Here is a 55,541-nt window from a genome sequence, read left to right as displayed (position 1 = left end):
CGACGCCGCCCTGCGCCCGGGCAAGGCCAGCGGCGCCTTCGCCCACCCCACCGTGCCCTCGGCCCATCCCTACCTGCTGCTGAACTACCACGGGAAGACGCGCGACGTGATGACGCTCGCGCACGAGCTCGGCCACGGCGTCCACCAGCGCCTCGCTGCCGGCCAGGGCTACCTCATGTCCGGCACGCCGCTCACGCTGGCGGAGACCGCGAGCGTCTTCGGCGAGATGCTCACCTTCCGCGCCATGCTGGACGCGGAGACGGATCCCGCCCGCCGTCGCCTCATGCTCGCCTCTAAGGTGGAGGACATGCTGAACACGGTGGTCCGCCAGATCGCCTTCTACCGCTTCGAGACCCTGCTGCACGACGCCCGCGGCAAGGGCGAGCTGTCGTCGGAGGAGATCGCGAACCTCTGGATGCGCGTGCAGGCGGAAAGCCTGGGCCCCGCCTTCGACTTCACCGGGGATTACGGCGTCTACTGGTCCTACGTGCCGCACTTCGTGCACACGCCCTTCTACGTCTACGCCTACGCCTTCGGGGACTGCCTGGTGAACGCCCTCTACGGCGTGTACCAGGACGGCTCCGTGCCGGACTTCGCGGCGAAGTACCTCGACCTGCTGCGCGCCGGCGGCACGCTGCGCCACAAGGAGCTGCTGGCCCCCTTCGGCCTCGACGCCTCCGATCCCCGCTTCTGGAAGCGCGGCCTGGACGTGATCGCCGGCTTCATCGACGAGTTGGACGCGAATTGAGGATCGGGGCGGATGGCTGATCGCGAGAACACCTTCTTCGGCGAGATCCGCCGCATGGCCCGCACCTCTGGCGCCGTCGGCGGCATCGCCGCCCGCGTGGCGGGGGAGCGCTTCCTCGGCATCAAGACCGACAAGGCGGCGCACGCCGAGGACCTGAAGTTCATCCTCGGCGGCCTCAAGGGCCCGCTGATGAAGGTGGCGCAGTTTCTCTCCACCGTGCCGAACGCCCTGCCGGAGGAGTACGCCCAGCAGCTCGCCTCCCTCCAGGCGAACGCGCCCCCCATGGGCTGGGCCTTCGTCCGCCGCCGCATGGGCACGGAGCTCGGCCCGGCCTGGGAGAGCAACTTCCGCGACTTCGGCCGCGAGGCCGCCGCCGCCGCCTCCCTCGGGCAGGTCCACCGCGCCACCCTGAAGGACGGCACGCTCGTCGCCTGCAAGCTGCAATACCCGGACATGCCGAGCGTGGTGGAGGCGGACCTGAAGCAGCTCCGCCTCGCCATGGGCCTCTACGCCCGCATGGACAACACCATCCAGCACGACGACGTCTATGACGAGCTGAGCGAGCGCCTGCGCGAGGAGCTGGACTACGAGCGCGAGGCCGCGCAGATGCGCGCCTACGGCCTCATGCTGCGCGACGAGCCTCTGGTCCACGTGCCCACGCCCGTGCAGTCCCTCACCACCAAGCGCCTCCTGACGATGAGCTGGCTGGACGGCCGCTCCATCCTCACCCGCCTCTCCGAGGAGCCCTCGCTGGAGGAGCGCAACGCCTACGCGAAGGCGCTGTTCAAGGCCTGGTACGTGCCGCTCTACCGCTACGGCATCATCCACGGCGACCCGCACCTCGGGAATTACCAGGTCCGCCCGCCGGGAACCGAGCACGGCGACGGCGGCATCAACCTGCTGGACTTCGGCGCGATCCGCGTCTTCCCGCCCCGCTTCATCACGGGAACGCTGACCCTCTACGAGGCGGTGCGCGACTCCGACAACGACAAGGCCGCCCACGCCTTCGAGCTCTGGGGCTTCAAGGACCTGAAGCGCGAGACGATGGAGGTCCTCCTCCGCTGGGCCCGCTTCCTCTACGAGCCCCTGCTGGAGGACCGCGTCCGCCCCGTGCAGGAGACGAACGACCCGCAATACGGCCGCAAGGTCGCGGAGGAGGTCCATGCCGGCCTCAAGCGCGTCGGCGGCGTCCGTCCCCCGCGCGAGTTCGTCCTCATGGACCGTGCCGCCGTCGGCCTCGGCAGCGTCTTCCTCCGCCTGCGCGCCGAGATGAACTGGCACCAGCTCTTCCACGAGCTGGTGGACGACTACCGCGAGGAGGACCTGGCCGCGCGCCAGTCCGCCACCCTGCGCGAGGCCGGGGTGCCCGAGACGGCCGCCTAGGCGGCCCCCCGGTCAACCACCTGGGCGGTGGCAGGGCCGCGTCCCACCAGCTCGTCGAAGGCCTCGATCGGCTGGGGCCGGCCAATCAGGTAGCCCTGCACCTCCTCGCAGAGCGCCGCGCCCAGCAGGGCGCGCTGCGCCTCCGTTTCCACCCCCTCCGCTACCACCGGCAGCTCCATCGCCCGGCTCAACCCGAGAATGGCGTGAACCATGCCGCCGGAAGGCCCGTCCTCCGTCATGTGCCGCACGAAGCTGCGGTCGATCTTCAGCTTGTCGAAGGGAAAGGCCCGCAGCGTCCCCAGCGACGAGTAGCCCGTCCCGAAATCATCCAGGGAGAGGCGCAGCCCCAGCTCCTTTAGGGCCCGCAGCGTCCCCAGTGCCCGCTCCGTGTCGCTGATCAGCAGCGTCTCCGTGATCTCCAGCTCCAGCCGCCCGGCATCCAGCCCCGTCTCCTCCAGCACGCGCGCCACCTGCGCCGGGAAGTCCGGCTGCTGCACCTGCAGCGCGGAGACGTTCACCGCCACCCGCAGCGGCCGCGGCCAGCTCGCCGCCTCCTCGCAGGCGGCCCGCAGCACCCAGTGCCCGATCGGGATGATCGCGCCGGACGCCTCCGCCACGGGAATGAATACGTCCGGCGGCACGCTCCCGCGTTCCGGGTGGTTCCAGCGCAGCAGCACCTCGAAGCCGGTGATCTCGCCCGTCCCCGTCTCCGCCTGCGGCTGCCAGGCCAGGGAGAGCTGACCGCGCGCCGGCGCCAGCCGCACCTCGCGCTCCAGCGCGCGGCGGCGCCGCAGGTCGCGGTCCATCTCCGCCTGGAAGAAGGCGAAGCTGCCCCGCCCGCCCTCCTTCACCCGGTACAGCGCGACATCTGCCGCCCGCAGCAGCTCCCCGCTGCTCCCGGCATCTGTAGGATAGAGCGCGATGCCGATGGAGGAAGAGATGCTCGCCTCCGCATCCCCCAGGTCGAAGGGCTCGGAGAGCCGCGCAGCCAGCCGCTCCGCCAGCCCCTGCGCCGCCTCCGGCAGCCCCGCCGCGGACTGGATCACCACGAACTCGTCCCCGCCCAGCCGGGCGCAGAGATCCGTGGGGCGCACGGAATCCCGCAGCCGGTCCGCCACCTGCTGCAGCAGCCGGTCGCCGGCGGCGTGGCCGTGCACGTCGTTCACCGGCTTGAAGCGGTCCAGGTCCAGGTAGAGCAGCGCGAAGGCCGCCCCGGTCCGGTCGGCGCGGGACCGCTCCTCCTCCAGCCGCTGCATCATCTGCGCCCGGTTGCCCAGGCCCGTGAGCGTGTCGTGGTGCGCCAGGTGCCGGATGCGGCTCTCGGATTCCAGCCGCTCCCGCAGGTCCCGCAGCGCGACCACCGTGCGCGGCCCGCCGCCCGTCTCCATCGCGCGCCGGTGCAGCTCCACCGGCACGCCGCTGGCCAGCACCACCTGCGGCATCTCCCAGGCATGTGCCCGGTCCTCCTCCCGCAGCAGCGCGGTGAACTCGGCACCCAGCATCGCCTCCCGCGGCAGCCCGGTCAGGGCGCCCAGGCGGCTGCTCGAATCGGTGATCCGCCCGGCCTCGTCCACCACGGCCAGCGCCTCGAAGGCGGCGTCGGCCAGGTGCCGCAGCCGCTCCGCCTCCGCCATCTCCGCCGCCGCGCCCAGCCGCGCCTCGATCGCCAGCACCGCCAGCCCCGCCGCCAGAACCCCGGCCGTGCCGGTGACGACGATGGCCGCGAGCAGCGGCCGCGGCATCCCGGCCCCCGCCGCGGCGGCCAGCGGGTCCGGCCACACCTCCACCGCCCCCATCCCGGTGAAGTGCAGCGAGACGACGGAGAGGAGCAGCAGCCCCGCCGCCCCCAGGCGCCGGGCCAGGGCCGCCCCCGGCCGAAGCAAATTGGGTCGCAGCACATCGGGCCGCAGCACGTCCAGCGCCAGGGCCGCCAGCCCGGCGGCGAGCAGCACGGAAACGGCGGCCAGCCACGGCTCGTGGGTGACGCGCCCGGGCAGCTGCAGCGCCGCCATGCCGAGATAGTGCATGGCCGCGACCGAGAGCCCGGCCACCGCGCCGCCGAGCGGCCGCAGCCAGGCGCCCGCCGCCGCCCTGGACCAGATCAGGAACCCCGCCGCGCCGCCCAGCGAGGCCACCAACGCCGAGAGAACCGTCGAACCGGGGTCGTAGGTGGTCGGCAGTCCCGAATCATAGGCGAGAAGCGCCAGGAAATGCGTGGACCAGGCGCCGCCTCCGAGGGTGGCGCCGGCCAGGGCCGGGCGGACCCACGCCCCGCCCAACCCCGCGCGGCCGCGCGCCTGCCGCCGCGCACGGTCGCGCGCCTGGTTGCCTGCCTGGGGCAGCAGCGCGGCGGCGAGGGCGGCCGCGAGGCAGATCGCCGCGGCGATGGCGACGGTCAGCGGATCGTGGCGCTCGGTCAGGCAACCGAAGATTCGGGTCATGGAGGCGTCCCTGCGGGCCGCCCGATTGATCCCCGTTCCGGATTGAGAACCGGTAAACGCCGCCCCTAGCCCGGCGGCGCCACCTCCATGCCCAGCAGCAGGAAGGAGAGGGTCTTCCCGTGCCCGTCAAGGTTCAGCGCCCCGTTCACGCCCCCCTCCAGCACGTCGTCCAGCACGAAGTTGAACCCGTGCAGGAGCGGCAGGTCGTAGCGCACCACCCGCGTGCAGCCGCGATGCGCGAAAAGCGCCATCACCCGCGCCTCCGTCACCTCCGCCGAAAGATGCGGGTAGTCCGCGGGATCCCGCGCGAAGAGCCCGATGTTCAGCCGGTTCCCCTTGTCCCCGGCACGGGCATGGGCGAGCTGGTGCAGGGTCACGCCACGAACTCCACCACCGGATGCACCCGCTCCCGCGGCACGAGGAAGGAGAGCGTCCGCACCCGGTCCACCACCCGCATCCTCGCCCCGCCGCCGCCCGCCGGCCCGCAGCACAGCAGCGCCAGCACCTCCCGCGTCGCCCGCTCCGCCGGCGCCCGCGCCTCGGTGGCCAGCGAGAGCCGCAGCCGCACCTCCGCCGGCTCGTCCCGCCGCTCCCCGCGCAGCGCCCCGGAATCGCCCTCGTGCACGCTCGCCACACCGATGAGGTCCAGTCGCGCCCGCCCTTCCAGCCCCAGGTTCCGCGCCCGCTCCAGCAGCGTCCGCCCCGCCAGCTCCGCCCGCGCCCGCGCGTTCGGCCCGGCATAGGAGATCTCGCCCTCGCCGAGCCAACCGCCGGGGAAGGAGACGGTGGCCTTCAACCGCTCCGGCCTCGGCCTGCCCCGGCACCCCCGCACGCGCACCCGGTCCGGCCCCTCCTGCTCCAGCTCCACCCCCGTGATGTCCAGCACCACGTCCGGCGTCAGGTAGGCCGCGGGATCGTGGATCTCGTAGAGCAGCTGCTCCTTCACCGTCCGCAGATCCACCAGCCCGCCCGTGCCCTCCGGCTTGGTGATCGTGAACCCGCCCTCCGCGTCGATCTCCGCGATGGGAAAGCCGATCTCCGCCATCCCCGACACGTCCTTCACGCCGGGATCGGCGAAATACCCGCCCGTCACCTGGCTCCCGCACTCCAGCAGGTGCCCGCAGGCCGTCCCCGCCGCCAGCCGGTCCCAGTCATCCTCCGCCCAGCCGAAATGCGCGATCATCGGCCCCAGCGCGAGCGCCGGGTCGGAGCATCGCCCGGTAATCACCACCTCCGCCCCGTCCCGCAGCGCCGCCGCGATCGGCCGCGCCCCGAGATAAACGTTGGCCGCGATCACCTTCTCCTTCTCCATCACCGCGCCCGGCTCGCCCTCCCACGGCGCGAGGTCGTCCAGGGCATCCGTCCCCCGCACGTCGTCCCCCACCACGGCGGCCACGCGCAGCCCCTCGATCCCCAGCTCCGCCGCCAGCCGCAGCACCGCCCGCGCCGCCGCGCGGGGGTTAGCGGCTCCGCCATTCGTCACGACCGAGATGCGGTGCTCCCGGCACGTCCGCAGGATCGGCCGCAGCAGCGCCTCCAGCATCGGCTCGTAGCCGTGCTCCGGGTTCTTCAGCCGCTCCCCCTGCGCCAGCGCCAGCGTCCGCTCGCCCAAGCACTCCAGCATCAGCGCCGCCGGCCCGCCCAGGCGCGCCAGCGCCGCCACCACGGGGATGGGTGCGTCGATCCGGTCACCGGAGAACCCGGAGCCGCACCCGATCCGCAGGATCGGTTCTTCGGAAGGAAGGGGCATCAGTCCGCCTTGATGTCGGCGGCGCGGATCACCTCGCGCCACTTGGCGATGTCGCCCTCAAGGAACGGCCGGAACTGCGCCGGCGGCATCCCCACCGGCTCCAGCCCCTGCTCCACCAGCTTCGGCCGCAGCGCCGCATCCGTCAGCGCCCTGTTCAGCGCCGCGTAGATCCTCTCCAGCACCGGTGCCGGCAGGTTGGCCGGCGCGAAGAGCCCGTGCCAGGCGGAGACGTCGAAATCCGCGATCCCCTGCTCGATCGCCGTCGGCACCTCCGGCGTCCACTCCAGCCGCTTCGCCGAAGTGGCCGCCAGCGCCTTCATCTTCCCGTCCCGCACGAAGGGCAGCACCGCCGTCACCTGGTAGATCGTCATCGGCACCTGCCCGGAGATCACGTCCGTCAGCGCCTGCGGGGCGGAGCGATAGGGAACGTGCTCCAGCGGCGCCCCCGTCTTCAGCTTCAGCAACTCCCCCGCCAGGTGCGAGGAGGTCCCGTTCCCCGCCGAGGCGTAGGCCACGCTCCGCTGCGTCTTCGCCCAGGCGATGAACTCCGGCAGCGTCCTCGCCGGCACCGCATTCCCCACCACCAGCAGGTTCGGCGCATTGGTGACGAGAGAGACCGGCGTGAAGTCCCGCAGCACGTCGTAGGGGATGGTCCGGATCAGCGTCGCGTTCACGGAGTGCGACGCGATCGACCCCATGCACAGGTTGTACCCGTCCGGCGCCGACTTCGCGACCGCGTCCGAACCCACGATCCCGCCCGCGCCCGGCCGGTTCTCCACCACGATCGGCTGCCCCAGCTCCTCCGTCATCCGCGGCGTCACCAGCCGCGTCATGATGTCCGTGCTCGTCCCCGCCGCGAAGGGCACGATCATCCGGATCGGCCGGTTCGGGTACGCCCCCTGCGCCAGCGCCGGGCGGGGCAGGGCAGGGGCTGCGATCGTGGCCCCGGCGGCGGCAAGCAGGGCCCGGCGCGTGCCGGCGATGAGCGTCATGGCAGCTTCCTCGTGATCTTCGTTCAAGGGGCAGGTCTCGCCCGCACTTCGCCATGCAGTTGAGCCGAGGACCTACCATCGAACAATTGAAAGCTTCTGATCGGTCCCATAGAGGAACCCGATGCCAGCCAGCCTGCGCCAAGCCCGTGCCTTCGTCGCCACCGTCCGCCTCGGCAGCCTCACCCGCGCCGCGGAGGCGCTCGGCCTCTCCCAGCCCACCCTGACCGTGCAGCTGCGGGACCTGGAGAGGGCGCTCGGCCTGCGGCTGCTGGACCGGGGCGCCCGCGGCACCCTCCCCACCGCCGAGGGACGGCGCCTCGCCACGGAGTTCGAGCGGCTGATCGCCGACTTCGACCTCCTCGTCACCCAGGCACGCGACGTCGCGGCCCAGCGCGTAGGCACGGTCCGCCTCGCCGCGCTCCCCAGCATCGGCACCACCCTTCTCCCCCGCGCCCTGGCCCGGCTGCGGGAGCGCCGGCCGGGCATCCAGGTCCTCATCCGGGATGCCGTGGCCCGCCGCGTCGCCGCCCTGCTGCGGACCGGGGAGGTCGAGCTGGCGATCGGCACCGATCCCGAGGCCGACCCGGAGTTGGAGGCCTCGCCCCTCATCACGGACCGCATGGTGGCCGCCATCCCCGCCGGCCACCCTTTCGCCGGCCGCCCCTCGATCGGCCTCGCGGAGCTCGCCGGCCTTCCGCTCGCCCTCACGGACCCCGAGAGCAGCGTGCGCGCCCTCGTGGACCGCGCCCTCGCCGGGGAGGGCCTGTCCGTCACCCCCGCCTACGAGGTGACCTACATGAGCACGGCGCTCGGCCTCGCCCGCGCCGGGCTGGCCGTGGCGATTCTTCCCTCCTCCGCGGTTGAGGACGGCCTGCCCGGCGTCACCGCCGCCCCCATCGCCGGGCCGGAGATCCGGCGCGAGATCCTCCTGATCCGCCGCGCCGGCCGCACCCTTTCCCCCGCCGCCGAGGCCTTTCTGGCCGCCCTGCGGGAGGCGGCCGGCCAGGAGGCCGACCAGGGAAACTGAGCGCGCCTCCTTGCGCCGCCGGTCCAGGCTTGCAGCTTTCGATACGCCCCGCGATCCTGCGCGCCGGAAACGACGGGAACCGGATGATGCGTCTTGCCGTGATGAAGGAGCGCCGGGCGGATGAGGCCCGGGTGGCGGCGACGCCGGAGACCGTGAAGAAGCTGATCGCCCTCGGCAACACCGTGGCCGTGGAGGCCGGGGCGGGCCTCGCCTCCGGCATTCCCGATGCCGCCTACCGCGAGGCGGGCGCCGAGGTCGCGCCCGACGCCGCCGCCGCCCTCTCGGACGCCGGGATCGTCCTGAAGGTCCGCGCCCCGCTCGCCGCCGGGGAGGAGGGCCCGGACGAGCTCTCCCTCATCCCCCGCGGCGCCCTCCTCGTCGCCACTTTGGGCGCCGACAAGGATTCCGTCGCCCGCCTCGCCGCCGCCGGCGTGGACGCGGCCGCGATGGAGATGCTCCCCCGCACCACCCGCGCGCAGAGCATGGACGTCCTCTCCTCGCAGGCGAACCTGGCCGGCTACCGCGCCGTGATCGAGGGCGCGGCGGCCTTCGACCGCGCCTTCCCCATGCTGATGACCGCCGCCGGCACCATTCCGGCCGCCAACGTGCTCGTCATGGGCGCCGGCGTCGCGGGGCTCCAGGCCATCGCCACCGCCCGCCGCCTCGGCGGCCGGGTTTCCGCCACCGATGTCCGCCCTGCCGCGAAGGAGGAGATCAAGTCCCTCGGCGCGAGCTTCGTCGGCTACGAGGACGAGGAGTCCAAGGCCGCCCAGACCGCCGGCGGCTACGCGAAGGCGATGAGCGCCGAGTTCCTGGCGAAGCAGGCCGAGATCGTCGCCGCCGCCATCGGCAAGATGGACATCGTCGTCTGCACCGCCCTCGTCCAGGGCCGCCGCGCCCCGATCCTGGTGACGGAGGCCATGGTCGCCTCGATGAAGCCCGGTTCCGTGGTCGTGGACATCGCCTCCGACGCCGGCGGCAACTGCGCGCTCACCAGGCCCGGCGAGCGCGCGGTGACGGAGAACGGCGTGATCATCCTGGGCTGGCGCAACTGGCCCGCCCGCATCCCCGCGGCGGCGAGCAGCCTCTACGCCCGCAACCTCCTGACCTTCCTGACCACCTTCTGGGACAAGGACTCCTCGAAGCCGGCCCTCCCGGCGGAGGACGACCTCGTGCGCGGCGTGATGCTCACGCGCGGCGGCCAGGTGGTGCACCCGAATTTCGCGGCCGGCTGAGGGAACCCGACACATGAACGCTGAGGAACTCGCCATCCGCGCCCAGGCCATGGCCGAGCGCGCCATGGCCATGGCGCTGGAAGCCCGCGCGGCCGCCGGGGAGGCCATGCCGATGATCGAGCACGGCGCGGCCGCGGCCTCGCCCTTCCTGCTCCTCCTCACCATCTTCCTGCTCGCCTGCTTCGTCGGCTACCACGTCGTCTGGAGCGTGACCCCCGCGCTGCACTCCCCGCTGATGGGCGTCACCAACGCCATCTCCTCCGTGATCGTGGTCGGCGCCATGCTCGCCACGGGCCTCGGCGAATCCTGGATCGCCCAGGCCTTCGGCTTCCTCGCCGTCACCCTCGCCGCCGTGAACATCTTCGGCGGCTTCCTCGTCACCCGGCGGATGCTCGCCATGTTCCAGCGGAAGGGCTGAACCGGTGGCGCACACCCTCTCGACGCTCGCCTACCTCGTCGCCTCGGTCCTCTTCATCCTGGCGCTGAAGGGCCTCTCCCACCCCCGCACCAGCCGGCGCGGCAACATCATGGGCATGGTCGGCATGGGGATCGCGATCGTCGCGACCCTCGCCCAGCCCGGCATGCGCGCCGGCGGCATCGGCCTCATCATCGCGGGGCTGGCCATCGGCGGCACGATCGGCGCCGTGGTGGCCAACCGCATCCAGATGACGGCGCTGCCCCAGCTTGTCGCCGCCTTCCATTCCCTCGTCGGCCTCGCCGCCGTCTTCGTGGCGGCCGCCGCCCTCTACGCGCCCACGAGCTTCGGCATCGGCACCCCCGGCAACATCCACGCCCAGTCCCTGGTGGAGATGTCGCTCGGGCTGGCCATCGGCGCCGTCACCTTCTCCGGCTCCGTCATCGCCTTCGCCAAGCTCGCCGGCCGCATGTCCGGCGCCCCCATCCTCTTCAAGGGCCAGCACCCCTTGAACGCCGCGCTCGGCGTGATCCTGGTCCTGCTGATCGCCGTCTTCGTCGCCACCGGCGGCCCCGCCTGGCTGTTCTGGATCATCGCGATCCTGTCCTTCGCGCTCGGCTTCCTGCTCATCATCCCCATCGGCGGCGCGGACATGCCGGTGGTCGTCTCGATGCTGAACTCCTATTCCGGCTGGGCCGCGGCCGGCATCGGCTTCACCATCGGCAACCTGCTCCTGATCGTCACCGGCGCCCTCGTCGGCGCCTCCGGTGCCATCCTCTCCTACATCATGTGCAAGGGGATGAACCGCTCCATCCTCAACGTCCTCCTCGGCGGCTTCGGCGCGGAGGCCGGTGGCGCGGCGGCGGCAACCGGCTCCGGCGGCCCCGCCCGCCCCGTGAAGTCCGGCAGCCCGGAGGACGCGGCCTACATCATGAAGAACGCCGGCAAGGTCATCATCGTCCCCGGCTACGGCATGGCGGTGGCCCAGGCCCAGCAGGTGGTGCGGGAGATGGCCGACCTCCTCAAGAAGGAGGGCGCGACGGTGGAGTACGCCATCCACCCCGTCGCCGGCCGCATGCCCGGCCACATGAACGTCCTGCTCGCCGAGGCCAACGTCCCCTACGACGACGTGCACGAGCTGGAGGAGATCAACCCGGAATTCGCCGAGGCCGACGTCGCCTACGTCATCGGCGCCAACGACGTGACCAACCCCGCCGCGAAGACCGACAAGACTTCCGCCATCTACGGCATGCCCATCCTGGAGGTGGAGCGCGCCAAGACCGTTTTCTTCGTCAAGCGCGGCATGGCCAGCGGCTACGCCGGGGTGGAGAACGAGCTGTTCTTCCGCGACAACACGATGATGCTGTTCGGCGACGCCAAGAAGGTCACCCAGCAGATCGTCCAGGCTCTCCAGAAGTAGCCGGCCCAGAAGCAGTGGGCATAGCCCGGAGGCGGCGGGCGACCTCCGCCTCCAGGCTCTCCAGCATCGCGTCCCGCATCCCGTTCGCTCGCAGGATCGCCGCCGCGTCCATCAGGTAGGCGGCGGCCGACCCGTTCGGCCCCGCCGCGCGCGCGAGCGTATCGGCGGCCTCGTGAACCGGCCGCTCCCCCACATGCAGCCGGTGCCCACGGCGGGTCACGAAGCACAGGGCCCGCACCGGCGCCCCGCTCCCGTCATGCTCCGTGGTCAGCAGCGCGTCGTGCCACTCCGGCGCGTAGAAGCCCGGCCCCATCTCCTGCCGCCACACCGGCCAGAGCCGCCGCTCCACCGCCGGCCCGGGCAGGTGCAGCAGCATTCCCGCGCAGGCCAGCGCCGGATTCGGCTCTAGCCCCAGCGTCAGCCCCGGCCGCGCCGGCGTCCCCCGGTCGTGCACGTCCGAGAGGTCGTAGCGCCGCGCGAACCCCGGCAGGCGGGCAGGGGTGACGATATCCGGCGCCGCCTCCTCGTGCCGCCACATCAGGGCCCCGTAGGCGAAGACCCAGATCCCCAGCGCCGGGTCCCGGTCGTGCAGGAACACCGTCATCTCCGCCCGCAGCCGCACCTCGTCCGGCGCGGGCACCTCCGGCCCCGGCGGCGGTGGGGGCACGCGGGCGATCAGGTCGGGCGTGAGCTGAGGCATGGGCGCTCCGGTTCTGTCCCTGCCGAACGGGGCAGGGCGCCCGCGGTTGTGCGGAAGCCCACGGTCGTGCGGGAGAGGGTGACGCGGCCCGCGCGCCGTGCTGCCATGCCGCCCTGGCAAGGGGCCATAGCGAGAGGTTGGTGCGATGCGGCGACGGCAGGTCCTCTCGGCAACCGCGGCGGCGCTGGCCGCCCCAAGGCTCGCGGCCGCCCAGGGCACCGGCCCGGGTGCGCGGGTCCTGAAGTTCATCCCGCAGGCCGACCTCTCCACCCTCGACCCGCACTGGAACACCGCCTACGTCACCCGCAACCACGGCTTCATGGTCTTCGACACCCTCTACGGCACGGATGCGGAGTACCAGCCGCGGCCGCAGATGGTCGAAGGCCACACTGTGGAGGAGGAGGGCCGCCGCTGGACCCTCACCCTGCGGGAGGGCCTGCGCTGGCACGATGGCGAGCCCGTCCTGGCGCGGGACTGCGTCGCCTCCATCCGCCGCTGGGCCAGCCGCGACGGCTTCGGCGCCACCCTCATGGCCGCCACGGACGAGCTATCGGCTCCCGACGACCGCCGGATCCTCTTCCGCCTGAAGAAGCCCTTCCCGATGCTGCCGAACGCCCTCGGCAAGTTCGGCGTCTTCATGCCGGCGATGATGCCGGAGCGCCTGGCGAGGACCCCCGGCACGACCCAGGTCACGGAGATGGTCGGCTCCGGCCCCTACCGCTTCCTGGCCGGGGAGCGCGTGCCCGGCGCCCGCGCCGTCTACGCCCGCAACGAGCGCTACGTCCCCCGCCCGGACGGCACTTCCAGCGGCACCGCCGGCCCCAAGATCGTGAACCTGGACCGGGTGGAGTGGCTGACCACCCCCGACCCCGCCACCGCCGCCGCGGCCCTCCAGGCCGGCGAGGTGGACTGGTGGGACTTCGCCACCCCCGACCTGCTGCCCTTGCTGCGCCGAAACCGCAACCTGACCGTGGCCGTGCTGGACCGCGCCGGCTACGGCGCCAGCTTCCGCATGAACCACCTGCAGCCGCCCTTCGACAACCCGCTGATCCGCCGGGCCGTCCTCGGCGCCGTGGACCAGCACGACCTGATGATCGCCTGCGCCGGCGACGACCCGGCCATGTGGCGCGTCCCCGCCGGCGTCTTCACCCCGGGCACCCCGCTGGCCAACGACATCGCGCTCGACATCCTGTCCCGCCCGCGCGACCTGGCCCGCTCCCGGCGCGAACTGACGGAGGCCGGCTACAAGGGCGAGAAGGTCGCCTTCATCGTCCCCACGGACCTGCCGCACCTGAACGCGATGAGCGAGGTGATGGCCGACACGATGAAGAAGATCGGCATGAACCTGGACTACCAGGCCACCGATTGGGGCTCCGTCCTCACCCGCCGCGCCAGCAGGGCCGCGCCGGATGCCGGCGGCTGGAGCGCCTTCGTCACCTTCTCCGCTGGCGCCGACAACGCCACCCCCGCCGCCAACACCCAGCTCCGCGCCAACGGTGGGGCGGGCTGGTTCGGCTGGCCCGACGACCCGGAGCTCGAAACCCTGCGCGACGAGTGGTTCGACGCCCCCGACCTGCAGGTCCAGAAGACGGTCGCCGGCCGCATGCAGCGCCGCGCCTTCGAGACGGTGCCCTTCATCCCGCTCGGGCAGTACTTCCAGGCCACCGCCTACCGGAACACGCTCCGCGACGTGGTCCCGAACTTCGCCACCTTCTGGGGCCTTAGCAAAAACGGCTGAGAACGCCAAAAGCCGCGATGCGCAGGGAGCAATCCCCGCGCCGCGGCTTCCAACGTTCGGTGTCCCGCCCCCCTGGACCTGATCGATCAGGGGACGGGAAGGGGGCTCAGAAGCCCTCGCGCTCCAGGCGCTTGCGCTCCACCTTGCGGGCGCGGCGGACGGCCTCGGCGGCCTCGCGCGCGCGGCGCTCCGAGGGCTTCTCGAAGTGGCGGCGCAGCTTCATCTCGCGAAACACGCCCTCGCGCTGCAGCTTCTTCTTGAGCGCCTTCAGCGCCTGGTCGATGTTGTTGTCCCGAACGACGACTTGCACGCGGCAACGACCTCCTGGTCAGGGGTGAGGTTAAAGGATCGCAAAAGGCCGGAGGGACCGAATCCCTTCCGGCGAAAGCCCGGCCGTGTAGCACGGGGCGCAGGGGGGGCGGAAGGCCCAAACGCCGCTGCGCCGCACACTGGTGAAGAATCCAGGCACCGATCCAACATGCCGGGCGGGCCGTGGTTGCCCAGCCGATAATGGAACACGAATGGCCATCCTCAAGATCGCCCGCATGGGCCACCCGGTCCTGCTGCGCCGGGCCGACCCCGTGCCGGACCCCACCGCCCCGGAGATGCGTCGCCTCGCCACCGACATGGCGGAGACGATGATCGACGCCTCCGGCCTCGGCCTCGCCGCCCCGCAGGTCCACATCCCCCTCCGCCTCTTCGTCATGCGGGACGGCCCGCGCGTCATTGCCCTCTTCAACCCGGAGATCGCCCCGATCGGCGAGGACCGCGAACTCGGCTGGGAGGGATGCCTCTCCATCCCCGGCCTGCGCGGGGAGGTGCGCCGCGCCGCCCGCATCGCCTGGAAGGGTCTGGACGCGGAGGGCCGCCCCGTGGCCGGGGAGGCGGACGGCATGGCCGCCCGCGTCATGCAGCACGAGTTCGACCACCTGGAGGGGCTTCTCTACCCCATGCGGATGGAGGATCTCTCCCGCCTCGGCTTCAACGAGGAGCTCTCGCGCCACCAGGCCCAGGAGCCCCGGAAGGACGGAAAGGAGATGGCGCGGTGATCGAGCGCAGCGCGGAGCGGGACGCCGCCATCCTGGCCACCCTGCCGCACGTCCCCCGCCTGGGCTGGACCGCGGCGGCGCTGGAGGCCGGCCTGCGCGGCATCGGCGAGGAGCCCGCCGCGCATCGCTGGCTCTTCCCCACCGGCCCCCTCGGCGCCGCATCGGCCTGGAGCGACCTCGCCGACCGCCGAATGGAGGAGGCGGCGGCGCGGGAGGACCTCTCGACCCTCCGCATCCCCGCCCGCATCCGCCGCGTCGTCGAGATCCGCCTGGAGCAGGCCTCGCCCCACCGGGACGCCCTGCGCCGCGCCCTCGCGCTGATGGCGCTGCCCTGGAACGCCGGCACACTTGCCCGCACCCTGGCCCGGACCGCGGACTCCGTCTGGGCGGCCGCCGGCGACACCTCCGCCGACTTCTCCTGGTACACGCGCCGCGCCTCGCTCGCCGGCCTCTACGCCGCCACCCTGACCTACTGGCTGCGCGAGCCCGAGGACACGCCGGCCACCCTGGATTTTCTTGACAGACGGATGGCAGGCCTGGCGCGCGCCACCGGCCGCGGCCCCCGGAAAGCCTCTTGACCTAGGGCGGAACAGGCTTTCCGCCCGGCCCGGCATCCGCGGCCCGCGGACTTGCCATGGCATTTCCGCCACGGGCCATAAGTTGCTGACCTCGCTCGCCTCCTGCCCTCAAAATGCCGCGTGCAACAGAACGGGCGAATCGCTAGATGTCCCTCGGGGCGGAGAAGCCGCCTTTCACGCTTCGGGAGACCACGGTCGAAATGTCGCCGATCCGCTTCCTCGCCGCCGGTCTGGTGGCCGTCGTTGCCGCCGCCCCTGCTATGGCGCAGACCTGCATGCGCCCTGCCGACAAGGCCGCCTTCGACGTGCGCGCCCTGCAGAGCCAGCTGATGGTCGCCGCCCTGATCTGCAAGCAGGACGAGCAGTACAACACCTTCGTCCGCTCCTATCAGGGCCAGCTCTCCTCCGCCTGGGACGGCATGTCCACCTATTACCGCCGCGCCAATGGCAACACCGGCGTGCGCGTGCGCGACAACTTCGTGACCGAGCTGGCGAACGTCCAGCAGATGGACGGCAGCCGCCAGGGCACCGCCTTCTGCGCCAACGTCGCCTCCCTCTTCAGCGCCGCCATGGCCGCGCCGAAGACCACGGAGGGCCTGGCCCAGCTCGCCGTCGCGAACGGCCTGTCCAACCCGCACGGCCGCGCCGAGTGCTCCGCCACCAGCCCGGCGGCCGCGCCCTCCGCGTCCGAGAAGCCGGAGCGCCGCACCGCCATCCGCCGCGTCTCCACCAACGCGCGCTGAGGCCCGTCACGGGCCGGCCCCCATCGGGCCGGCTCTCAGGCCGAGGGATCGGAAGGGCGCCGCAAGGCGCCCTTCGTCGTTTCCGGCACCCCCTCGCGCCCCGCCTCGGCCTCCTGCAGCCGGGCGACGCCCCGGTCCAGCAGGCAGCTGTCCCAGCGCGCCGATCCCGGGCGAAGGCCGCGCACCCGACAATCCGCGTCCGCCGCCTCCAGCGCCGTCCGGGCGAGCAGCCGGTCCTCCCAGGCCTCCTGATGGGGAAGGAACAGGTCGCGCGGCGCGCCCCGCTCGGCCCGGGCGAGGTGCTCCACCATGCCTCCCGGCGCGCAGGCGGCCGCAAGCCCGGCGCAGGCGTGCCGCGCATCCCGGGCCGCCTCGAAGATGTGGCGGTACCCCGCCAGGGCCGGCTCCCTCGGCGGGGCGGCGCAGCCGGCCAGGATCAGCCCCACGACAAGGGAGGAGAGAGGAAGCCGCGCGCCCATGGCCATGCACCCCGTGCCGGTCCGCTTCGGTTCCGGCCGTCACCCGACGCCGGCGATCCTTCCTTTTCGACAACGATCGTCGGGCCGGCAAGACCTCGCGCTGAACGGGCCCTGAACGGACCACCCAGGGATCCCGGCCGCAAAAGAAGAAGGGGGCGGGACCCTTCGGTCCCGCCCCCAACCTGTCACCCGTGAAGGGACCGGGCTGCTTAGCGCAGCACGATCTCGACGCGGCGGTTCTGCGGCTCGCGCACGCCGTCCGCGGTCGGCACCAGGGGGCGGCTCTCGCCGAAGGCCTGGATGGACATGGCGGAGCGGGGCACGCCACGGCGCGTCAGCTCGGCAGCGACGGCCTCGGCGCGGCGCATGGAGAGGCGCTGGTTGTACTGCGGCGTGCCGGAGCGGTCGGCGTGGCCGGCCACCTCGATGCGGGTCGTGCCCGTGGAGGACACGGCCTGCGCGGCCTCGGCGATGATCTGGCGGGCGCGGTCCGTCAGGTCGGCGCGGTCGAAGTCGAAGAACACGAGGTAGGTACGGGCCGGGGCCGGCGCGGCGGCCGGAGCCGGGGCAGCCACCGGGGCCGGGGCCGGGCGCGGCGCGTTGAACGCGTAGCGCAGGCCGATCAGCACGGAGTGGTTGTAGTTGTCGATCTCGACGCGGCCGGCGGCCACCGGCGTGCCGTTCGGGCTCTGGCCCGCGGACTGGCGGGACACGACGCCCGTCAGCTCGGGGGAGAGCGTGCCGAGGAAGCGGTACTCGGCGGTCAGCGCCAGGCCGGGAACGCCGAGGCCGAAGGCAAGGCCGGCGATGCCCTGGTAGGCGAACTGGCCGTCGGTGTCATCGATCCGCAGGCGGTTGCCCGTCACGGAGTTCGCGAAACCAGCGCGCAGGTTGCCGTAGTCGTTGGCGCGGACGCCGTCGAACTCGGTCCAGACATAGCCGACGCCGCCGCCGATGTACGGCACCACCGGGATGCCCGGGATGTTGAAGTCGAACAGCACGTTGCCCATCGCGCCGTAGCTGCGCGTGCGGCCGCCCTGGAAGCGCGGGTTGGTGTTGCCGAAGCGGAAGTCGCCGACGTCGTTCTCGCGGTAGTTGCCCTCGACCTCGAGGCGCAGGCCGTTGCCGAAGCCGAAGCCGATGCTGCCCACGCCGACCCAGCCCATGTCAGGGTTGGTCTTCACGCGGTTGCCGTTGGGGTTGCCGGCCGAGAGGTACGTGCCGGCGCCGCCGCCGATCGTGTCCGTGGTCGACTGCTGCCAATTGAAGCCGGCGCCGCCGGCAATGTAGAGGCCGGCGACAGGCTGGGCCTGCGCCGCGAGCGGCAGCGACAGGATCGTCGCCGCCAGAAGGGCCTTCTTCAGGCTCATGATGTGAACTCCCGATCCACCAGGGCGCTGGCGCGGGAGTCAGGTAACCCCCGAGTCCGGCGCCGCGTGGGTTCATTTACCATCCGCCAGCGGTCTGCGCATCGCGCCGTGCCGCACCGCGCAAGGGTTTCGGGGCACTGTGGCGAGCGTGCCACAGCCACCCCTGGCATTTCGGTCACAGACCCTTGAGGAGGTCGTCTTCCCCGGCTGTCCGAAGGCCGCCAAGCGGCAGAACACGGGTCGCGTGCCCCATCTTCCGCCCCGGCCGGGCCTCCGCCTTGCCGTAGAGATGCGTGAACACGCCCGGCGCCCCGGCGAGTCCCGGCCAGCGCGCCATCCCCTCCGGCCCGACGAGGTTCCGCATCACCGCGTCCCCGTGCCGCTCCGTGGAGGCCAGCGGCAGCCCGGCCACGGCGCGGGCGTGCTGGTCGAACTGGCTCGCCCCGCAGGCATCAATCGTCCAGTGCCCGGAATTGTGCGGCCGCGGCGCGATCTCGTTACCCAGCAGCGTCCCGTCCGGCAGCAGGAAGAACTCCACCGCCAGCACCCCCACCAGTTCCAGGGCCTCCGCCACCGCCGCCGCGTGACGCCGCGCCAGCAGCGCCGCTTCTTCCGGCAGCCGCGCCGGCGCGAAGGAGAGGTCGAGGATGTGGTGGGCGTGCCGATTCTCTACCGCGTCGTAGGTGGCCGTGCTCCCGTCCACCGCCCGCGCCGCCACCGCGGAGATCTCGGCCGCGAAGGGCACGAAGGCCTCCGCGATCAGCGGGTGGGGGGAGAGCCGCGCCATCGCCGCCTTCGCTTCCTCCGCGGTGCGGACCACCGCCTGCCCGCGCCCGTCATAGCCCAGCCGGGTCGTCTTCAGCACCGCGGGCAGCCCCACCTTCGCCAGCGCCGCCGGCAGGTCGGCCGGGGAATGCACTGCCGCCCAGGCCGCCACCGGCACGCCGGCCCTCTCCAGGAACGCCTTCTCCTGCAGCCGGTCCTGGCAGACCGACAGCGCTCGGATGCCCGGCCGGCAGGGCACGATGGCGGCCAGGTGGTCCAGCGCGGCCGCCGGCACGTTCTCGAACTCGAAGGTCACCACGTCCACGGCGCGCGCGAAGCGCCCCAACGCCTCCGCGTCGTCATAGGCCGCGATCGTGCTCTCCGCCGCCACCAGCGTCGCCGGCTCCCCGGCCACAGGGGAGAAGACGTGGCAGCGATAGCCCAGCCGCGCCGCCGCCAGCGCCGTCATCCGCCCGAGCTGTCCGCCGCCGAGGATGCCGATGGTCGATCCCGGGGCCAGGGGAGCGGGTAGGGGCCCCTCGCTCACGCCGGGCTCCTCGGCACGCCCTCGGTCTGCGCACGCCGGTAGGCGGCCAGCCGTTCCGCCAGAGCGTGATCCGACAGGGCGAGGATCGAGGCCGCCAGCAGCGCCGCGTTCACCGCCCCGGCCCGCCCGATCGCCAGCGTCCCCACGGGAACCCCGGCCGGCATCTGCACGATGGAGAGAAGGGAATCCTGCCCCTTCAGCGCGTGGCTCTCCACCGGCACGCCCAGCACCGGCAGCTCCGTCAGGCTCGCCGTCATCCCCGGCAGGTGCGCGGCGCCACCGGCACCGGCGATGATCACCTTCAGCCCGCGACCGGCCGCACCCTCCGCGTACTCCACCATCCGCCTGGGCGTCCGGTGCGCCGAGACCACCTGGCACTCATGGAGCACGTCCAGCCCCTCCAGCATCTCGGCGGCGTGCCGCATCGTCTCCCAGTCGGAGCGCGACCCCATGATGATGCCCACGAGGGGCGGCAGATCCCGGAGCCCGGGCCCCAAGGCCACCCCGCTCACGCGATGATGTCCGGCACGAGGCGGCTCTCCAGCGAGGAGATCTCGTCCTTCAGCTTCAGCTTGCGCTTCTTCAGCCGCTGGAGCTGGAGCTGGTCGTGGAGGCTGTCCTCGATACGGGCGATCACCGTGTCCAGGTCGCGGTGCTCGCTCCGCAGCTCGTGAAGGCGACGCAGAAGGCTGTCACGTTCGGCCAGCATGGTCCCCCGGATGGGTCGGGCGGCCCGTCGGGGCCCGCGGCGCGGGCGGCGGACGGGCGGGTTGATAAGGGCGTGAGAAGTGTCGCGCCAGGGCTCCCGATTGCCATATCATCTTCGGCGCGGTGTTGACAGACGCCGCGCAAGGCCCCCGGACGGGCACCGGCAGGAGTCACCCAGGGGCCGCATCTCCCGGACGAAAGAGCAGGAGGCTCAAGCGCATGCTGAACCCGCACCGGCTGCAGTCGCTCAAGGATCGTCACGCCGCGCTCGACACGCGCATCCTTGAGGAGGACGCCCGGCCCTTTCCGGACAGCCTCGAACTGGCGCGCCTGAAGCGGGAGAAGCTCCGACTGAAGGAGGAGATGGAGCGCTTCGAGGCCCAGCGGCGCCGACCTCAGTAACCCCGGGTCGTCAGGCCCTACAAATGATGAAGGGCGGGTTCCCCGGGGGAACCCGCCCTTCTGCTGTCCGGACCCGGAAGATCCTGCCCTCCGTCAGTCCCGCAAGAAGCCTGGCATTGCCAGGAAGTTCGGCTCCCGGCCGTCCAGACCGGACACCCGCAGCGGATCGGGCGCGCGGCCGCTCAGGCCGCGTCGTCCTCCACCGCCGTCGGCGCCGGCTCCGCCCCGATGGAGACAATGAGCGCGTTCAGGTCGGACTGGCTGCAGAGCCCGAGGATCACCGGGTCGCGCGGCTTGATGTTCGCCGTGTTCCAGTGGCTGCGGTCCCGCACCTTCGCGATCGTCTCCTTCGTGGTGCCGAGGAGCTTGGCCACCTGCGCGTCCGTCAGCTGCGGGTAGTTCCGCAGCAGCCAAGCAATCCCGTCCGGCCGGTCGTTGCGCTTCGCCACGGGGGTGTACTTGGCCCCCTTGCCGCGCATCTTCGGCTGGGGAAGGGCGCTCTCCATCATCTTCAGCCGGGCCTTCGGGTCGGCCTCGCAGCGCGCGATCTCCTCGCGGGTCAGCTGGGAATTCGCCACGGGGTCGTAGCCGACGATGCCCTGCGCCACCTCGCCGTCCGCGATGGCCTGGACCTCCAGCGGGTGCATCCCCACGAAATCGGCCACCTGGTCGAAGGTGAGAGAGGTCTTGTCGATCAGCCACACGGCGGTGGCCTTCGGCATGAGAGGGGTAGGCATATTGGGAACCTCGCGCGGCCCCTTCGGGGCGGTCGGCGGGAGCCGGGGGCCCCCTTGGGCTGTTGCGTCGGGATATAGAGAGGGGGGAGGGGGCGGTCAAAGCCCCGAAGGAGGTCCGATGTTCGAAGATGAGGAGCGGCGCAGCCCGGCAACAGGGCGCTTCGCCCCCGCTGCCCTGGCCGAATGGTCCGAGGAGACGCTCCGCGAGTACGTCGCGGCACTGCGGGCCGAGATCATCCGGGCCGAGGCGGCCATTGCCGCCCGGGCGGCCCAGCGCTCGGCGGCGGACGCCTTCTTCCGCAAGCCCGGATAGAGGAGGGGCCGGCGGATCGCTCCGCCGGCCCCCCACTCACTCAGTCCCGCGAAGGACCGGACCAGGCCCGTCAGGCGGCCTGGGCCGAACCCTCCTGGGTGTTCGCGGCCTCCACGCGGCCCTCGATGGCCGGGCGCTGCGGGGCGCCCTGCGCGATCTCGATGCGGCGCGGCTTCAGCTGCTCCGGCACCTCGCGACGCAGGGAAACGTGCAGCAGCCCGTTCTCCAGCGCCGCGCCCTCGACCCGGATGTGGTCGGCGAGGACGAAGCGGCGCTCGAAGGCGCGGCCGGCGATCCCGCGGTGCAGGTAGCGCCCCTCCTCCTTCGCCTGCGGCGCCTTGCCGGAGACGAGGAGGACGTTGTCCTGCGCGGTGATCTCGATGTCGGACTGCGAGAAGCCCGCCACGGCCATGGTCAGGACGTAGCTGTCATCGGCGGTGCGCTCGATGTTGTACGGGGGATAGGAAGGCGCCTCGGCGGCCGCGCGGGCGGTATCCGCCAGGCGGGCCAGACGGTCGAAGCCGATGGCGGTACGGAAAAGGGGAGAGAAGTCGAGAGCATTCACGAAAAACCTCCTGCTTGAGCAAGGTTGTCGTCTGCATTTGCAAGGGCTTGCGACCTGTGCACCCCCATTCGGGCCGTGCAACCGCTCGCCTCGCGCCACCGGCCCCATACGGGCGCCGCTGACAGCCGATAAATGGAAAAAGGGCTCCGAAGCTTCAAGCCCCGGAGCCCTTTTTGATATGCGATCAGTGCATGCCAGCTTTGCGCTGGCGGAAGGTCAGCCCTTGCGGGCGCCAATGCCCGCGAACTTCTTGTTGAACTTGGCGATCTGCCCGCCCGTGTCCACGATGCGCTGCACGCCCGTCCAGGCCGGGTGGGACTTCGGGTCGATGTCCAGGCGAAGCGTGTCGCCCGGCTGGCCGTAGCAGGACCGGGTCTTGTAGGTCGAGCCATCCGTCATGATGACGTTGATCTCGTGGTAGTCGGGGTGGATGTCGGACTTCATCGGGCGGGTTCCATGACTTGTGACGCCGCCGATGCCGACCGGAAGCGCGAGGGCGCGCGTGTACCTCCTGCGCGCCGCCCGCGCAACAGCCGCGTGCGCCCGCGGCGCCGTTGACCGCCCCCACCGCCTTTCCGAGACTGCCGGCCACCACGGGGGAAACGTCGCATGCGCCTGCAGGGCAAAATCGCGCTCGTCACGGGCGCCGCGTCCGGCTTCGGCGAGGGGATCGCCAGGGAGTATGCCGCCCAGGGCGCGAAGGTCGCCGTCGCCGACCTGAACCTCGACGGCGCCCGCCGCGTGGCGGGGGAGATCGGCGGCATCGCCCTCGGCGGGGACGTCGCCCGCGCCGCCGATATCGCGGCCATGGTGGACGGCACCGTCTCCGCCCTCGGCGGCCTCGACATCGTGGTGAACAACGCCGGCTGGACCTACCGCAACCAGCCCTCCCTCGACGTGGAGGAGGAGGAGTTCGACCGCGTCTTCGCCATCAACGTGAAGTCCGTCTTCCTCATGGCGAAATCCGCCTACCCCGCCCTCAAGGCCCGCGGCGGCGGCAGCTTCATCACCGTCTCCTCCACCGCCGGCCTCCGCCCGCGCCCCGGCCTCACCTGGTACAACGGCACCAAGGGCGCGGTGAACGTCTTCACCCAGTCGCTGGCCCAGGAATGGGCGAAGGACAACGTCCGGGTGAACGCCGTCTGCCCGGTCATGGGCGTCACCGGCCTCACCTCCGCCTTCATGGGGGTGGAGGACACGCCGGAGAACCGCGGCCGCTTCCTCGCCACCATCCCCATCGGCCGCCTCTCCACCCCCGCCGACATCGCCAATGCCTGCGTCTGGCTCGCCGAGGACTCCTCCTCCTTCATCACCGGCGTCCTGCTGCCGGTCGATGGCGGGCGGACGGCCTGAACCGGGAACACGGGGGAGGGGCGTTTCCCGCCCCGCCCGATCTGCTCTACGAACGTCCCGCCGCCCCGGTCCCCCGCCCGGCCGGCATCCTGGCTTTCAGCGGGGCGGATGCCGCGATGAACATCCTCTCCATCCAGTCCTGGGTCGCCTACGGCCATGTCGGCAACGCCAGCGCCGTCTTCCCCCTCCAGCGTCTCGGCGCCGAGGTCTGGGCGCTGAACACCGTCCAGTTCTCCAACCACACCGGCTACGGCGCCTGGCGCGGCCAGGTCTTCGGCGCCGACCTCATCGGGGACCTCGTCCAGGGCATCGAGGAGCGCGGCGTCCTCGCCCGCTGCGATGCCGTCCTCTCCGGCTACATGGGCGACGCCGCGATCGGCGAGGCCATCATCGGCGCCGCCGCGCGCGTGCGCGCCGCCAACCCCGCCTCCCTCTGGTGCTGCGACCCCGTGATCGGCGATGTCGGCCGCGGCATCTTCGTCCGCCCCGGCATCCCCGAATTCATGCGCGACCGCGCCGTGCCCCAGGCCGCCATCGTCACGCCGAACCAGTTCGAGCTGGAATGGCTCACCGGCCGCCAGGTCTCCTCGCTGGACGACGCCAAGGCCGCCGCCGCCGCGCTCCAGGCAAGGGGCCCGGGCACGGTCCTCGTCACCAGCCTCCAGGTGGAGGACACGCCGGAGGACTCCGTGGACCTCCTCGTCGCCGAGGCCGGCGCCTTCTGGCGCCTCCGCACCCCGCGCCTGCCGATCTCCATCAACGGCGCCGGCGACGCCATGGCCGCCCTCTTCCTCTTCCACCGCCTGCGCTGGGGCGACCCGCGCCTCGCCCTCTCCGCCGCCACCTCCTCGATCTACGGCCTCCTCCGCCGCACCTCGGAGGCCGGGTCGCGGGAGATCCTGACGGTCGAGGCCCAGGAGGAGTTCGTCACCCCCTCTCGCGTCTTCCTCGCCCAGCCCTGCTGAGGCCGCGCCGAAGGAAAGCCGGAGGAAAACGGCACGTTCATTGCAGCACCATTGCGGCGGGCGCGCCGGCGGCCCCAACATCGCCCGGCACAGACCCGCCCCCTGGAGGCCCCGATGATCCCCACCGTTCCCCGCCGCCTCCTCCTCGGCGGCGCCCTGGCGATGCCCTTCATCCGCACCGCCTCCGCCCAGCAGACCTTCGAGTTCGTCGCGGGCTCCCTCGGCGGCGGCTGGTACACCATGGGCGCCGGCATCGCCGCGCTTGCGAAGGACGAGGCCGACCTGCAGATCCGCGTCGTCCCCGGCGGCGGCCTGGCGAACCCCACCCGCATCAACAACGGCCAGTCCCAGATGGGCTGGGGCATCGACGCCTTCACCGCCGCCGCCGTGCGCGGTGAGGACCCCTACCGCCAGAAGCACGACAGGATCCGCACCCTCGGCACCGGCTACTCCCCCACGGAGCACAACCTCGTCCGCGCCGCGGACAAGGGCAGCGACGACATGCGCGCGCTCCTCACGGGGCGCGGCCTCCGCATCGGCTGTCCCCAGCGCTCCTCCACGGATGAGATGACCCTGCAGCGCATCCTGAAGTTCTACGGCACCTCCCCCGATCAGATCCGGGCGAACGGCGGCACCTACCTCAACGGCTCCTACAACGACGTCGCGGCCGCCTTCGGCGACGGCCAGGTGGACTGCGTCTACTTCGCCCTCGCCAAGCCCGCCGCCGTCCTCACCGAACTCGGCCAGGGCCGCCGCACCTCGAAGCTCGTCGCCTTCCCCGACGACGTGCGGAAGCACCTCATCGACACCTACGCCTACAACCAGGGCGTCATCCCCGCCGCCGCCTACCCCACGCTGCAATCCGCCGACGTGCCGGTGACGACGATGGACAGCGTGATCGTGGTGCACGAGACCGTGCCGGACGACGTCGCCTACAAGCTGACCAAGGTCCTCATCGCCGCCAGGGGCGCACGCCTCACGCAGATCCACGCCTCCATGGGCTCCTACGACCCGAAGGAGGCCTGGAAGTACGCCGGCGCCCCGCTGCACCCCGGCGCCGCCCGCGCCTACCGCGAAGCCGGCGCGATGCCGGCCTGAGGACAGGGGTTTGCGCGCGCTGAAGGGGCCGCTGGGCCCGATCCTCTCGGCCTGGCTCGCCCTCGCGGCGGCGGTTCACCTCTATTTCGGCGGTGTCGGTTTTCCCGAGCCGATCGCCATGCGGGCCTTCCACCTGCTGGCCTTCGTGCCGCCAATCTTCCTCCTCTGGCCCGGCGGGAAGGGAAGCCCGGCGGACCGCCCCACAATCGCGGACTGGCTCTGGTTCGCCGCCGCCGCCGCGCCGCACCTCTGGGTGTGGATCAACGCCGCCGCCGTCTCCGACCGCATGGAGTACGTGGACGAGTGGACGCCGCTCATGTCCGCCATGGCCGTCCTCGCCATCATAACCCTGCTGGAAGCCACGCGCCGCGCGGTGGAGCCCGGCCTCGCCTGGATGGTGATCATCAGCCTCGCCTACATGGCGTTCGGCCACTTTCTGCCCGGCGTGCTGAACACGCGCCCCTTCTCGGTCGAGGAGGTTCTCGAGGCATCCTGGCTCGTCCCCACCGCCGGCGGCGTCTACGGCCCGCTCACGGGCATCGTCGCCACCACCATCGCCGTCTTCATCATCTTCGGCGCCTTCATGGGCGGCAGCGGCACGGGCCGCCTCTTCAGCAACCTCGGCGCCGCCGCCGCCGGCCGCTACACGGGCGGCCCCGCGAAGGTCGCCGTCGTCACCTCCGGCCTCTTCGGCACGATGAGCGGCTCCTCCGTCTCCAACGTCATCACCACCGGCGCGATGACGATCCCGCTGATGAAGCGCATCGGCTACAGGCCCGCCGTCGCCGGCGGCATCGAGAGCGCGGCGTCGGTCGGCGGCGCCATCATGCCCCCCGTCATGGGCGCGGCGGCCTTCGTGATGGCCGAGATCACCAACATCCCCTACGGCGAGATCGTGGTCGCCGCCGCCATCGGCGCGGTGCTCTACTACTTCGCCATCCTTGCCGCCGTGCACTTCGAGGCGAAGCGCGCCGGCATGGCGCCGATGCCGAAGTCGGAGATCCCGCCCTGGCGCGAGGTGCTGGCGGACGCGCACCTCGTCCTCTCCATGGCCCTCCTCGTCTACCTAATGATGGAGCGTTGGTCCGGCAACTTCGCCGCCTTCTGCGCCACGGTCGCCATGGTCGCGATCTCCATGCTGCGCGCCCGCACGCGCATGACCCCGCGCGCCATCTTCGACAGCCTGGTCAACGCCGGCCTCACCATGGCCCCGCTCGCGGTGGCCATCGCCGGCGCCGGCATCGTCGTCTCCGCGCTCACCGCCACCGGCATGGTCGTGGCCTTCGGCGGCATCATCAAGGATCTCGCGGGCGGCTCCCTGCCGCTGCTGCTGATCCTGCTGGCGATCACCGTCCTCGTCCTCGGCATGGGCCTGCCGACAACGCCGAGCTACATCATCGCCGCGGCCATCGGCGTGCCCCAGCTCATCGCCATGGGCGTGGACGTGCTGCCCGCCCATCTCTTCCTCTTTTACTTCGCCGTGCTGGCGGACGTGTCGCCCCCCGTCGCGGCGGCGGCCTTCGCGGCCGCCTCCATCGCCGGCTCGAAGCCGACGATCACCGCCCTGCACGCCACCCGCCTCGGCATAGCCGGCTTCACCGTCGGCTTCGCCTTCATCTACGATCCCGGGATCATGCTGCGCGGCGGCCCTCTCGAGATCGTCCTCGCCACCGCGATCCAGGTTGCCGCCCTCGTGGCGATCACGGCCGCCTATGCGGGCTACCTGCTGTCGCCTATCGGCCCGGTGCCGCGCATCGTCCTCGGTACCGCCGGGCTCGTGGCGGCCTTCGTGCCGGTCCTCCCGGACCCCGCCCGGCTGGCAGTTGCCGTTGCGGCCATGGGCCTCGCCTGGGGCATGGGCCGCGCGCCAGCACCTGCGCGCGGCGTGGCGTAGAAGCGACGAAGGGGAGAGGGATGGCTCCCTCTCCCCCTCGCGCCACTCACGGCGCCGACGCGCCGCGCATCAAGCCTTGCGCGGATCGATCCATCCGACATGCCCGTCGGCCCGCCGGTACACCACGTTCATCACGCCGTTTTCCCGGTTGCGGAACATCAGCACCGGCTCCTGCGAGAGGTCGAGCCGCATCACCGCCTCGCGCACCGTCAGCCGGCTGATCTCCGTCAGCCGCTCCGCGACCACGGCGCCGTCCGTGTAGCTGTCCGCCGAGACCAACCCGTCCGGCACGGCGGCCTCGGGCGCGTCGCCCTCCTCATCCTCCTCCGGCCGCAGCACCACGTCCCGCGCCGGCTCCGGCAACACGTCCCGCTCGTCGGCCATGCTCCGCGCGTGCTCATTCACCCGCCGTCGGTAGCGTCGCAGGCGCTTGGCAATGTGCTCGGCCGCGTCGCTGAAAGCGCGGTGCGCGTCCGTGCCCTCACCCTCGGCCCGCATGTTCAGCCCGCGGCCCGCGCGCAGATTGATGTCGCAGGCGAAGAAGGCGCGGTCCTTGCGGAAGGTCACGTGCGCGTCGATGGCGTGGTCGAAGTACTTGCGCGTGACCTGCGTCAGCCCGTCCGTCACATGGGTCTTCAGCGCCTCACCGGTCTCAACGCCCTTGCCGGCGACCGTGATGTGCATGGAGCGGCTCCCTTGCATGACCTTGTAACCGATTTGACCTGAGACGGACCCACACCGGTTTAAAGGGGACATTTCAGAGAACGGGCGCCGATTTCTCCCTTTTGCGCTGCACCGAGGACGGGATCCGCAGCGCGTCCCGGTACTTCGCCACCGTGCGCCGCGCGATGTCCACGCCCTCCGCCCGCAGCCGCTCCACGATCGCGTCGTCCGACAGGATGTCCGCCGCCGTCTCCGAATCCACCATGTCCCGGATCCGGTGCCGGATCGCCTCCGCCGAGAAGCTCTCCCCCCCGCGCGTGCCCGCGATGGCCGTGGTGAAGAAGTACTTCAGCTCCAGCGTCCCGCGCGGCGTCGCCATGTACTTGTTCGCGGTGACGCGGGAAACGGTGCTCTCGTGCATCCCCAGCTCGTCCGCCACGTCCCGCAGGATCAGCGGCCGCAGGTGCCCCACCCCGTGGCGGAAGAACCCCTCCTGCCGCCGCACGATCTCGGCCGCCACGCGCAGGATGGTGTTCGCCCGCTGCTCCAGGCTCCGCACCAGCCAGTTTGCCGCCTGCAGCTTCTCCGCCAGGAAGGCCTTGTCCTCCTTCGTCCGCGCGCCCGTCTGGCAGGTGGCGTGGAAGCCCCGGTTCACCAGCACGCGCGGCAGCGTCTCTGGGTTCAGCTCCAGCAGCCATGTGCCGTCCGGCAGCCGCCGCATCAGCACGTCCGGAACCACCAGCGGCGCCTGCTCGCCGTCCGTCGAGACCCCCGGCTTCGGGTTCAGCCGCCGCAGCTCCGCCACCATGCCGGACAGGTCCTCGGCATCCACCCCGCATACCCGCAGCAGCCCCGGCATGTCCCGCCGCGCCAGCAGGTCCAGGTTGTCCAGCAGCGCCTGCATCGCCGGGTCCAGCCGGTTCAGCTCCGCCAGCTGCACGCCCAGGCACTCCCGCAGATCCGCGCAGAACAGCCCCGTCGGCTCGAAGCGCTGCATCCGCGCCCGCACGCCGAACACCACCTCCACCGCGCAGCCCAGCGCCTCCGCGATCGCCTGGTCCGTCACCGTCACCCGCCCCACCGGGTCCAGCAGCGCGATGAACTGCCCGGCGATCAGCCGCTCCCTCGGGTCGCCGAAGGCCAGCCGCGCCTGCTCCGCCAGCAGCTCCCGCAGCGATCGCGGCCGTTCCCCCGCGATCTCCTCCAGGCTGCGCCCGTCCTCGTCCCAGCTATCCGCCCGCGCCCCGCGGGAGGAGGGGTACAGCGCGTCCCCGCTCTCGTAGGAGGAGGACCAGTCCGCCTCCAGCGGCCCCGCGCTGTCCTCCCCCATGGTGGTCGCGGAGGCCGCCTCGAAGGAATCCCGCTCCACCGGAACCGGCTCGGCGGGCGCGCTGCCCTCCTCGCGCTCCAGCATCGGGTTGCGCTCCAGCTCCTCCTCGACGAAGGCAGAAACCTCCATGTTGCTGGACTGCAGCAGCTTGATCGCCTGCCGCAGCTGCGGCGTCATCACCAGCTGCTGCGTCTGGCGGAAGTCCAGCCGAGGCGCGAGCGAGACCATCTTAGTGCGCGCGCTCCGCGCGCGGGCGCATCCGATTCAGACCTTCGGGCCTCCCCGCCCTTCGGTCATCGGAAGCTGGAGGCTTGCATGCGCGCGGGAACGGCCCGGCGTCGCGCCGCGCGGGGCAGGGCAGGGGGGCCACCTCGGGGATGGAACCACCCGCCGCGGTCACAGGCTGAACTGCTCGCCGAGATAGACCCGGCGCACCGCCTCGTTCGCCACGATCTCCTCCGGCTCGCCCTCCATCAGCACCTGCCCGTCGTGCAGGATGTAGGCGCGGTCGATGATCGCCAGCGTCTCCCGCACGTTGTGCTCGGTGATCAGCACGCCGATCCCGCGGTTCTTCAGGTGCTTCACCAGATCGCGGATCTCGCCCACCGCGATCGGGTCGATGCCCGCCAGCGGCTCGTCCAGCAGGATGTAAGCGGGGTGCGTCGCCAGGGCGCGGGCGATCTCGCAGCGCCGCCTCTCCCCGCCCGAGAGCGCCAGCGCCGGCGCCCGCCGCAGATGCGCGATGCCGAACTCCGCCAGCAGGCTGTCCAGCATCGTCTCCCGCTGCTCGCGCTCCGGCTCCACCACCTCCAGCGCCGCGCGGATGTTGTCCTCCACCGACAGCCCCCGAAAGATCGAGGCCTCCTGCGGCAGGTAGCCCAGCCCCAGCCGCGCGCGGCGGTACATCGGCAGCATCGTCACGTCGTGCCCGTCGAGGAACACGCGCCCCTCATCCGGCCGCACCAGCCCGGTCATCATGTAGAAGGTGGTCGTCTTGCCCGCGCCGTTCGGCCCGAGCAGCCCCACCGCCTCCCCGCGCCGGAGCGAGAGCGAGACGCCCCGCACCACCGGCCGCTTCTTGTACCGCTTGCCCAGCCCGCGCGCGACGAGCCCCGCATCCGTGGAGGGCGCCCGCACCGCCTCCGCCATCGCCGCCCCGCTCATCGCGTCCGCCCTTGCGGCTGCTGCTGCGCCGGCCGCGCCGCGCCCCCGCCCGCCGGCGCGGTCTCCTGGCCCGAGGAGGGCAGCACCAGCCCCTGCACCCGCTGCCCGGGCGCGGAGACGAGGCGCGAGACCCCGGTGCGAAGGTTCACGATCGCTTCCGACCCCTGCAGCTGGTTGCCTCCGCGCGTGATCCGCACGCTGCCCAGCACCCGCGCCATCCCCGAAACCGGGCTGTAGACGGCGCGGTCCCCACGGACCACCTCCGTCTCCGTCCGGATCTCGACGTTCCCGAACACCTCCACCCGGTCCAGCTTCGACCCTTCGCCGGGCACGCGCCGCGCGGCGTTGGGCGCGGGCCCGGTGCCGGGCACGCGCACCGCCCCGGCGCCCGGGGCAGGCGCCGCCGGGGTCCGCGCCGCCGCCGGCTGCACCGGCGGCGCGTTCTCCAGGAAGTAGCCCACCAGCGTGTCCGCGGTGATCTGGCGGTTCTCGCTCGTCACCACCTTCGCCGCGCCGCGCGCCACCGCCATGCGCCGCTGGGACCAGTACTCCAGCGTGTCCCGCGCGGTGATCGTGTCGCTCGGCGTGGTCAGGCGCAGGTCGCGCCCGGTCAGCACCATCACGGCCTGGTCCATGTCGTAGACGGCCCGGTCGCCCTGCGCCCGGTCGGTCTCCGTGCTGATCCGCACGTTGCCCTCGGCCTCCAGCCGCCAGATCTCGCCGCCGGAGAGCGGGCTCTCGCCACCCCCCTGCTGAGCCGCCTGATTCTGGGCCTGATTCTGGGCCTGGGCCGCCGCCCCGCCGCGCGGGCGGTAGCGCGCGATCAGCCGCGCCGCGTCGATCGTCACGCCCTCGCGCACGGCCTTCGCGTTGCCGCGCGCCACCACCACCTGCTCGTTCTGGCGCCACTCGATCCCGTCGGTCGCCGTCACCTCCACCGGCCCGCCGCCGGAAAGGTCCAGCGGCTGCGCCGATGCCGGGAAGGCGAGCCCCGCGAGAGGGGCGGCGACGAGGGCCGCGAGCGCCAGCCGCCTCGCACCCCTGATCCCCTCCGGCCCTGCGCCGCGATCCCCAACCGCTCCCGCGCCCGGCGAACCGGTCCGCATCACGCCCTCGAAGCCCCTCACTGCCCGCCCTCCAGCACCGCGCGGGCCCGCCCGGTGAAGACCACCACCGCGCCGCGGTCGCGCAGCCGGAAGCCGTCTCCCGTCACCGTCCCGAAGCTTCCCTGCGCCGCGATCGGGCGGTCGCCTTCGGCGTTGCCGCCCTTCACGTCCACCCTCGCCTCCTGGGTCTCGATCAAGGTCCCGTCATCCTGCCAGATCGTCACGTCGCCCTTCATGTCCAGGATGTTCGCATCCCGGTCGAAGCGGCCGGTCCTGCTCTCCACCAGCATCCAGCTCCCGCCGGACCCCATCTGGTCGCCGCGCGGCGCCTCGAGGTCCACCACGTTGGTGCTGCCCTGCTGGATGGCGGTGAAGGCCGTCACGTTGAAGGGCCGCCCCTGCTCGTCCACGCCCTGGTAGCGCGGGTCCACCACGCGCACCGATTCCGGGGTGGCCCGGCTCATCCGGCGGAAGGAGAGGCGGGCGTTCTCGCCCGTGCGCTCGAACTCCGGCCACAGCACGATGGCCGCCAGCAGCGTCAGCGCCCCCGCCGGCAGCAGGAACTTCAGCAGCCGCACCGCCCAGCGCCGGCGCAGCATCGCGCCGCGCGTGTACTGCCGCCGCGCGCGGGAGGGAACGGGCCGGTCCTCCTGCTCCCCGTCCTGCCGCGTCGCGGCATCCCGCCCCGGGCCGCCCGGGCGCGCGCCATCGAGGCCCGGGGCGCCATCCGGACGAGCGGCTCTGGCAGGCAGGGTGGCACGGAGGGTCACGCCCCCTGTATGGGGCCGCCCGCCGAAGCGGTCAACGCGGTTGAGAAATAGGAACTATCAAGAATCGTGCCAGTTCGTGGCTGCCCCATTGGCGCCACCCGGAATCCGGCTTCCCGAGGACGCTCAGTGGGAGAAGATGTCGGGCTCGGCGTAGCCCAGAAGGTCCAGCGCCCCGCGCACTGGCAGGAAGCGGAAGCACGCCTCCGCCAGCTCCAACCGCCCCTCCCGCCGCAGCATCCCCTCCAGCCGCGCCCACAGCGCGTGCAGGTGCAGCACGTCCGATGCCGCGTAGGCCAGCTGCTCCGGCGAGAGCTCCGCCGCCCCCCAGTCGCTGCTCTGCTGCCCCTTGGAGATGTCCACCCCCAGCAGCTCCCGGCACAGGTCCTTCAACCCGTGCCGGTCCGTGTAGGTGCGCACGAGACGGGAAGCGATCTTCGTGCAGCGCACCGGCCCGCACTCCACCCCCAGCGCGTGCCGCAGCATCGCCACGTCGAAGCGCGCGAAGTGGAACAGCTTCACCGTGCCGGGATCCGCGAGCAGCGCCTTCAGGTTCGGGCAATCCGCCCCGCGCCCGCCAAGGGAAGGCGGCACGATCTGCACGAGGTGGGCCGAGCCGTCGCCGGAGGAGAGCTGCACGAGGCAGAGCCGGTCCCTCCGCGGGTCCAGCCCCATCGTCTCCGTGTCCACGGCCACCACGGGGCCGAGCAGCAGCCCGTCCGGCAGGTCATGCCTGTGAAGATGGATGGTGGCATTCGGCATGAAGAGCGTCTCCCCCATGTCAGTCAGGCCTTGGGGGCCGCTCCGCCGGAAGTCCCTCCCGCAACCGGCGGGAGAGTGGTGCCCAGGAAAGGACTCGAACCTTCACAACCTTGCGGTCACAGGTACCTGAAACCTGCGCGTCTACCAATTCCGCCACCTGGGCAAGGGGGCCGGCCGCCTCTGTCTCACAGCGGCGTGGGCGGCCTTCTATGAGGGCGCGGGAACCCCGTCAAGGCGCCCCTGACATGTTTTCGTCGCGGATCGCGCAAACCCTGCCCCCGGGCAGATAGGACCATATCGGACCTTCCGGGCGGCGTTGATAGCCGCTCTCAGCGCGGAGAATGGAAAACCGCCCAGCAAAAGGTCAGCAACTCTGACATGTGTCGCATTTTCGCCTCGCGCAAGCCTGTTCGCCATGGCAAAACGCCACCAACCGGGCCCCCACGCGCCCATCGCCCACCGGACTCGTTCCCATACAGCAAGGACCGCGCCATGGCCGAGCGCATGCTGCAGTTCGTCCGCCTCTCTCAGAGGACGCCCGAGAAGCGCCCCGCCACCATCCGGCGCGAGGACTTCGACGAGATCTACGACCGCTTCGACCCCACCCGCGCCTCGGAGCAGGCCAGCCGCTGCTCCCAGTGCGGCGTGCCCTTCTGCTCCGTCCACTGCCCCCTGCAGCAGAACATCCCGGACTGGCTGAAGCTCACGGCGGAAGGCCGGCTGGAGGAGGCCTACGAGGTCAACGCCGCCACCAACACCTTCCCCGAGATCTGCGGCCGCGTCTGCCCGCAGGACCGCCTCTGCGAGGGCAACTGCGTCATCGAGAAGGGCTTCGACGCCGTCACGATCGGCGCGGTGGAGCGCTACATCAACGACACCGCCTGGGAGAAGGGCTGGGTCAAGCCGCCCAAGCCCCCGCGCGAGCTCGAGTACTCCGTCGGCATCGTCGGCGCCGGCCCCGCCGGCCTCGCCGCGGCGGAGCGGCTGCGCTCCATCGGCTGGCAGGTCCACGTCTACGACCGCTACGACCGCGCCGGCGGCCTGATGATCTACGGCATCCCCAACTTCAAGCTGGAGAAGGATGTCATCACCCGCCGCACCGCCCAGTTCGAGGAGGGCGGCATCACCTTCCACATGAACTGCGAGATCGGCCGCGACGAGACGATCGCCGGCCTGCGCGAGAAGCACGACGCCGTCCTCATCGCCACCGGCGTCTACAAGGCCCGCGACATCGAGGTGCCCGGCTCGCACCTCGAGGGCGTCATCCCCGCCATGACCTTCCTCACCGCCTCCAACCGCAAGGGCCTGGGCGACGCGGTGCCGGAGTTCGACAGCGGCGCCCTCAACGCCGAGGGCAAGCGCGTGGTCGTCATCGGCGGCGGCGACACCGCCATGGATTGCCTCCGCACCTCCATCCGCCAGGGTGCCGCCTCCGTCACCTGCCTCTACCGCCGCGACAAGGCCAACATGCCCGGCTCCATGCGCGAGGTGCACAACGCCGAGGAGGAGGGCGTCCGCTTCGCCTGGCTCACCGCCCCGGAAGCCTTCGAGGGCGAGGGCAACGTCACCGGCGTCCGCGTCACGAAGATGCATCTCGGCCTGCCCGACGCCACCGGCCGCCAGCAGGTGGAGCCCATCCCCGGCAGCAGCTTCGTCGAGGGCGCCGACCTCGTCATCAAGGCCCTCGGCTTCGACCCCGAGGACCTGCCGGCGATGTTCGGAGAGCCCGCGCTGAAGGTCTCCCGCTGGGGCACCCTCGCCGTGGACCGCAAGACGATGCAGACGAGCCTCCCCGGCGTCTTCGCCGCCGGCGACATCGTCCGCGGCGCCTCCCTGGTGGTCTGGGCCATCCGCGACGGCCGCGACGCCGCCGAGCGCATCGCGGAGTACGTGAAGGCCCGCGACAGCGTCGCCCACGCCGCGGAGTAGCCCCCGATGCGCCCCGCCCTCCTCGCGCTCCTCGCGGCCGCCGCTCTCGCCACCGGCGCGGCCGCCCAGCCCGGCAAGCCCGACCCTGCGCCCCCCGCCGGGACCGGCGCCGCCCCCTCCGGCAAGCCCGAGCCCGCCCCCTCCGCGGAGGCCGCGCCAGGCGGCAAGCCCGCCCCCGCCGGGCCCGCCCAGCCCGACGGAGGCACGTCGCCCGCACCCCGCGCCGACGCCGCCCGCGGCGATGCTCCCGACGCCGCCAGCGGCGATGCCCGCACCGCCGCGCAGGAGATCCTTCGTGGCGGCTTCATCGAGGGCTTCTTTCAGACCTTCTGGGGCTCCTTCCGCCAGTCCTTCGTGGACTCGCTGGTGGGGCGCGGCCACGACCGCGCCGCCGCGGAGCGGCTGGCCGAGAGCACCATCCTTCCGCTCTTCCAGCGCAACCGCCCGTCGCTGGAGGGCCGGCTCCTCGACGTCCTCTCCACCGCCCTCACGCCGGAGCAACTCCAGGACGTGCTCCGCCAAGCCCGCGCCGGCTCGGCGGAGGGCGTCCGCGCCGGCATCTCCCGCGCCCAGCCCGCCATGGAGACGGCCATCGGCGCCTGGGTGGACGAGGTGATGCAGGCCAACCGCGCCGAGATCACCCGCGGCATCCAGCGGGAAGGCCTGCGATGACCGCCGCCCGCACCCGCCACCCCCACTCGTCCCTCACGTCCCGCTAGGACGCACGCCATGACCGAGACCTTCGACGCCCCCGCCTACCTCGCCGCCCAGGCCGCCAACGCGGCGAGGCTGCGCGATGCGGCCCATATCGACATCACCGAGCACGACGCCTGCGGCGTCGGCCTCGTCGCCGCGCTGGACGGCCGCGCCCGCCGCGAGGTGGTGCAGGCCGGCATCGACGCCCTCAAGGCCGTCTGGCACCGCGGCGCCGTGGACGCCGACGGCAAGACCGGCGACGGCGCCGGCATCCACGTGGAGATCCCGCAGGACTTCTTCGCCGAGGTCGTGGAGCGCGGCGGCGACCGCCTGCGCCCCGGCCGCATCGGCGTCGGCATGGTCTTCATGCCGAAAACCGACCTCGGTGCGCAGGAGCGCTGCCGCTCCATCGTCGAAACCGAGGTTCTGAACGCCGGCTACGGAATCTACTCCTGGCGCCAGGTGCCGATCGACGTCGCCTGCATCGGCGAGAAGGCCAACGCCACCCGCCCCGAGATCGAGCAGATCCTCATCTACGACCCGGAGAACCGGGACGAGAACCTGTTCGAGCGCGACCTCTACGTGATCCGCCGCCGGATCGAGAAGCAGTCCATCGCGGCCCAAATCCCCGACCTCTACCTCTGCACGCTCTCCTGCCGCTCCATCATCTACAAGGGCATGTTCCTGGCCGAGAGCCTCTCGGTCTTCTACCCGGACCTGCTGGACCCGCGCTTCGTCTCCCGCTTCGCGATCTATCACCAGCGCTACAGCACCAACACCTTCCCCACCTGGCGCCTGGCCCAGCCCTTCCGGACGCTGGCCCATAACGGCGAGATCAACACGGTCCACGGCAACCAGAACTGGATGAAGAGCCACGAGACGCGGCTCTCCCACCCCTCGCTGGACGCCTTCATGGAGGACGTGAAGCCCGTCATCCAGGCCGGCAACTCCGACACGGCGTCGCTGGACAACGTCTTCGAGCTGCTGGTCCGCGCCGGTCGCGACGCGCCGATGGCCAAGGCCATGCTCATCCCCGAGAGCATCGGCAGCAACGCCACCATGCCGGCCGCCCACCGCGACCTCTTCCTCTACTGCAACGCGGTCATGGAGCCCTGGGACGGCCCCGCCGCCATCGCCGCCACCGACGGCCGTTGGGTTGTCGCCGGGCTGGACCGCAACGGCCTGCGCCCCATGCGCTACACGATCACCGCGGACCGCATGCTGGTCGTGGGCAGCGAGACCGGCATGGTCCGCTTCCCCGAGGATACGGTCCTCGCCCGCGGCCGCCTCGGCCCGGGCCAGTGCATCGGCGTAGACCTGAGCAACGCCCAGTTCTTCGACGACGGGCAGCTCAAGGACATGCTCGCCGCCCGCAAGCCCTGGGGCGACTGGACCGCGCGCACCACCCGCATCGACGAGATCGTCAAGTCTCACAAGGTCGAGGTCGCGACGCTGGAGGGCGAATCCCTCCGCCGCCGCCAGCTCTCCATGGGCTTCACCCTGGAAGACCTGGAAGCCATCCTCCACCCGATGGTGGAGGAAGGGGCCGAGGCCATCGGCTCCATGGGCGACGACACGCCCATCGCCGTCCTCTCCCGCCAGTACCGCGGCCTGCACCACTACTTCCGCCAGGCCTTCGCCCAGGTCACCAACCCGCCGATCGACTCTCTCCGCGAGACGCGGGTGATGACGATCAAGACCCGTCTCGGCAATCTCGGGAACATCCTCGACGAGGACCCGACCCAGTGCGACATGCTCATGCTGGACAGCCCCGTGCTGTCCAACGCCGAATTCGCGGCCATGCGCGCCTACATGGGCGACACCGCCGCCGAAGTGGACGCCACCTTCCCGGTGAGCGAGGGCGAGCACGGGCTGCGCCGCGCCATCGAGCGCATCCGCCGCGAGTCCGAGGAGGCGGTCCGCTCCGGCAACGCCCACGTCATCCTCTCGGATGAGGCGCAGGGCCCCGGCCGCGCCGCCATCCCGATGATCCTGGCCGTCGGCGCCGTCCACACCCACCTCGTGCGCCACAGCCTCCGCACCTTCACCAGCCTCAACATCCGCAGCGCGGAATGCATGGACGTGCACTACTTCGCCGTCCTCATCGGCGCCGGCGCCACCACGGTGAACGCCTACCTCGCGCAGGAGAGCATCGCGGACCGTCACCGCCGCGGCCTCTTCCCCGGCAAGAGCCTGGCCGAGTGCGTGGAGAAGTACCGCAAGGCCATCGACAAGGGCCTGCTGAAGACGATGTCGAAGATCGGCATCGGCGTCCTCTCCTCCTACCGCGGCGGCATGAACTTCGAGGCCATCGGCCTCTCCCGCGCCCTGGTGGCGGAGTTCTTCCCGGGCACCCAGTCCCGCATCTCCGGCATCGGCCTCACCGGCATCGCCCAGCGCGTGCTCGCCATGCACAAGGCGGCGTGGGAGCCGAGCACCGTCGTCCTCCCCGTAGGCGGCCTCTACAAGCTTCGCCGCCGCGGCGAGGCCCACGCCTTCGAGGGCAGCCTCATCCACCTCCTCCAGAAAGCGGTGGACACGGACAGCTACGAGACCTTCCGCCGCTACAGCCACGCCGTGCGCCAGCAGCCCCCCGTGGCGCTCCGCGACCTGCTGGACTTCCGCGAAACGGCGAGCAAGCCCATCGCGCTCGAGGAGGTCGAGAGCATCACCGAGATCCGCAAGCGCCTGCTCGCGCCCGGCATCTCCCTCGGCGCCCTCGGGCCGGAGGCGCACGAGACGCTCTCCATCGCCATGAACCGCATCGGCGCGCGGTCTGACTCCGGCGAGGGCGGCGAGGACCCCGCGCGCGCCAAGCCCCGCGCCAACGGCGACAACGCGAACTCCGCGATTAAGCAGATCGCCTCCGGCCGCTTCGGCGTCACCGCCGAGTACCTGAACAACTGCCGGGAGATCGAGATCAAGGTCGCCCAGGGCGCCAAGCCCGGCGAGGGCGGCCAGCTCCCCGGCTTCAAGGTCACGGAGCTGATCGGCAAGCTGCGCCACTCCACCCCCGGCGTGACGCTCATCTCCCCGCCGCCGCACCACGACATCTACTCGATTGAGGACCTCGCCCAGCTCATCTACGACCTGAAGCAGATCAACCCCGACGCCACCGTCTGCGTGAAGCTCGTCTCGCGCAGCGGCATCGGCACCATCGCGGCCGGAGTGGCGAAGGCCAAGGCGGACGCCATCCTCATCTCCGGCCATTCCGGCGGCACCGGCGCCTCGCCCGTCACCTCCATCAAGTACGCCGGCCTGCCCTGGGAGATGGGCCTCTCCGAGACCCACCAGGTCCTCCTCCTCAACCGCCTCCGCCACCGCGTGAAGCTGCGCACCGATGGCGGCATGAAGACGGGGCGGGACGTGGTGATTGCCGCGATGCTCGGCGCGGAGGAGTTCGGCATCGGCACCGCCTCGCTGGTGGCCATGGGCTGCATCATGGTCCGCCAGTGCCACTCCAACACCTGCCCCGTCGGCGTCTGCACGCAGGATGAGGCGCTCCGCGCCAAGTTCACGGGCAGCCCGGAGAAGGTGATCTCCCTCTTCTCCTTCGTGGCGGAGGAGGTGCGGGAAATTCTCGCCTCCCTCGGCTTCCGCAAGCTGGAGGACATCATCGGCCGCACCGACCTGCTGAAGCAGGTCAGCCGCGGCGCGGAGGACCTGGACGACCTCGACCTGAACCCGCTGCTGGTCCAGGCCGATGCCGGCGGCCACCCCGCCCACTGCACGCTGGAAGGCCGCAACGAGGTGCCGGAGACGCTGGACGCGGACATGATCCGCGACGCCAGCTCCCTCTTCTCGCGCGGCGAGAAGATGCAGCTGCAGTACAACATCCAGAACACGCATCGCGCCATCGGCACCAAGACCAGCGCGATGATCGTGCGCCAGTTCGGCATGTCCGGCCTGCAGCCCGGCCACCTCACCGTCCGCCTCCGCGGCTCCGCCGGCCAGTCCCTCGGCGCCTTCGGCGTCCGCGGCCTGAAGCTGGAGGTGCTGGGCGACGCCAACGACTACGTCGGCAAGGGCCTGTCGGGGGCCACCATCACCGTCCGCCCCGGCCCCAGCGCCAACTTCGTCTGGGAGGAGAACACGATCGTCGGCAACACCGTCCTCTACGGTGCCACGGCCGGCGAGCTCTTCGCGGCAGGGCAGGGGGGTGAGCGCTTCGCCGTCCGCAACTCCGGCGCGACCGCCGTGGTGGAAGGCATCGGCGCGAACGGCTGCGAGTACATGACCGGCGGCACGGTAGTCATTCTCGGCGCGGTCGGCGACAATTTCGGCGCCGGCTTCACCGGCGGCCACGCCTTCGTCTGGGACGCGGACCGCACCTTCGAGCACCGCCTGAACCCCGACACTCTCCTCTGGTCTCGTCTCGCCTCCTCCCACTGGGAAGGCGTGCTGCGGAACCTCGTCGCCCGCCACGCGAAGGAGACGGGCTCGCGCCTCGCCGCCCGCATCCTCAACGACTGGAACGAGGAGCGGAACGCCTTCTGGCACGTCGTGCCGAAGGACTACGCCAAGCTCCTGCCCCAGCCGATGAGCGAGGGGCTCCTGGCCGCCGAGTAACCCCCGCGAGGGGCCGGCCCACCCGGCCGGCCCCTCGCGCCCCTGCGTGACGTTCCTGTCACGCCAGCCGCAAGCCTAGCCCGATCAAGCATTTGGGCGCCGCTCTTCAACCGCCCTCTGCCTTGCCGCGCGCCCGGCCCGATGGCAAAAACACGCCACCGTGCGCATCCTCCACCACCTCCCGCTCTCGCCCTTCTGCCGCAAGGTGCGCCTCGCGCTCCACGAGAAGCGCATCCCCTTCGAGCTGCGCGCCGAGCGCATCTGGGAGCGCCGCGAGGAGTTCCTGGGCATGAACCCCGCCGGCACCGTCCCCGTGCTGGAGGAGGAGAACGGCCTCGTCATCGCCGAGAGCTACCCGATCTGCGAGTACCTCGACGAAGCCTACCCCGACACGCCCCTCATGGGCCGCACCCACGCGGAGCGCGCCGAGGTCCGCCGGCTCGTCACCTGGTTCGACACGAAGTTCGACCGCGAGGTGACGCGCAACCTCTACTTCGAGAAGCAGCTCAAGCGCACCCTCGGCCTCGGCAATCCCGATGCCTCGGCGCTGCGCGCCGGCTACGCCAACCTCAAGCCGCACATCGAGTACATCGGCTGGCTGGCGGAAACCCGCGCCTGGCTCGCCGGCTCCCAGATCTCGCTCGCCGACCTCGCCGCCGCCGCCCACCTCTCCACGCTGGACTACATCGGCGACATCGACTGGTCCCTGAACGACGCCGTGAAGGACTGGTACGCCCGCGTGAAGTCACGCCCTTCCTTCCGCCCGGTCCTCGCCGACCGCGTCTCTGGCCTCACGCCGCCGCAGCACTACGCCGACCTGGATTTCTGATCCTCCGCTTCCGGTCTGTGGCCAGGGAAAGGAAGAAGGAATTCTTCCTCTCCCCGGACCCCTCACCATCATCTTCTTCTAGTAGCTGGTCTCTCTCGGCTGACGGTGCGCCTAGGGTCGATGACCCGAGGCGACTGCAAGGGCAGGGAACGGCCCCTCACGCGCAAACCCCGTTGCAGGATCGCACGGCGGCAGCCCGATGGGGTTCCAAGGGCCTCAGGCCCTTGGCGGGGGTCCAGGGGGCGGAGCCCCCTGGGGCCAGCGGCACCCACCTCCTACCGCCGCGCCGGCCCCGCCGCGTTCAGCGCCAGGTTCTGCCGCGCCAGGTCGGCCGCCGCGCTGTCGGGGCTGTTCACCACCACGCTCTCCCAATCCGCCCGCGCCCCGGCGGTATCGCCTTGCAACTGCCGCAGGATTCCCCGCTCCAGCAGCGCCTCCGGACTGCCCGGCTCGATGGCCAGCGCCCGCTCGATGTCCCGCAGCGCCTCTTGGGCACGGTCCAGGTGCCGCAGCGCCGCCGCGCGGAACACCCAGGCCTCCGCCCGCCCCGCATCCTGGGCCAGGGCCCGGTCCGTATCCGCCAGGGAATCCGCGAAGCGCCCCAGCATCCCCGCGGCGATAGCGCGGTCCACCAGCAGCTCCGGGTCGTTAGGTGTCAGCGCCAGCGCCAGGGTGAAGGCCCCGCTCGCCCGCAGCGCCTGCCCCGCCACCATCCAGGCCTGCCCGGCCTGCCCGTACACCGCCGCCCGCGCGGCCGGCCCCGTCGTCGCCCGCCCCGCCAGGGTCTCGAGGCGCGAGGCCGCCCGCTCCGGCTCCCCCAGCGCCAGCAGCGCGAGGGCGGAGCAGTGCCGCGCCCCGTCGCCGCCGCCCCGCGCTTCCCAACCCTCCGCGAAGGCCAGCGCCCCCTGCGCGTCGTCCCGCAGCTTGCCCAGGCACTCCTCGTACTGCGGGCTATCGGCCACGCGCGGCGGCTCCGGCGGCAGGGGCAGCACCTCCTCGGAGGCTTCCGGCACGGGCGGCGGGGCGCTCTCGGGCTCGGGCGTGGTCCACCACCACGCGCCCCCCAGCGCCAGGACCAGCGCGACCACGGCGGCGCCCAGCAGAAGGTTGCGGGGGACGAATCGCATCGCCGCCAATCTAGCCGCCGGCCGCCGCAGCCGCCATGGAGAGGGAATGGACCGCCACCTCCTCGTCATCGGCCTGGGCTACACGGGAACCGCGATCGCGGCGCGCGCCGCGGCCTCCGGCTGGCGCGTCACCGCCACGGCCCGGAACCCCGCGGCGGCGTCCGCGCCGCCCGGCGTCCACCTGCTCCCCTTCGCCGGAGCCGCGCCCGCCTTCGCCGCCGCCACCCACCTCGCCGTCACGGCCCCGCCACTGGAAGGGGAGGGGGGCGACCCCGTCCTCGCAACCCATGCCGGAGCCCTGGCGGCCGCTCCCCTGCGCTGGATCGGCTATCTCTCCACCACCGGCGTCTACGGCGATCGCGGCGGCGCCTGGGTGGACGAGACGGCGGAACCCGCCCCCGCCCAGCCTCGCTCCATCCGCCGCCGAGCCGCCGAACGGCAATGGGAAGCCCTCGCCGGCCGCGCCGCGGTCGACCTCATGCGCTGCGCCGGCATCTACGGCCCCGGCCGCTCCGCGCTGGACGACCTGCGCGCCGGCACCGCGCGCCGCACAATCCGGCCAGGCCACGCCTTCGGCCGCATCCACCGCGACGACATCGCCCGCGCCGTCCTCGCCGCCGCCTCCAGCCCGCCCCCGCCCGGCCTCCGGATCCTCCATCTGGCCGACGACGAGCCTGCCGAGAGCGCGACCGTGACGGAGGGCGCCGCCCGCCTGCTCGGCGTCACGCCCCCGCCCGCCATCCCGTACGAGACGGCGCGCGCCACCATGTCCCCTATGGCGCTCTCCTTCTGGGCCGAGAACCGGCGCATCGCCAATGCCCGCACCAAGGCCGCCCTCGGCATCACCTGGCGTTATCCGAGCTGGCGCGAGGGCCTGGCCGCCATCCTCGCCGGAGAGGGAAGGGGCTGAAGAGGGAAGGGGCTGAGGCCCTCCCGCGGGGACCCCGGCCTCAGCCTGCCCCCTGTTCCAGGGCGTGCCGCAGCCGCTCCACCTCGTCCCGCAGCCGCACCGCGCCCTCCAGGTCGAGCCCGCTCGCGCCCAGGATGCAGCTGGGAATGTCCAGCGCCTTCTCCCGCAGCGCCAGCCCGGCCTCGCTCAGCCGCACCCGCACCACGCGCTCATCCGTACGGTCCCGCTCCCGCTTCAGAAGCCCCGCCACCTCCAGCCGCTTCAGCAGCGGCGTGATCGTGCTCGACTCCAGGAGCAGCCGGTCGCTCACCTGTCCCACCGTCTGCCCGTCCTCGTCCCAGAGGGTCAGCATGACGAGGAATTGCGGATAGGTGAGCCCGAGCGGTTCCAGGAGCGGTTTGTAGACCCGGTTCATGGCGTGGGCGGCGGCATAGAGGGAGAAGCACAGCAGCTCCGCCGGACGGGGCAGCAGATGGCTCATGGGCGACCAGGATGATCGGGGTTGACGGATTGCGGTCTTATAAATTTTACGGACGAAACTTTCGCACACGATCTAATGCATGCCACCCATGCGCAGAGAACAGTCGTCAGCGATTAGTTATCGCGCAATCTACGTGGCGTCAGCGGGCCCGCATGGCGCGGCGCCCCCGGGAAAGACAGCCATGTCCGTCAACGTCCTCTACCGCACCAGCGCCACCGCCACGGGTGGCCGCGACGGCCGGTCCACCACGGCCGACGGCGCGCTCGACGTCCGCCTCGCCACCCCTAAGGAGCTCGGCGGCGCCGGCGGCCCCGGCAACAACCCCGAGCAGCTCTTCGCGGCCGGCTACTCCGCCTGCTTCCTCGGCGCCATGAAGTTCGTCGCCTCCCAGGGCGGCCCGAAGGTTCCGGCCGACACCACCGTCACCGCCGAGGTCGGCATCGGCCCGCGCTCCGAGGGCGGCTTCGGCATCACCGCCGCGCTCACGGTCACCCTGCCGGGCCTGCCCCGCGCGGAGGCCGAGGCGCTCGTCGAGAAGGCCCACCAGGTCTGCCCCTACTCCAACGCCACCCGCGGCAACGTGGACGTGCAGCTCACCGTCGCCTGACCCGCCGCCCGTCCCGGGCGACGACCCCTCCCTGACCTCTCCGGCGCGCCCCCCGCGCGCCGGACGCGGCCCCGGCGCCCCCTCCGCGCCGGGGCCTCGCGCGTTCGGCGCCCCGTTTCAGCGGTGGCGGGCCTGGCGCCGCCCCTCTCACAGCCCGCTCGAGCATTCCGCGGCGGCACCGCGCCGGGCCGCAACTTCGGGTCGCGAACCCGCGTTGGCCGTCCGCCTTCAACCAAGGAGGGCTTCAACCAAGGAGGGGGCCGCCCCATGCGCCTCGACGGACCCGAGAGCCAGAACGTCGAAGACCGCCGCGGCGGCGGAGGGTTCGGCGGCTTCGGCGGCGGTGGCGGGATGGGCCGCGGCGGCGGCATCGCCGTGGGCGGGATCGGCGGCGTCGTCCTGCTCGTCGTCTGCCTCCTCTTCGGCGTCGACCCCTCGGTCATCCTCGGCGGCGGGGAGGGCGCTCCCCCGCCCCAGCCCGCCCCGCAGGAGCGGCGCTTCGACCCGGGCCCCTCCGGCGGCAACCCCCGCCAGGCCGAGAACCGGCCGCAGCTTCCCTCCCAGGCGCCGCAGCAGAACGGCGCCGCCACCTCCGAGGATGGCGGCCGCCGCTTCATCGCCCAGGTCCTCGGCGAGACGGAGAGGGTCTGGAACGAGCAGTTCCAGCGCCTCGGCCGCCGCTACGAGGAGCCCGTCCTCGTCCTCTTCTCCGGCCAGACCCAGTCCGGCTGCGGCTTCGCCCAGGCCCAGACCGGCCCCTTCTACTGTCCGGCCGACCGCAAGGTTTACATCGACCTCGAGTTCATGGCCCGCCTCCAGCGCCAGCTCCGCGCCACCGGCGACTTCGCTGCCGCCTACATCGTGGCGCACGAGGTCGGCCACCACGTCCAGAACCTCCTCGGCGTCCTCCCCCAGGTCCAGCGCGCCCAGGGCCGCATGGACGACGCGGAGCGGAACCAGCTCCAGGTCCGCGTGGAACTCCAGGCCGACTGCTTCGCCGGCGTCTGGGCCAACCAAGCCAACCGCGCCCGCCAGATCCTAGAGCAGGGCGACATCGAGGAAGGCCTGAACGCCGCCGCCGCGGTGGGCGACGACCGCGTGACCGGCGGCCGCATCAGCCCGGAGAGCTTCACCCACGGCAGCTCCCGCCAGCGCGCCACCTGGTTCCGCCGCGGCCTGGAGAGCGGCGACGTCCGCCAGTGCGACACCTTCGCGGGCTGATCCCCTGGCGCGGGCTGACCTCCTGGACCGCTCCCTCGCCGCCTGAACCCCGGCGCGGGCACATCCCGCCCCAACGCCTATCCGCCTGACATCGCCCGGCACGCCTCCGTCCGACCCGGTAGACCCGGAGCGCCAGGGGTGAAGCGACCCAGGGGCAAATCGACGATCGGTGGACACGGCTGAATCGGCACGGGGCGGCAGCAGCGCTGCCGCCCCGTGTTGGTGGCTCGACGCCCCGGCGGCCCCGGCCACGCCCTGGCGGGGCGCTGCCGGGGAACGCTCAGGCCTGTCAGCGGTAGTAGTAGTACCCCGGCGGCGGGGGCGGCGGCGGGGCCGCGTAGTAGTAGCCGGGGGCCGGCGCGACCGCGACCGGCGCCGGCGCGTAGCCGTACCCGTAGCCATAGCCCGGCTGCGGTGTGGTCGCCGCGCCCGTCACGGCGCCCACGGCGCCACCAGCCACCGCGCCGATCGCGGCGCCCCGGCCACCACCGGCGATGGCGCCCAGCGCCGCCCCGCTACCCGCGCCGATCGCGGCGCCGCCCAGCGCGCGCTGGCCGGGGTCATAGGGGTTGGTGCAGGCGGCCAGCGAACCGGCCAGCCCCAGCGCCAGAAGACAGGACTTGCCCAGGCTCTTCAGATCGAGGCTCTTCATGTCGGTCCGCGTCACGTTCATCTCCCAATCCAGGAATCGGCACGGAGTGGAACGGCCGTGCCGGGGTTCCGTTCCACGGCGCCCTGCGCGCAGAGTGGCGCGGCAACGCGGCCGTATCATGGCCGCCCGCGCCCGAATCCGGCCGCGCGCCCCGCCCGGCCATCACGCCCCGCCGATCACCTCGCGGATGCGCGCCCCCAGCGTGTCCAGCGCGAAGGGCTTCGTCAGCACGTGCATGCCCGGCTCCAGCCGCTCATGGCCGATCACCGCGCCCTCCGCGTAGCCCGTGATGAACAGCACCTTCACCCCCGGCCGCAGCGCCCGCGCCGCATCCGCCAGCTGCCGCCCGTTCATCCCGCCGGGCAGTCCGACATCCGTGACCAGAAGGTCGACCCGCATGTCGGATTGCAGCACCTTCAGCCCGGAGGCCCCGTCCGCCGCCTCCACCGCCGCGTAGCCCAGCTCCTCCAGCACCTCGGCGACGAGCATCCGCACGGTGGCCTCGTCATCCACCACCAGCACCGTCTCCCCCGCGCCGGCGCGCTGCAGGTCGGGCCTCGGCGCCGCCGCCTCCGCCTCCGCCTCGCCCTCGTGCCGCGGCAACAGAAGGGACATGGTCGTGCCCCGGCCCGGCTCGGACTCGGCCCGCACCCCGCCGCCGGACTGCCGGACGAAGCCGTAGATCATGGAAAGGCCCAGCCCCGTCCCCTGGCCCATCGGCTTGGTGGTGAAGAAGGGGTCGAAGGCCCGCTCGACCACCTCCGGCGCCATCCCCGTGCCGGTGTCCGTCACCCGCAGCTCGACATAATCCCCCGCCGCCAGGCCGCTCGCCGCGCCGGCGGCCCCGTCCAGGCGCCGGTTCTCCGTCGCGACGGTGATGCGCCCGCCGGCCGGCATCGCGTCCCGCGCGTTGATGCAGAGGTTCAGCAGCGCGTTCTCCAGCTGGTTCGGGTCCACCAGCGTGGGCCAGAGCCCCGCGGGGCCCACCACCTCCACCGCGATTTCCGGCCCCACTGTCCGCCGGACCAGATCCTCCATCCCCGCCACCAGCCGGTTCACGTCCGTCGGCCGCGGGTCCAGCGTCTGCCGGCGGGAGAAGGCGAGCAACCGGTGCGTCAGCGCCGCCGCCCGCTTCACCGCCCCCTGGGCCGCCGAGACGTAGCGGTCCACGTCCTTCATCCGCCCCTGCGCCATCCGCGTCCCCAGCAGCTCCAGGGAACCGGAAATGCCCGTCAGCAGGTTGTTGAAGTCGTGCGCGATACCGCCCGTCAGCTGCCCCACCGCCTCCATCTTCTGGCTCTGCCGCAGGCTCTCCTCCGCCCGCGCCAGCGCCTCCGCCGCCTCCCGCTCGGCCGTCACGTCGCGCCCCACGGCGTTCACCAGCCCCTCGCCCGGCACCGCCGCCCAGGCGATCCAGCGGTAGCGCCCCGCGCGGTCCCGCAGCCGCAGGTCGCCCCGCCAGGGCGCCCCGCCCGCGAGCGGCCCGGCCAGCCCCTCCCGCGCCCGCGCCTCCTCCTCGGGATGCACGAGCGAGAGGAAGCTCCGCCCGACCAGCTCCCCCTCCGCCCAGCCCAGCATCGCCGTCAGGGCCGGGTTCACCGCCGTCAACGTGCCGTCCAGCCGCGTCACCATCACGATGTCGGCCGAGAGCTGCCACAGCCGGTTCCGGTCCGCCGTCCGCTCCGCCACCTGCTGCTCCAGCGTGGCGTTCAGCCGCTGCAGAGCCTCCTCCGCCCGCTTCCGGGCCGAGATGTCCAGCACCGTCCCGATCAGCCGCAGCGGCGCCCCGTCCCGGAAGCTCGTCTCCCCGCTGGCCGAAACCCAGCGCTCCAGCCCGTCCGTGATCCCGACGGTGCGGTACTCAGCCTCGAAATGGCCGGTCCCCGCCGGGTCCAGCGCCCGCTGCACGGCCGCCTCCGCACGCGCGCGGTCCTCCGGGTGCAGCCCGGCCAGGAAGCTGCCCTCGTAGCTCACCGGCGCCCCCGGTGGCAGGCCGAACAGCTCCCGGCAGCGGTCGTCCCAGGTCAGCACCCCCTCCTGCACGCGGAAGTCGAAGATGCCGATCCGCGCCGCGGCGGTCGCCATCCGCAACCGCTCCTCCGCTTCCCGCCGCGCCCGTTCCGCCTGGGCGCGCGGCGTCAGGTCCAGCATCGCCCCGATCATCCGCCGCGGCGCGCCGGACTCATCCCGCGTCACGTAACCCCGGTCCAGCACCTCGGCGTAGCTGCCATCGGCCCGGCGGAACCGGTACTCCGCCGTCCAGCCCGCGCCCGCGCCGTCGATCACCGCGTGGATGCCGTCGCTGACCCGCGCCCGGTCCTCGGGGTGGATATTCCCGATCCACCACTCCCCCGTCGGCTCCACCTGCTCGGGCTGCCAGCCGAAGGCCGATCCCAGCGCCTCGTTCCAGCCCACCTCGTTGCGGAGCAGGTCCCAGTCCCAGATCGCGTCGTTCGTGGCCCGCGCCGCCAGCCGGTAGCGCTCGTTGACGGCCTCCAGCGCCTCCATGTTGCGCCGATGCCCGGTGCGGTCGCGCAGCACCTTCACGAAGCCCACATGCCCGCCGGCCTCGTCGCGCAGCGGCATGACCTCCCCGCTCGCCCAGAAGCGGGAGCCGTCGCGGCGCAGGTGCCAGCGCTCGTCCGGCGCCCGGCCGCGCTCCAGCGCCTCCCGCATCTCCGCCTCCGGCCGCCCGGCGCGCCGGTCCTCCTCGGTAAAGATGATCTCCATGTGCTGGCCGAGGATCTCCGCCTCGGACCAGCCCAGCACGTTCACCGCCCCCGCGTTCCACCCGATCACCCGGCCGCCCAGGTCCATCGAGACGATGGCGTAGTCCGTCACGCTGTTCAGCGTCTCCCGGTGCAGCCGGTCCGCCCGCGCCCGCTCCGCCAGCGCCCGCCGCAGCGCCACCTGGCCGCTCGCCTGCGCCGCCAGCGCCTTCAGGGCGAAGCGCTGCCGCTCGTCCAGCCCCTTCCGCGGCACCGTGTCCAGCACGCAGAGCGCCCCGATCGGCACGCCCTCGGACTCCAGCGGCATCCCCGCGTAGAAGCGGATCCGCGGCCCGCCCGCGACCACCGGGCTGTCCGCGAAGCGCGGGTCGAGCAGCGCGTCCGGCACCACCAGCCCCTCCGGCTCCAGCATGGCGGTCGGGCAGATCGCGGCATCCCGCGGCATCTCCCGCGTGCCCAGCCCGATCTCCGACTTCGCCCATTGCCGGTCTGCGCCCACCAGATGGATCGCCGCCATCGGCGAGCCCGTCAGCTCGGCCGCAAGCCGCACCAGGTCGTCATAGGCCTGCTCGGGGGAGGTATCGAGCAGCCCGGTCCGCTCCAGCGCGGCCAGCCTCTCGGCTTCGGTCCAGTGCCGCGGATCGCTCGGCTCGGGCAAGGTGATCGCGTCTCTCTCGGGGGTGTGCGGGCGCGCGGGGGCCGCGGGCCCCAGCCGTCGGAGGAACATGGTCGCTCCGTTCCGCAGAGCCATAGCAGGCCGTTCCGGGATGCGAAATCACCCGCGGCGCTCCCGGCCTCTCCTCCCGGGCAAGGCCCCGGCCAACCCCCCGGGCAGGCCGGAACGATCGCCGCCCGGCGGGGCTAGCTGTTCGCCTGGATCATCGCCCGGACCCGCGGATAGACCTCATTCGCCCAGCGCCGCCCGCTGAACACCCCGTAATGCCCCACCCCCGTCTGCAGGTGGTGGTGCCGGTTCGCCAGGGGGATGTTCGGGCAGAGGTCCAGCGCCGCCATGGTCTGCCCGATGGCGCAGATGTCGTCCCGCTCCCCCTCCACCGTCATCAGCGCCGTCCGCCGGATCGCCTCCGGCCGCACCTTCCGCCCCCGGTGCACCAGCTCCCCCCGCGGCAGGTCGTGGTCCTGGAAGATCCGCTGCACCGTCTGCAGGTAGTACTCCGCCGGCAGGTCCATCACCGCGAAGTACTCGTCATAGAAGCGCCGGTGCGCCGCCGCCTCCTCCACCCTGCCCGCCACGATGTTCTCGAACTGCGTCCTGTGGGCCTTCATGTGCCGCTCCAGGTTCATGGACATGAAGGCCTGCAGCTGCACCGCCCCGGGATAGACGCGCCGCCCGGCCCCGGCGTAGCGCTCCGGCACCGTCCCGATCAGGTTCCGCTCGAACCACTCGATCGGCTTGCTCTTGGCCAAGTCGTTCACCTTGGTCGGGTGCACCCGCGTGTCGATCGGCCCGGCCATCAGGGTCATGCTCGCAGGCGTCGCCCGGTTCCGGGCCTCCGCCATCACCGCCACCGCGGCCAGGGTCGCCGGCGCCGGCTGGCACACCGCCAGCACGTGGCTTCCCGGCCCCATCACCTCCAGGAAGCGGATGATGTGGTCCGTGAAGTCGTCGAAATCGAACCCCCCGGCCGAGAGCGGCACGTCCCGCGCGTTCACCCAGTCCGTGATGTACACGTCGTGGTCCGGCAGCAGGGTCTCCACCGTCCCCCGCAGCAGGGTGGAAAAGTGCCCGGACATCGGCGCCACCACCAGCACCCGCGGCTGCTGCACCGGCGTGTCCTTGGCGAAGCGCAGCAGGGTGCCGAAGGGGGTCTCGTGCACCACCTCCTCCGTCACCTGCGCCGCCCGGTTGCCCACCTGCACGGTCGTGAAGCCGTAATCCGGCCGGCTATGCGTCGTCCGGGCATGGGCGATCAGCTCCATGGCCGCGCCCGCCGTCCGGATGAAGGGGGCCGCCAGCGGCACGGAGGCCGTGGCCGACTCCCACTGCCGGAGCATCCGCCCCGCCGTCGCCGCGAAGGCGCGGGCGGGAAACTGAAGGTCCTGCTGCGCCTGCCAGATCTGGTAGATCATACGGGCCGCATCGGTCGGGTCAGGCGCATAGGGGTGGAACGGCCCAGGAGATCACGAGTTTAGCATCACGGGTCCGGATGGTGAGATGTCGCACGGCCCGGGTCAACGCCTCTTGCATCCCGTGGCATGCACCAGACCCTTGGGAGCCATGTGGCCGGGCTGGAACGGTTCTGGCATGAACGCCCCCGCGCCCGGAGAAGGGGCGGAGAGGACACGCGACATGGACCGGCCCCGGCTTCTCATCAGCAGCCGCAACTACTCCTCCTGGTCGCTGCGGGGCTTCCTGCTCTGCCATCTGGCAGGGCTGGACGCCGAGGTGGAGGCGGTGAACCTGGACGACCCCGCCGTCCGGGCGGAGCTCCTCCTCCAGTCCTCCTCCATCCGGATCCCCTGCCTGCTCATGGACGGCCTGCGCATCTGGGACACCACCGCCATCGCGGAAACCCTGAACGAGCGCTTCCCAGAGGCCCGGATGCTGCCCGCCGACCCCGCCGCCCGCGCCCGCTGCCGCTCCATCGCCGGCGAGATGCACGCGGGCTTCCAGGCCCTCCGCGCCTCCCTCCCCATGAACCTCCGCGCCCACCGCCCGGGCTTCCGCATCTGGTCCGGCCCCCGTGCCGACATCGAGCGAATCGTCTCCATCTGGCGGGAATGCCTCGGCCACTGGGGCGGCCCCTGGCTCATGGGGGAGCACCCCACCGTGGCGGACGCCATGTACGCCCCCGTCGTCACCCGCTTCCTCACCTACGATGTCAGGCTGGACGGCGCCTGCGCCGCCTATGGCGGGCGGGTCATGGAGTGGGGCCCCATGGCCGAATGGGTCGCCGCCGCGCAGGAGGAGCCGGAACCTCCCATCCACGAGCTGGAGGTGGATGCGGAGTTCTGAAAACCTTCCCGGGAATCCGGATTGCCGCCGCGCGCGTCTTGCTGCTTCCCTCCCGGAAGGGCATCACGGCCCGGCCCTGGACCCGTCCCGGGCATGTCGTGGGGCAGGGCGGCCGGTGAACCCTCCGGGCGCAGCCGGCTGGAGGTAGGCCTTGACGGACGTTGTTGTGTCGCTGACGGCCATCCGGCCCCGTCTCGACAGGCTTCCGGCGGTGATCGCCAGCATCAGGTCCCAGCGCCATCCGCCCTCGAGGATCCACCTCAATCTCTCCCGCGAGCCTTTCATGCTCGACACGGGCATCGGGCCCGAGGACCTGCCGGAAGAGCTCCGCGCGCTGGAGAGCGCCGGCGACCTGCACATCGAGTTCGTGCCGAACACCGGCCCCTACCGCAAGCTCCTGCCCACCCTGCGCCACTACGCCGGGCAGGACGTCCTCCTCGTCACGGCCGACGACGACGTCGTCTATCCCAAGGACTGGCTCGGCGGCCTCGTCGCGGAGGCCGGCGCCGCCCGCTCGGTCGTCGCGCACAACTGCCGCGCCATGCCCGTGCGCGATGGCAGGCTGCTGCCCTACCGCCACTGGATCCGCCTCGCCGAGAGCGACGCCACCTACGGCGACGTCCCGCCGGAGCTGCACGGGCTCTTCACCTGCCCGATCGGCCGAAACGGCATCCTCTACCACGCCTCCTTCTTCCACGACCTCGCGCTGCTGGAAGACCTCATGCGCGTCGCCCCGTCGCAGGACGACCTCGCCTTCAAGGCGCTCATGATGGTCCAGGGCATCGGAACCCGGATGGTCCCCCCGTCCGGCGGCGGCAAGGTCCGCGACCTCCCGTCGGAAGGCCCGAAGCTCTACAGCGCCAACAAGGCGGGCGGGAACGACGACGCTGTGACCGGCATTTTCGGCCTCCTCGAGAGCCGCGGCCTGCTCTCCATCGAGAACCTCCTCGCGGCCGCCGTCCGGTGAGGGTGAAGCTCACCACCCGTGCGATGGCGTGGTTCGACGAGAACAGGATCTTCTTCGCGCACAACCCCAAGCGGCCTCGCCTCAAGTCCGGGAACACCCTGCGTTTCGACAACGGCGCGACCGTGGAGCCCTATTGCGGCTTCTACTCGGGGCAGGAGATCGCCCAGCTCGGCGCCTTTAGCTACACCAACTCGCAGCTCCCCGGCGCGGTGAAGGTGGGGCGTTACTGCTCCATCGGACGGGACCTCGTCATCCCCGCCCCCCGACACCCGCTCGAGAGGGTGAGCACCGGCTCCTTCATGTACAACGCCGAGGACATCGCGGTGAGAACGGCAATCCTCGACGCCAAGGCGAACTACTCGGCCTTCGCGCCGGTGTCGCAGAAGCCCATGCCGGTGATCGGGAACGACGTGTGGATCGGCCACTCCGTCATCCTGATGCCCGGCATCACGATCGGTGACGGCGCGGTCGTCGCGGCCGGCGCCGTGGTCACGAAGGATGTCCCGCCCTACGCCATCGTCGGCGGCAACCCCGCCCGTGTCATCAAGCAGAGATTCCCCGACCGGATCGTCGAGGGGCTGCTCGGGCTGAGGTGGTGGCGCTACAGGTTCACCGACTTTGCAGGGCTGAGCCTTGACGACGCCGAGACATTCCTCGCCGCCGCGCCCGAGCGACTCAACGGGTGCGACGAGTTCTCGCCCGCTCCGGTCCGGCTGGACGACGTCGCCAAGTTCTGCTGAGCAGAAGCGTCAGCAACGGCCGGGCTGCCCGACGCGAACACCGGCCATTTGCTCCGGCCGGCGCCGGCGTTGGATCGTTGCGCGATCCCACCAGGACTGGTCAGAACCCGAGCGGTTCGGGTATGTACAAGCCCACTTCACGGCCTGGTAGGACTGGACTGCGATGACCCGGATCTTGGACTGGCGGAACGACAATGCCGTTCTGGCTGATCTGTTCGACTGGCTCGGGGACAAGGAGATCTCCTACTTCGTCAACCCCGGCAACGCCGGCGATGGCCTCATCGCCCAGGGCACCTACGACCTGTTCCGGCAGAACAAGATCTTCTGGACGCCGGCCCGGAAGGAGAATGTTTCCGGGAAGATCGTGGTCATCGCGGGCGGCGGAAATCTCGTCAGCTTCTACGGTGCTTGTCGCGAGATCGCCGAGCAGGCCTTCCAGCACGCGAAGATGACCATCATCCTGCCGCACACGATCCGGGATCAGGCCGAGCTGCTGAAGCTCGCCGGACCCAGCGCGCACATCTTCTGCCGCGATGTCCCCTCCTTCGAGCACGTCAAGCAGCACGTCAACGGCGCCCGCGTCTCCATGGCGCACGACCTGGCCTTCTTCTGCGACACCTCCGGCATCCTTGAGGACAAGGAGCTGAACACCTTCTGGGAGGCGAAGCTGGCCTCCATTCTCAAGGCCCGCGGAATCGACTCCCCCCAGGAACTGGCCGAGAAGGAGATGGAGTGCTTCCGCGCGGACATCGAGAAGACGTCGATGACCGGCGGCCCGGGGAACATCGACATCTCCAACGTCTTCAAGACGGGCACTTTCAAAAAGAAGGTGCGCGGGGGCACCTACATGTTCCTGCGCTTCATCCAGTCCTGCGGCTCCATCGCGACAAACCGGCTGCACGTCGGCATCGGCAGCGCGATCATGGGCACGAAGGCCACGCTCTACGACAATTCCTACGGCAAGATCTCCGCCGTCTACGACTACAGCCTGAAGGACCGCTACCCCGGCGTGGAGTTCGCGGCGGACAAGTAGCGGCATCTCGTCCCGACGGTCTGGAGCAGGCGACACCATGAAGTACGACATCATATCCGGATGGTACTCGGACGGGGCTGTCCGGCCCTACAAGGTGAACGGCGACGATTTCGTGCGGTCGGTGGAGTGCTTCTACCTCTGGGAGTGGTGCATCCGTCGCTACACCAGCCCGGACCAGATCTACATCGTCGACTCCGCCTCTCCCATCGTCCCCGAACTTCCCGTGAAGTCGAATATGAACTGGGTGCGGTTCAGCCGGAACTTCGGTCATGCCATCAAGAGCAAGGACACGCTCTCCGGCTGGTCCCGCGCCCTGCTGAGCGGCCTTCTCTACTCCTACTGCAACGGCAGCGATTATGCCGTGCTGATCGAGCAGGGGAGCCTGTTCTACGGCCCGCAGATCATTGAGAACGAGATCGCCAGGCACCCCGACGCGGGCGTGATCGCCCCGGCCGGCTACGGCACGCCGCAGCCGCTCCAGACCGGCATCATGATCTTCCGCACCTCGATCGTGCCGGAGTTCATCGCCCGCTACGCCGCCATCCCGCAGCCGGACGGCGGCCCCAACGGCATCAGCCCGGAGAAGAAGGTGCACAGCGCCGCCACCGGAATGAACCTCGCCCTGTCCGACCTCCGGTTCGGCCGTTCCCGCCCGATGAATTTCGACCGGGACGAGATGTTCGTGCGCCACGCCACGGCCACCGAGCTCCAGGCCTTCCTCCAGAAGGTCGGCCTTCAAGCGCCCCCGACACGCGCCTCCCTGGACGCACCCCAGGGCTGACGGCCCCGCACAGGCAAGGCCGGCGGAAACCCCGCCGGCCGCCGCCCCCTCAGTCCAGCCGCGCCCCGGACTGCCGCACAACCGCC

General features: G+C 71.9%; 53 protein-coding genes, 1 tRNA gene and 1 pseudogene (2 of these 55 only partly in view). 28 read left to right on the top strand and 27 right to left on the bottom strand.

The features are described from left to right. Together VQH23_RS24520 and VQH23_RS24515 are read left to right on the top strand one after the other, a co-directional pair. A protein-coding gene (locus VQH23_RS24520) for a M3 family oligoendopeptidase (protein ID WP_338663283.1) crosses the window boundary here: on the top strand, positions 1–748 show its final stretch. 1,103 nt of this gene lie to the left of the window's left edge; 748 of the gene's 1,851 nt are visible here — the last part of the coding sequence; its start codon lies beyond the left edge, outside the window; its stop codon occupies positions 746–748. A gap of 12 nt (positions 749–760) precedes the next feature. Further along, positions 761–2,131, top strand: coding sequence for an AarF/ABC1/UbiB kinase family protein (locus VQH23_RS24515; RefSeq protein WP_338663282.1), 1,371 nt, complete (start codon positions 761–763; stop codon positions 2,129–2,131). On the opposite strand, the gene VQH23_RS24510 is transcribed toward VQH23_RS24515, so the two are convergent. From VQH23_RS24510 to VQH23_RS24495, 4 genes are all read right to left on the bottom strand, one after another. Then, the gene (locus VQH23_RS24510) at positions 2,128–4,572 is read right to left on the bottom strand and encodes an EAL domain-containing protein (RefSeq protein WP_338663281.1); all 2,445 of its coding nucleotides are present in this window, start codon (positions 4,570–4,572) and stop codon (positions 2,128–2,130) included. The two genes, VQH23_RS24515 and VQH23_RS24510, sit on opposite strands and share 4 nt — an antisense overlap. Before the next feature lie 65 nt (positions 4,573–4,637). Continuing rightward, entirely contained in the window at positions 4,638–4,949 is a 312-nt protein-coding gene (locus VQH23_RS24505) for a hypothetical protein (RefSeq protein ID WP_338663280.1), read from the bottom strand. Continuing rightward, positions 4,946–6,322, bottom strand: coding sequence for an acyclic terpene utilization AtuA family protein (locus tag VQH23_RS24500; protein WP_338663279.1), 1,377 nt, complete (start codon positions 6,320–6,322; stop codon positions 4,946–4,948). Before VQH23_RS24500 ends, VQH23_RS24505 begins: the two co-directional genes overlap by 4 nt. Continuing rightward, positions 6,322–7,314: a tripartite tricarboxylate transporter substrate binding protein gene (locus VQH23_RS24495; protein ID WP_338663278.1), complete on the bottom strand. Its 993-nt coding sequence runs from the start codon at positions 7,312–7,314 to the stop codon at positions 6,322–6,324. Before VQH23_RS24495 ends, VQH23_RS24500 begins: the two co-directional genes overlap by 1 nt. Before the next feature lie 121 nt (positions 7,315–7,435). Here VQH23_RS24495 and VQH23_RS24490 point away from each other — a divergent pair, with 121 nt between their 5' ends. The 4 genes from VQH23_RS24490 (at position 7,436) to VQH23_RS24475 (ending at position 11,411) form a co-directional block, all read left to right on the top strand. Next, on the top strand, positions 7,436–8,341 hold the full coding sequence (locus VQH23_RS24490) for a LysR family transcriptional regulator (RefSeq protein WP_338663277.1): 906 nt from the start codon (positions 7,436–7,438) through the stop codon (positions 8,339–8,341). Between the two features lie 86 nt (positions 8,342–8,427). After that, positions 8,428–9,576, top strand: a complete 1,149-nt coding sequence (locus tag VQH23_RS24485; protein WP_338666157.1) for a Re/Si-specific NAD(P)(+) transhydrogenase subunit alpha — start codon at positions 8,428–8,430, stop codon at positions 9,574–9,576. A 13-nt stretch (positions 9,577–9,589) separates the two neighbouring features. Further along, complete coding sequence (locus tag VQH23_RS24480; protein ID WP_338663276.1) at positions 9,590–9,994, top strand: NAD(P) transhydrogenase subunit alpha; 405 nt, start codon at positions 9,590–9,592, stop codon at positions 9,992–9,994. Positions 9,995–9,998: 4 nt separating this feature from the next. Next, entirely contained in the window at positions 9,999–11,411 is a 1,413-nt protein-coding gene (locus tag VQH23_RS24475; RefSeq protein ID WP_338663275.1) for an NAD(P)(+) transhydrogenase (Re/Si-specific) subunit beta, read from the top strand. On the opposite strand, the gene VQH23_RS24470 is transcribed toward VQH23_RS24475, so the two are convergent. Beyond that, positions 11,377–12,111 carry a gamma-glutamylcyclotransferase gene (locus tag VQH23_RS24470; RefSeq protein WP_338663274.1) on the bottom strand — a complete coding sequence of 245 codons (735 nt, stop codon included), beginning with the start codon at positions 12,109–12,111 and terminating at the stop codon, positions 11,377–11,379. The two genes, VQH23_RS24475 and VQH23_RS24470, sit on opposite strands and share 35 nt — an antisense overlap. 145 nt (positions 12,112–12,256) lie before the next feature. On the opposite strand from VQH23_RS24470, the gene VQH23_RS24465 reads away from it, so the two are divergent. Next, positions 12,257–13,849 carry an ABC transporter substrate-binding protein gene (locus VQH23_RS24465; protein ID WP_338663273.1) on the top strand — a complete coding sequence of 531 codons (1,593 nt, stop codon included), beginning with the start codon at positions 12,257–12,259 and terminating at the stop codon, positions 13,847–13,849. Between the two features lie 106 nt (positions 13,850–13,955). Here the strand turns inward: VQH23_RS24465 and rpsU are convergent, their stop codons facing one another. Beyond that, positions 13,956–14,159 carry a 30S ribosomal protein S21 gene (rpsU, locus tag VQH23_RS24460; protein ID WP_043829268.1) on the bottom strand — a complete coding sequence of 68 codons (204 nt, stop codon included), beginning with the start codon at positions 14,157–14,159 and terminating at the stop codon, positions 13,956–13,958. 211 nt (positions 14,160–14,370) lie between these two features. Here rpsU and def point away from each other — a divergent pair, with 211 nt between their 5' ends. The 3 genes from def (at position 14,371) to VQH23_RS24445 (ending at position 16,219) form a co-directional block, all read left to right on the top strand. Continuing rightward, positions 14,371–14,898, top strand: a complete 528-nt coding sequence (gene def, locus VQH23_RS24455) for a peptide deformylase (protein WP_338663272.1) — start codon at positions 14,371–14,373, stop codon at positions 14,896–14,898. Beyond that, positions 14,895–15,476: a COQ9 family protein gene (locus tag VQH23_RS24450; protein ID WP_338663271.1), complete on the top strand. Its 582-nt coding sequence runs from the start codon at positions 14,895–14,897 to the stop codon at positions 15,474–15,476. The genes def and VQH23_RS24450 overlap by 4 nt, the downstream gene beginning before the upstream one ends. Positions 15,477–15,622: 146 nt before the next feature. After that, positions 15,623–16,219 (top strand): hypothetical protein, encoded by a 597-nt coding sequence (locus tag VQH23_RS24445; protein ID WP_338663270.1) that lies wholly within the window; start codon positions 15,623–15,625, stop codon positions 16,217–16,219. A gap of 35 nt (positions 16,220–16,254) precedes the next feature. On the opposite strand, the gene VQH23_RS24440 is transcribed toward VQH23_RS24445, so the two are convergent. From VQH23_RS24440 to VQH23_RS24420, 5 genes are all read right to left on the bottom strand, one after another. Next, positions 16,255–16,698, bottom strand: a complete 444-nt coding sequence (locus tag VQH23_RS24440; protein ID WP_338663269.1) for a hypothetical protein — start codon at positions 16,696–16,698, stop codon at positions 16,255–16,257. 209 nt (positions 16,699–16,907) lie between these two features. Then, positions 16,908–18,068 carry an OmpA family protein gene (locus tag VQH23_RS24435; RefSeq protein ID WP_338663268.1) on the bottom strand — a complete coding sequence of 387 codons (1,161 nt, stop codon included), beginning with the start codon at positions 18,066–18,068 and terminating at the stop codon, positions 16,908–16,910. Positions 18,069–18,243: 175 nt separating this feature from the next. Next, on the bottom strand, positions 18,244–19,380 hold the full coding sequence (locus VQH23_RS24430; protein ID WP_338663267.1) for a 5-(carboxyamino)imidazole ribonucleotide synthase: 1,137 nt from the start codon (positions 19,378–19,380) through the stop codon (positions 18,244–18,246). After that, on the bottom strand, positions 19,377–19,832 hold the full coding sequence (gene purE / locus VQH23_RS24425) for a 5-(carboxyamino)imidazole ribonucleotide mutase (protein WP_338666156.1): 456 nt from the start codon (positions 19,830–19,832) through the stop codon (positions 19,377–19,379). Before purE ends, VQH23_RS24430 begins: the two co-directional genes overlap by 4 nt. Positions 19,833–19,888: 56 nt before the next feature. Next, entirely contained in the window at positions 19,889–20,089 is a 201-nt protein-coding gene (locus tag VQH23_RS24420) for a DUF465 domain-containing protein (RefSeq protein WP_338663266.1), read from the bottom strand. Positions 20,090–20,307: 218 nt separating this feature from the next. Here VQH23_RS24420 and VQH23_RS24415 point away from each other — a divergent pair, with 218 nt between their 5' ends. Continuing rightward, positions 20,308–20,490: a YdcH family protein gene (locus VQH23_RS24415; protein ID WP_338663265.1), complete on the top strand. Its 183-nt coding sequence runs from the start codon at positions 20,308–20,310 to the stop codon at positions 20,488–20,490. Between the two features lie 182 nt (positions 20,491–20,672). Here VQH23_RS24415 and VQH23_RS24410 read toward each other — a convergent pair whose 3' ends face one another. After that, a complete protein-coding gene (locus tag VQH23_RS24410; protein ID WP_338663264.1) occupies positions 20,673–21,227 on the bottom strand; it encodes a cell cycle transcriptional regulator TrcR in 555 nt (184 codons plus the stop codon). Positions 21,228–21,345: 118 nt separating this feature from the next. Here VQH23_RS24410 and VQH23_RS24405 point away from each other — a divergent pair, with 118 nt between their 5' ends. Continuing rightward, a complete protein-coding gene (locus VQH23_RS24405; RefSeq protein WP_338663263.1) occupies positions 21,346–21,540 on the top strand; it encodes a DUF1192 family protein in 195 nt (64 codons plus the stop codon). A 70-nt stretch (positions 21,541–21,610) separates the two neighbouring features. Here VQH23_RS24405 and VQH23_RS24400 read toward each other — a convergent pair whose 3' ends face one another. Both VQH23_RS24400 and rpmE read right to left on the bottom strand, forming a co-directional pair. Then, a complete protein-coding gene (locus tag VQH23_RS24400; protein WP_338663262.1) occupies positions 21,611–22,105 on the bottom strand; it encodes an Hsp20 family protein in 495 nt (164 codons plus the stop codon). Positions 22,106–22,321: 216 nt separating this feature from the next. Further along, the gene (gene rpmE / locus VQH23_RS24395; protein WP_257714418.1) at positions 22,322–22,549 is read right to left on the bottom strand and encodes a 50S ribosomal protein L31; all 228 of its coding nucleotides are present in this window, start codon (positions 22,547–22,549) and stop codon (positions 22,322–22,324) included. 165 nt (positions 22,550–22,714) lie between these two features. Between rpmE and VQH23_RS24390 the strand changes: the two genes are divergently transcribed. The 4 genes from VQH23_RS24390 (at position 22,715) to VQH23_RS24375 (ending at position 27,415) form a co-directional block, all read left to right on the top strand. Continuing rightward, the gene (locus tag VQH23_RS24390) at positions 22,715–23,458 is read left to right on the top strand and encodes a glucose 1-dehydrogenase (protein WP_338663261.1); all 744 of its coding nucleotides are present in this window, start codon (positions 22,715–22,717) and stop codon (positions 23,456–23,458) included. Between the two features lie 116 nt (positions 23,459–23,574). Beyond that, complete coding sequence (gene pdxY, locus VQH23_RS24385) at positions 23,575–24,423, top strand: pyridoxal kinase PdxY (protein ID WP_338663260.1); 849 nt, start codon at positions 23,575–23,577, stop codon at positions 24,421–24,423. Between the two features lie 114 nt (positions 24,424–24,537). After that, positions 24,538–25,521 carry a TAXI family TRAP transporter solute-binding subunit gene (locus tag VQH23_RS24380; protein ID WP_338663259.1) on the top strand — a complete coding sequence of 328 codons (984 nt, stop codon included), beginning with the start codon at positions 24,538–24,540 and terminating at the stop codon, positions 25,519–25,521. A 10-nt stretch (positions 25,522–25,531) separates the two neighbouring features. Then, the gene (locus VQH23_RS24375) at positions 25,532–27,415 is read left to right on the top strand and encodes a TRAP transporter fused permease subunit (protein ID WP_338663258.1); all 1,884 of its coding nucleotides are present in this window, start codon (positions 25,532–25,534) and stop codon (positions 27,413–27,415) included. Between the two features lie 69 nt (positions 27,416–27,484). On the opposite strand, the gene hpf is transcribed toward VQH23_RS24375, so the two are convergent. The 7 genes from hpf to VQH23_RS24340 form a co-directional block, all read right to left on the bottom strand. Further along, on the bottom strand, positions 27,485–28,099 hold the full coding sequence (gene hpf, locus VQH23_RS24370) for a ribosome hibernation-promoting factor, HPF/YfiA family (RefSeq protein ID WP_338663257.1): 615 nt from the start codon (positions 28,097–28,099) through the stop codon (positions 27,485–27,487). 73 nt (positions 28,100–28,172) lie between these two features. Then, a complete protein-coding gene (gene rpoN / locus VQH23_RS24365; RefSeq protein WP_338663256.1) occupies positions 28,173–29,636 on the bottom strand; it encodes an RNA polymerase factor sigma-54 in 1,464 nt (487 codons plus the stop codon). Positions 29,637–29,804: 168 nt separating this feature from the next. After that, entirely contained in the window at positions 29,805–30,572 is a 768-nt protein-coding gene (lptB, locus tag VQH23_RS24360) for an LPS export ABC transporter ATP-binding protein (RefSeq protein WP_338663255.1), read from the bottom strand. Continuing rightward, positions 30,569–31,699 (bottom strand): LptA/OstA family protein, encoded by a 1,131-nt coding sequence (locus VQH23_RS24355; RefSeq protein WP_338663254.1) that lies wholly within the window; start codon positions 31,697–31,699, stop codon positions 30,569–30,571. The genes lptB and VQH23_RS24355 overlap by 4 nt, the downstream gene beginning before the upstream one ends. Then, entirely contained in the window at positions 31,696–32,448 is a 753-nt protein-coding gene (gene lptC / locus VQH23_RS24350) for an LPS export ABC transporter periplasmic protein LptC (RefSeq protein WP_338663253.1), read from the bottom strand. Before lptC ends, VQH23_RS24355 begins: the two co-directional genes overlap by 4 nt. Before the next feature lie 123 nt (positions 32,449–32,571). Continuing rightward, entirely contained in the window at positions 32,572–33,225 is a 654-nt protein-coding gene (locus tag VQH23_RS24345; RefSeq protein ID WP_338663252.1) for a ribonuclease D, read from the bottom strand. Between the two features lie 58 nt (positions 33,226–33,283). Beyond that, a tRNA-Leu gene (locus VQH23_RS24340) sits at positions 33,284–33,370 on the bottom strand. Between the two features lie 329 nt (positions 33,371–33,699). On the opposite strand from VQH23_RS24340, the gene VQH23_RS24335 reads away from it, so the two are divergent. From VQH23_RS24335 to VQH23_RS24320, 4 genes are all read left to right on the top strand, one after another. Continuing rightward, positions 33,700–35,136 (top strand): NAD(P)-dependent oxidoreductase, encoded by a 1,437-nt coding sequence (locus VQH23_RS24335; RefSeq protein WP_338663251.1) that lies wholly within the window; start codon positions 33,700–33,702, stop codon positions 35,134–35,136. Between the two features lie 6 nt (positions 35,137–35,142). Beyond that, positions 35,143–35,808 carry a hypothetical protein gene (locus VQH23_RS24330; RefSeq protein ID WP_338663250.1) on the top strand — a complete coding sequence of 222 codons (666 nt, stop codon included), beginning with the start codon at positions 35,143–35,145 and terminating at the stop codon, positions 35,806–35,808. Between the two features lie 57 nt (positions 35,809–35,865). Further along, complete coding sequence (gene gltB / locus VQH23_RS24325) at positions 35,866–40,401, top strand: glutamate synthase large subunit (RefSeq protein ID WP_338663249.1); 4,536 nt, start codon at positions 35,866–35,868, stop codon at positions 40,399–40,401. A 160-nt stretch (positions 40,402–40,561) separates the two neighbouring features. Further along, positions 40,562–41,230 carry a glutathione S-transferase family protein gene (locus tag VQH23_RS24320; RefSeq protein WP_338663248.1) on the top strand — a complete coding sequence of 223 codons (669 nt, stop codon included), beginning with the start codon at positions 40,562–40,564 and terminating at the stop codon, positions 41,228–41,230. Positions 41,231–41,505: 275 nt separating this feature from the next. Here the strand turns inward: VQH23_RS24320 and VQH23_RS24315 are convergent, their stop codons facing one another. Further along, positions 41,506–42,357 carry a tetratricopeptide repeat protein gene (locus tag VQH23_RS24315; protein WP_338663247.1) on the bottom strand — a complete coding sequence of 284 codons (852 nt, stop codon included), beginning with the start codon at positions 42,355–42,357 and terminating at the stop codon, positions 41,506–41,508. Positions 42,358–42,403: 46 nt separating this feature from the next. Here VQH23_RS24315 and VQH23_RS24310 point away from each other — a divergent pair, with 46 nt between their 5' ends. Then, complete coding sequence (locus tag VQH23_RS24310; RefSeq protein WP_338663246.1) at positions 42,404–43,267, top strand: SDR family NAD(P)-dependent oxidoreductase; 864 nt, start codon at positions 42,404–42,406, stop codon at positions 43,265–43,267. A gap of 40 nt (positions 43,268–43,307) precedes the next feature. Here the strand turns inward: VQH23_RS24310 and VQH23_RS24305 are convergent, their stop codons facing one another. Then, positions 43,308–43,748 carry a MarR family transcriptional regulator gene (locus VQH23_RS24305; RefSeq protein ID WP_338663245.1) on the bottom strand — a complete coding sequence of 147 codons (441 nt, stop codon included), beginning with the start codon at positions 43,746–43,748 and terminating at the stop codon, positions 43,308–43,310. Between the two features lie 181 nt (positions 43,749–43,929). On the opposite strand from VQH23_RS24305, the gene VQH23_RS24300 reads away from it, so the two are divergent. Together VQH23_RS24300 and VQH23_RS24295 are read left to right on the top strand one after the other, a co-directional pair. Continuing rightward, on the top strand, positions 43,930–44,355 hold the full coding sequence (locus VQH23_RS24300) for an organic hydroperoxide resistance protein (RefSeq protein WP_338663244.1): 426 nt from the start codon (positions 43,930–43,932) through the stop codon (positions 44,353–44,355). Positions 44,356–44,622: 267 nt separating this feature from the next. After that, on the top strand, positions 44,623–45,576 hold the full coding sequence (locus VQH23_RS24295) for a neutral zinc metallopeptidase (protein ID WP_338663243.1): 954 nt from the start codon (positions 44,623–44,625) through the stop codon (positions 45,574–45,576). A 289-nt stretch (positions 45,577–45,865) separates the two neighbouring features. On the opposite strand, the gene VQH23_RS24290 is transcribed toward VQH23_RS24295, so the two are convergent. From VQH23_RS24290 to VQH23_RS24280, 3 genes are all read right to left on the bottom strand, one after another. After that, the gene (locus VQH23_RS24290; protein WP_338663242.1) at positions 45,866–46,243 is read right to left on the bottom strand and encodes a YMGG-like glycine zipper-containing protein; all 378 of its coding nucleotides are present in this window, start codon (positions 46,241–46,243) and stop codon (positions 45,866–45,868) included. A 147-nt stretch (positions 46,244–46,390) separates the two neighbouring features. Next, a complete protein-coding gene (locus VQH23_RS24285) occupies positions 46,391–49,684 on the bottom strand; it encodes a PAS domain S-box protein (RefSeq protein WP_338663241.1) in 3,294 nt (1,097 codons plus the stop codon). Between the two features lie 134 nt (positions 49,685–49,818). Further along, positions 49,819–51,048, bottom strand: a complete 1,230-nt coding sequence (locus VQH23_RS24280; RefSeq protein ID WP_338663240.1) for a polyhydroxyalkanoate depolymerase — start codon at positions 51,046–51,048, stop codon at positions 49,819–49,821. Positions 51,049–51,268: 220 nt separating this feature from the next. On the opposite strand from VQH23_RS24280, the gene VQH23_RS24275 reads away from it, so the two are divergent. The 5 genes and pseudogenes from VQH23_RS24275 (at position 51,269) to VQH23_RS24255 (ending at position 55,455) form a co-directional block, all read left to right on the top strand. After that, entirely contained in the window at positions 51,269–51,934 is a 666-nt protein-coding gene (locus VQH23_RS24275; protein WP_338663239.1) for a glutathione S-transferase, read from the top strand. 151 nt (positions 51,935–52,085) lie between these two features. Beyond that, positions 52,086–52,901, top strand: a complete 816-nt coding sequence (locus VQH23_RS24270; RefSeq protein WP_338663238.1) for a hypothetical protein — start codon at positions 52,086–52,088, stop codon at positions 52,899–52,901. 398 nt (positions 52,902–53,299) lie between these two features. Continuing rightward, positions 53,300–53,500, top strand: a pseudogene (locus VQH23_RS26655) (DapH/DapD/GlmU-related protein); the annotation flags it as partial. A 304-nt stretch (positions 53,501–53,804) separates the two neighbouring features. After that, positions 53,805–54,674, top strand: coding sequence for a polysaccharide pyruvyl transferase family protein (locus VQH23_RS24260; protein WP_338663236.1), 870 nt, complete (start codon positions 53,805–53,807; stop codon positions 54,672–54,674). A 37-nt stretch (positions 54,675–54,711) separates the two neighbouring features. Further along, complete coding sequence (locus VQH23_RS24255; protein WP_338663235.1) at positions 54,712–55,455, top strand: hypothetical protein; 744 nt, start codon at positions 54,712–54,714, stop codon at positions 55,453–55,455. A gap of 49 nt (positions 55,456–55,504) precedes the next feature. On the opposite strand, the gene VQH23_RS24250 is transcribed toward VQH23_RS24255, so the two are convergent. Then, positions 55,505–55,541, bottom strand: the 3' portion of a protein-coding gene (locus VQH23_RS24250; RefSeq protein ID WP_338663234.1) for a tripartite tricarboxylate transporter substrate binding protein. It continues 959 nt past the right edge of the window; the window shows 37 of its 996 coding nt (coding positions 960–996); its start codon lies beyond the right edge, outside the window — the gene reads right to left on this strand; the stop codon is at positions 55,505–55,507.

It is taken from the genome of Pararoseomonas sp. SCSIO 73927, assembly GCF_037040815.1.
In the GTDB taxonomy this organism is placed as follows: domain Bacteria; phylum Pseudomonadota; class Alphaproteobacteria; order Acetobacterales; family Acetobacteraceae; genus Roseomonas.
The sequence above is the reverse complement of the archived record's forward strand: the minus strand, read 5'-3'. Positions and strand labels throughout refer to the sequence as shown.

Coding starts and splice junctions, on each gene's coding strand:
- VQH23_RS24490 (WP_338663277.1), top strand. CDS start 7,436: ATGCCAGCCAGCCTGCGCCAAGCCCGTGCCTTCGTCGCCACCGTCCGC.
- rpmE (WP_257714418.1), bottom strand. CDS start 22,549: ATGAAGTCCGACATCCACCCCGACTACCACGAGATCAACGTCATCATG.
- VQH23_RS24435 (WP_338663268.1), bottom strand. CDS start 18,068: ATGAGCCTGAAGAAGGCCCTTCTGGCGGCGACGATCCTGTCGCTGCCG.
- VQH23_RS24440 (WP_338663269.1), bottom strand. CDS start 16,698: ATGGGCGCGCGGCTTCCTCTCTCCTCCCTTGTCGTGGGGCTGATCCTG.
- VQH23_RS24390 (WP_338663261.1), top strand. CDS start 22,715: ATGCGCCTGCAGGGCAAAATCGCGCTCGTCACGGGCGCCGCGTCCGGC.
- VQH23_RS24380 (WP_338663259.1), top strand. CDS start 24,538: ATGATCCCCACCGTTCCCCGCCGCCTCCTCCTCGGCGGCGCCCTGGCG.
- VQH23_RS24330 (WP_338663250.1), top strand. CDS start 35,143: ATGCGCCCCGCCCTCCTCGCGCTCCTCGCGGCCGCCGCTCTCGCCACC.
- VQH23_RS24345 (WP_338663252.1), bottom strand. CDS start 33,225: ATGGGGGAGACGCTCTTCATGCCGAATGCCACCATCCATCTTCACAGG.
- VQH23_RS24305 (WP_338663245.1), bottom strand. CDS start 43,748: ATGAGCCATCTGCTGCCCCGTCCGGCGGAGCTGCTGTGCTTCTCCCTC.
- pdxY (WP_338663260.1), top strand. CDS start 23,575: ATGAACATCCTCTCCATCCAGTCCTGGGTCGCCTACGGCCATGTCGGC.
- VQH23_RS24295 (WP_338663243.1), top strand. CDS start 44,623: ATGCGCCTCGACGGACCCGAGAGCCAGAACGTCGAAGACCGCCGCGGC.
- def (WP_338663272.1), top strand. CDS start 14,371: ATGGCCATCCTCAAGATCGCCCGCATGGGCCACCCGGTCCTGCTGCGC.
- VQH23_RS24255 (WP_338663235.1), top strand. CDS start 54,712: ATGAAGTACGACATCATATCCGGATGGTACTCGGACGGGGCTGTCCGG.
- purE (WP_338666156.1), bottom strand. CDS start 19,832: ATGGGGTCGCGCTCCGACTGGGAGACGATGCGGCACGCCGCCGAGATG.
- lptB (WP_338663255.1), bottom strand. CDS start 30,572: ATGAGCGGGGCGGCGATGGCGGAGGCGGTGCGGGCGCCCTCCACGGAT.
- rpoN (WP_338663256.1), bottom strand. CDS start 29,636: ATGGTCTCGCTCGCGCCTCGGCTGGACTTCCGCCAGACGCAGCAGCTG.
- VQH23_RS24500 (WP_338663279.1), bottom strand. CDS start 6,322: ATGCCCCTTCCTTCCGAAGAACCGATCCTGCGGATCGGGTGCGGCTCC.
- VQH23_RS24280 (WP_338663240.1), bottom strand. CDS start 51,048: ATGATCTACCAGATCTGGCAGGCGCAGCAGGACCTTCAGTTTCCCGCC.
- VQH23_RS24485 (WP_338666157.1), top strand. CDS start 8,428: ATGCGTCTTGCCGTGATGAAGGAGCGCCGGGCGGATGAGGCCCGGGTG.
- VQH23_RS24415 (WP_338663265.1), top strand. CDS start 20,308: ATGCTGAACCCGCACCGGCTGCAGTCGCTCAAGGATCGTCACGCCGCG.
- VQH23_RS24335 (WP_338663251.1), top strand. CDS start 33,700: ATGGCCGAGCGCATGCTGCAGTTCGTCCGCCTCTCTCAGAGGACGCCC.
- VQH23_RS24495 (WP_338663278.1), bottom strand. CDS start 7,314: ATGACGCTCATCGCCGGCACGCGCCGGGCCCTGCTTGCCGCCGCCGGG.
- VQH23_RS24470 (WP_338663274.1), bottom strand. CDS start 12,111: ATGCCTCAGCTCACGCCCGACCTGATCGCCCGCGTGCCCCCACCGCCG.
- VQH23_RS24260 (WP_338663236.1), top strand. CDS start 53,805: ATGACCCGGATCTTGGACTGGCGGAACGACAATGCCGTTCTGGCTGAT.
- VQH23_RS24275 (WP_338663239.1), top strand. CDS start 51,269: ATGGACCGGCCCCGGCTTCTCATCAGCAGCCGCAACTACTCCTCCTGG.
- VQH23_RS24445 (WP_338663270.1), top strand. CDS start 15,623: ATGTCCCTCGGGGCGGAGAAGCCGCCTTTCACGCTTCGGGAGACCACG.
- VQH23_RS24410 (WP_338663264.1), bottom strand. CDS start 21,227: ATGCCTACCCCTCTCATGCCGAAGGCCACCGCCGTGTGGCTGATCGAC.
- VQH23_RS24315 (WP_338663247.1), bottom strand. CDS start 42,357: ATGCGATTCGTCCCCCGCAACCTTCTGCTGGGCGCCGCCGTGGTCGCG.
- VQH23_RS24480 (WP_338663276.1), top strand. CDS start 9,590: ATGAACGCTGAGGAACTCGCCATCCGCGCCCAGGCCATGGCCGAGCGC.
- VQH23_RS24510 (WP_338663281.1), bottom strand. CDS start 4,572: ATGACCCGAATCTTCGGTTGCCTGACCGAGCGCCACGATCCGCTGACC.
- VQH23_RS24285 (WP_338663241.1), bottom strand. CDS start 49,684: ATGTTCCTCCGACGGCTGGGGCCCGCGGCCCCCGCGCGCCCGCACACC.
- hpf (WP_338663257.1), bottom strand. CDS start 28,099: ATGCACATCACGGTCGCCGGCAAGGGCGTTGAGACCGGTGAGGCGCTG.
- VQH23_RS24420 (WP_338663266.1), bottom strand. CDS start 20,089: ATGCTGGCCGAACGTGACAGCCTTCTGCGTCGCCTTCACGAGCTGCGG.
- VQH23_RS24465 (WP_338663273.1), top strand. CDS start 12,257: ATGCGGCGACGGCAGGTCCTCTCGGCAACCGCGGCGGCGCTGGCCGCC.
- VQH23_RS24515 (WP_338663282.1), top strand. CDS start 761: ATGGCTGATCGCGAGAACACCTTCTTCGGCGAGATCCGCCGCATGGCC.
- VQH23_RS24310 (WP_338663246.1), top strand. CDS start 42,404: ATGGACCGCCACCTCCTCGTCATCGGCCTGGGCTACACGGGAACCGCG.
- VQH23_RS24405 (WP_338663263.1), top strand. CDS start 21,346: ATGTTCGAAGATGAGGAGCGGCGCAGCCCGGCAACAGGGCGCTTCGCC.
- gltB (WP_338663249.1), top strand. CDS start 35,866: ATGACCGAGACCTTCGACGCCCCCGCCTACCTCGCCGCCCAGGCCGCC.
- VQH23_RS24300 (WP_338663244.1), top strand. CDS start 43,930: ATGTCCGTCAACGTCCTCTACCGCACCAGCGCCACCGCCACGGGTGGC.